This is a genomic window from Breoghania corrubedonensis, assembly GCF_003053845.1.
In the GTDB taxonomy this organism is placed as follows: domain Bacteria; phylum Pseudomonadota; class Alphaproteobacteria; order Rhizobiales; family Stappiaceae; genus Breoghania; species Breoghania corrubedonensis.
Map to the genome: position 1 here is coordinate 1 of NZ_QAYG01000011.1, position 57,671 is coordinate 57,671.

The window sequence follows — 57,671 nt, forward strand, 5'->3', positions numbered from 1 at the left end:
CGCAACACGCTACGAGAAGACGGCCAGAAACTATCTCGCCGTCGTAACTCTGGCCGCAATCGTCCTCTGGCTTCGATAAATGTCCACACAACCTAACCCACCGATTCCCGCAGAAATACACGCGAAACGTGTTACGAAAAATTTATACAACCATATATAGAAACGCTTATGACGTTGTGTTATGTTGCCTCTCGGTTGGCCTGGCGTGGTTTTCAATGTCCGGCCGGCAAGAAGCGGAGGCTGTTCTGTCACGTTGGTGACATCAAGCCTATGCTATAATTGAAGGGTATTAATTTATTCGGAAAACATGAAACTTATGTCGGGATCATGAGATATTATTATAATTTTATTATGAATTTGATTTTGGCGTAATGGAAGAGCTTTAAATCCCGACATATTCTTTATTAACCGGCTGATCTTGCCGGTGACGTCCGAGAGCAGAGTGTTCGCCAAAGCCCATATTACGGGCGCGCGGCGGGCGGGAGAGAGTTACCCTCCCAGGCTCGGTTCTTGTTGGCGGTGCTTCGTTTCGCGGGGCTTCAAACTTCGGCCGGGCCTGACGACATGCGAAATGTCTTGTCAGGCTCGGCCGTCTTCGTTTGTGGACCGGTCGGCGCGCGCCATCTTCGGCGGCGTTGTCGTTGCGTTTGGCCTGGAAAGGGCGGCATGGATTGACGCTCCCGAACGCGACTGCTAACGCCAGCGCCATGCCGCAAACGCGCCCCTTCGTCTACGATCCGCCCAAAGGCCCTCTCGTCGTCCTCCACGCGGACGCCGATATCCTCGTCGTGGCGAAACCGTCGGGTCTGTTGTCGACGCAGGGCAAGGCGGCCGAACATGCCGACTGTCTCATCGCCCGTATCAATGCGGAGTATCCGGAAGCGACGCTGGTCCACCGCCTCGATTGCGCGACCTCCGGCGTCATGGTCTTTGCCCGCAACCGGGCCTCCCACCGCCACCTCGGGTTGCAGTTCGAGCGCCGCAAGCTCTCCAAGACTTATGTGGCGCGTGTCTGGGGGAGTATCGCGGACGATGAAGGCGTGATCGACAAGCCGCTGCGCTGTGACTGGCCGAACCGCCCGAAACAGATCGTCGATTTCGTCGAAGGCCGCCCGGCGCTGACGCGCTGGCATGTGGAGGCCCGCGAGGCGGCGGCGACACGCGTCCGCCTGCTGCCGCAGACCGGCCGTTCCCATCAGCTGCGCGTGCATATGGCCGATCTCGGACATCCCATCCTGGGCGATGCGCTCTATGCCGACGACGACGCCTTTGCCGGTGCACCGCGCCTTCAGCTTCATGCCGAAACGCTCACCATCCGCCATCCGGTCGGCGGTGAACCGATGACGTTCATCGATCCCTGCCCCTTCTAGAACGTCCTCCGAAGGGCGTGTTCGCCCCTTGTCCTCACTTGATAGTGGCTGGAGATGTGACGGAATGATGAGCGAAAAGAACAAGATGCTTGCCGGATTGCCCTATCGGGCGGATTGCCCGGAACTGGTGGCCGACAGGGAGCGTGCAAGCGCCTGGATGGATCGTTTCAATGCCCGCCAGGCCGCCCCGGCTGCGGAGCAGCGTGACCGTCTCGCGGAGCTTTTCGCAGACGTCGGCGAGGGGGTGGTCATCCGTCCGCCGTTTCATTGCGATTACGGCTACAACATCAGCGTCGGCCGGAACGTATTCGTCAATTTCGGCTGCATCGTGCTCGATGTCGCCGCAGTGGAGATCGGCGACTTCACCCAGATCGGACCGGGTGTTCAGATCCTCACCGCCGATCACCCGCGCGATCCCGAACTCCGGAGCCGGGGCGTGGAGTCGGGCCGTCCGATCCGCATCGGACGAAACGTCTGGATCGGTGGCGGCGCGATCGTCTTGCCCGGCGTGACGATCGGCGACGATGCGATCGTCGGGGCCGGCGCCGTCGTGACCCGGGATGTGCCGGCGGGCGCTACGGTGGTCGGCAATCCGGCGCGGCTCGTGTCGGGTGTCGCGTCGCCGTCCGGCCGCTGAACGAAGGCCTTTGCGCGGGGCCGGCAACCTGTGAACGCTTGACGCGGCCGCGCTGCAATGCTCAACGATGAGAACGCCCTGGGGAGAGGGCGTTCGTTGGGGGGAGGGCGCCATGGCGCAGGAGACGTACGATTATATCGTGGTGGGCGCCGGCTCGGCCGGCTCGGTTCTGGCCAACCGCCTGTCCGCCGATCCGTCCGCGCGCGTTCTGGTGCTGGAGGCCGGCGGGCGCGACGACTGGATCTGGTTCCACATTCCCGTCGGTTATCTCTTCGCCATCAACAATCCGCGTTCCGACTGGTGCTTCCGCACGCGCGCCGAGCCCGGCCTCAACGGTCGTTCTCTCATCTATCCGCGCGGCAAGGTGATCGGCGGATCGTCAGCGATCAACGCCATGATATACATGCGCGGCCAGGCGGGCGATTACGATCACTGGCGCCAGCTCGGCCTCAGCGGCTGGGGCTGGGACGATGTGCTGCCGATCTTCAAGGCGCACGAGAACCACTATCTGGGCGCTTCCGATCTGCATGGCGCGGGTGGCGAATGGCGGGTGGAGCCGCCACGCGTGCGCTGGGATGTGCTCGACCGTTACCGCGATGCGGCGGCCGAGTGCGGCATTCCCAAGATCGACGATTTCAACCGCGGCGACAACGAAGGCTCTTCGTATTTTCAGGTCAACCAGCGCCGTGGCGTGCGCTGGTCGGCGGCACGCGGTTTCCTGAAGCCCGCCCTGAAACGCAACAACCTGACGCTGGAAATCGGCTGTGCGGTGGACAGGCTGACATTCGAAGGAAAGCGCGCGACGGGCGTCGAGTGGATCCAGAACGGTGTGCGCCGCTCCGCTTCCGCCCGGCGCGAGATCGTGCTCGCCTCTGGCTCCATCGGCTCCGTCCAGGTCCTCCAGCGCTCGGGCATCGGGGATGGAGAACATCTGAAATCGCTGGGTATTCCGGTGGTCGCGGATCGCAAAGGCGTCGGCGCCAACCTGCAGGACCACCTGCAACTGAGGATGATCTACAAGGTTTCCGGCGTTCGCACGCTGAACGAGACCTACGCCAATCTCCTGCGCCGTGCCTGGATGGGGATCGAGTATGCCCTGAACCGCTCCGGGCCGCTCACCATGGCGCCTTCCCAGCTCGGCATCTTCACCCGCTCGGGCGATGACGTCGAGCGCGCGGATCTCGAATTCCACGTCCAGCCGCTCTCGCTCGACAAGTTTGGCGATCCCCTCCACGCCTTTCCCGCCATCACCACGAGCGTGTGCAATCTGCGTCCGGAAAGCCGCGGGCACATCCGCATCACGGAGCCGGACGTGGGCGCGCAGCCCGAAATCGCCCCGAACTATCTCGCCGCCGAACGGGACCGGGAGATCGCCGCGCGCTCCCTGCGGATCGCCCGCCGCATCACGAACGCGCCCGCGTTTTCCGAATTCAAGCCCGAGGAATACCTGCCGGGGCCCTCTATCGGCGATGACGATGCGGCGTTGGCAAAGGCGGCCGGCGATATCGGCACCACCATATTCCACCCCGTCGGCACGGCGAAGATGGGCCTCGTCTCCGATCCCATGGCCGTCGTCGACGAACGGTTGCGCGTCTTTGGTGTCAAGGGACTGCGCGTCGCCGACGCCTCGGTCATGCCGACCATCACCTCCGGCAACACCAACTCGCCCACCATCATGATTGCCGACAAGGCCGCCACCATGGTCCGGGAGGATAATCGCGGCTGAAGGCCTCTCTCTATCCTTCCTCTCGTTCTCCTCCCAACCGATCGACCAGCATACAACAAACGGGAACCCGTATGTCGAACCAGCCCTCGCAGGACACCGTCCACGTCGAACGCCGCAAGGCGGCGACGGGAGACATCGCCCTGCTCACCATCGATTTTCCGCCCGTCAACGCGGGTTCCACGGCGATGCGGGCGGCGTTGCTGTCCGCTCTCGAGGGGCTTGATCTCGAGACCCTCGCGGGCGTGGTCCTGACCGGGGCCGGCGGGAACTTCGTCGGCGGGGCCGATATTCGCGAATTCGACGCGCCCGCCCGCGAACCGCATCTGCCTGATGTGCTCTCGAAGATCGAGTCCTGCCCGGTTCCGGTCATCGCGGCGATCGACGGCGCAGCGCTCGGCGGTGGCTACGAACTGGCGCTTGGGTGCGATGGTCGCATCGCCACACCCCGCGCCGTGGTGGGCCTGCCGGAAGTGACCCTCGGTCTCATTCCAGGTTCCGGCGGCACGCTTCGTCTGCCGCGCCTTGTCGGCGAGGCGCAGGCCATCGAGCTCGTCACCTCCGGCCGCCGGGTGAAGACGTCGGAAGCGCTGAAGCTCGGCATGATCGACGCGGTCGCGGACGGGGACCTGATCGAAGCGGCGATCGCGCACCTGGTCTTGCCGGGGACGGGCAAGCGCATCCTGCGTGACCTGCCGGCGCGCCCCGATACGGCGGAAGCGGTCGAAGCCGCCGAACAGGCGGCCTTGAAGAAGAGCCGTGGCGCTTTCGCGGTTCGCGAGGCCGTCGATGCGGTCAAGCGCGCCCACACCATGCCGGCTGGCGAGGCGCTGGCGGCTGAACGCGAAGCGAGCCTGCGTTTGCGTCGCGGGCCGCAGTCGCGCGCGCTCCGCCATCTGTTCTTCGCCGAGCGTGCCGCCACGAAGCTGCCCGAGGGGGAGGAACCGTTGGCGATCGACACCGTCGGTATCGTTGGCGGCGGTCGCATGGGGCAGGGTATCGCGCTTGCCTTCGCGCAAGCCGGTCTGACCGTGCGGATTTCCGAGCGTGACGCGGATCTCCTCAAGGCCGCGATGAGCGCGCTGGCCGATGCCGCGGACGGGTTGGCGGAACGCGGTCGTATCGCCTCCGCCGCCGATCTGATGGAGCGGATCCTTCCCGGCAGCCTGGGGGACATGGCAGACTGCGATCTTGTCGTGGAGGCGATCATCGAGGACATGGACGCCAAGAAGGCGCTGTTCACCCAGCTCGACGCCATCCTCCGCGATGATGCCATCCTCGCCACCAACACGTCCTATCTCGATATCGATGAGATCGCGCGTGCCACAAAGGCGCCCGCTCGTGTGGCGGGCCTGCATTTCTTCAATCCGGCCAATGTCATGCGGCTGGTGGAAGTGATCGACGCCGAGGCGACCTCGCCGCAAGTGCTGGCAAGCCTGGTGAAGCTCGCAAAGCGTATCCGCAAGCTGCCGGTGGTGGCGCGGGTGGGCGAGGGCTTCATCGGCAACCGCATCTTCGCCGCCTACCGCCAGCAGGCCGAATTCCTGATCGAGGAAGGCGCGCTGCCGCTTGAGGTCGATGAGGCCATGGAGGGCTTCGGCTTCGCCATGGGACTATTCAAGGTCTACGACCTGGCCGGTCTCGATATCGCCTGGGCGCGACGCAAGCGCCTTGCGCCGACCCGCGATCCGCGCGCCCGCTATGTCGAGATCCCGGACGTTCTGTGCGAACTGGGACGTTTCGGCCGCAAGACGGGAAGTGGTTGGTACGACTATGCCAGCGGCAAGCCGGTGCCGTATGCCGAGGTTGAGACCATCATCGTCGACACGGCCGTATCAAAAGGCGTCAGGCGTCGCACCTTCACGTCCGACGAGATCGTTTCGCGGATCATGGCGGCGATCGTCAACGAGGCGGCGCTGCTGCTGGAAGAGGGGATCGCCGCGCGCGCATCCGACGTCGATATCGTGTTTGTCAACGGCTACGGCTTTCCGAAGCTGAAGGGCGGTCCGCTGCACTGGGCGGCAAGCCTGCCGCGCGCGGAGGTTCTCGCCGCCGTCGATGCGATGGCACACGCCTCCGGCTTCGGCATTGAGCGCGCCGCCAATCTGGAAGCCGTGCTCGACGACGCAGGGAAATTGTGAACCCCATTGCGCTCGCACAAACCTGACCAAGTCGCGAGACGTGGCGTGACGGCTTTATGCGTTCAGGCGATTTCGCCTGAACGCATGGCCTGCCGAGCGCTCGCGCCATCGCCCGCGAAAGCCGGTTCATGGCAAGGGCGACCCACAGCTCGAAGCTTGGTGACAAAAGAAGGATTTCAGGAAGCGTCTTCAAAAACGTCAGGACGAAATGACCGGGCCGGATCGCCGGTTTGGGGTGTCGCGGGCCTTGTGGGGAGCGGCCGAGCGAATTTTCGCCGAGACGGCAGGGCTCAACGAGCCGCGCTGCGATCGTCGCGCGAGATCTCGGTGCGGATCTCTCCCCACGAGCCGAGGGGAGCAAGGCACGCCGAGCAGTCGATCTGCATCCGCTCCGGGATGTCGACGGTCGTGATCGTGTTGGTCGCGCCGCAATGCGGGCACGGCACGGAGTAATTATCGAAGGCAGGCGGGTTCATTTGAACTCCCTTCCAAAATCAGAAGGCGGGAGCGTCAATCTATGGTGTCGAACAGATTTTGTCTCTCAGCCGTCGTCATGCCCTTGTCAAGAAATCCGACGGTAAGGGGATCATACGCGATCTCACGCAGAGAGTCGAACTTATTGAAGTATAAGCGTCGGAATTATTGCTCTTTGTACGGTTTTAGACAGTGTCTTCCGGAGGTGGTTTGGTAAAATGAGAAGAAGTGTAGATTTTGAATAAAATAGAGTAACAGGATAAGTCGTCCTGATTACGAGCGAATTTTTGCCGGCCAGGGCACGCTGAAACTTGTGCCCTGGCCGAATCTCTCCGACGCTATAGTGCGGACGGAATGGTTTGGATTGTACGGGATACGCCCGGTGCGGCCCGCATTGCATGCGTCCGTTGAGAAGGAGAAGCGATCATGTCGGCAACAAATGCACTTCTTCTCTGTAAGGGAGACATGGAATGACACGGCGCCCGGCCCCCTCCCGTCGTGACGCATACCGGACGTTCCGCACGATCCAGACGCGCTGGATGGACAACGACATCTACGGCCACATGAACAATGTCGTGCACTATTCGTTGTTCGATACCGCGGTCAACGGCTGGCTTGTGGAGGAAGGCGTGCTCGATATTCTGGCGGGCGACCGGGTCGGACTGGTGGTAGAGACGGGATGCCGCTATCACGCCGAGATGGCCTTCCCCGACATCGTGACCGCCGGCATCCGTGTGGCCCGGATCGGAACGTCTTCGGTGCGCTACGAGGTCGGTCTCTTCCGTAACGAAGAGGAAACGGCGAGCGCGGAAGGTTTCTTCGTCCACGTCTATGTCGACAGGCGTACGCGTCGTCCGGTGCCTCTCGATCAGCCACTTCGCGCCGCGCTCGAGACGATTCGCAATCCGGCCGAAGGCTGAAAGGTGACGGCAATACGACGCAGCCGATCCGTCCGCTTGCAAAGCCCTGCAAAAAGCGGTTGAACTCCTCTGAGCTTTCAGCGTTGAAAAACGGAACGACGCCCCTTCCCGGATCGGTCTTGGATGGCGCCGGCGTCGGGCGACTGAACGCGCTCGGCGACCGGGTTTCGTCATTGCGGCGGCTTCAGTCACCGCGCCTTCGCAGCTATAAGAGGTGCCGGCCTTTGTGCGGATGTCCCGCCGTTCCATTTTTGCTATCAGTGTCATGGCCCGCCTGACTTGGGGGTGTTCGACAGCCTTGGCCCGTTTGACAGGAAGATGCCCTTTTGACCGTGCGCACGATCCAATACCGTCCAGAACCCGGAGCGCCGAATTGAGGCCGCACGATCAGCGCCAGTCATGGCGAAAGGCCCGCGCGACATTGCGCATGTCTGCATGCGCGCTCGCGCTGCTCCTCGCCGGCGTCTGCGCTCAGACCACGGCCCGGGCCGAGCCGACGGGGCCCAAGCGGGTCGATACGGTTACCGTCGCCATACGACCCTACGTCAAGCAGGTCACGCTGACAGGCGAGATCGCTGCGCGCAATCAGGCTGCGCTGTCGTTCAAGGTCGGTGGCCGGGTCTCCGACGTTCATGTCGATGTGGGTGATCATCTGAAAAAGGGGGACGAGCTCGCGCGCATCGATCCAACGGAGCAGGAAGCCGATGTCGCCGCCGCGAAAGCCGCCGTCACATCTGCCGAAGCCCGGCTCAAGAACGCCCGGTCGACCTTCGATCGCCAAAGCGCCCTGCTTGCGAGCGGCTTCACCACCCGTTCCGACTATGACAGCGCGGAAAAGGCGCTGAAGACGGCGCAGAACACGCTGGAAAGCGCGCAGGCCCAATTGGGCAGCGCCAACAGCAATCTTGCCGATACAGTACTGAAGGCCGATGCCGCCGGCATCGTCACCGAACGCAATGTCGATCCGGGGCAGGTGGTTGGCGCCGCGCAAAGCGTCTTCAATTTCGCTTACGATGGCGACCGGGACGCGATCTTCGACATTCAGGAGCAATTGTTGACCGGGTCCGCGCCCGCGCGCATCGACATCGCTCTTCTGTCTGACCCAACAGTTGCCACCGCCGGTCACATTCGGGAAGTCTCTCCCCTGATCAATCCGAAGACCGGAACCGTCGAGGTCAAGGTCGCTCTTGATCGTGTGCCGCCTCAAATGCAGCTGGGCGCACCCGTTGCCGGCAGTGTCCGTCAGTCCATTCTCGAGAAGGTCATCGAGCTGCCGTGGCAGGCGCTTGCGGCGGATGATGGACGGCCCGCCGTCTGGGTGGTCGACCCGCGTGACAACACCGTCACACTGCGGCCGATCCGGATCGAGCGTTACAATTCCAGCCAGATTATTGTCGCCGATGGTCTGGCGGCGGGCGAGCAGGTGGTAACCAGTGGTTCGCAGATGCTGCGTGCGGGAGAACCCGTTCAGGTCGTGAAGACCACGGAGGCCGGACAATGAGGTTTCCGATCCATCTCATGGCATTGGTTCTGACGGTATCCCTTACGGCATGTGGCGAGGACGAGCCGGTCTCGGCCGATCCGCAAGCGCCGCGCCCGGTTCTCACCGAAATCGTCAGCCGTGCCCCGATCCGCACCGAGGGTTTTTCAGGCACGGTCGAACCGCGTTACGAGACAACGCTTGCGTTCCGCACGCTCGGGCGCATCGTCGCGCTCAACGCCGATGTCGGCAATCGGGTCGAAAAGGGCGAGGAACTGGCGCAGATCGACGCGGAAACGATGGAAGCGAGCGTGCGGCAGGCACAAGCGCAACTCTCCTCCGCCCGAGCCCAGGCGCGCAATGCCCGTGCCAGCTACGCACGCGCAAAGGCGCTCTTTGAAAAGAACACCGTTTCTTCTGCTGATCTCGACACTGCCGAGCAGTCGCAAGCCTCCGCGGAGGCTTCGGTAACGGAGGCGAAGGCGGATCTCACCAAGGCGCAGAACGCGCTGTCCTACGCCATTCTCACCGCACCTTTCGCCGGCGTCATCACCGCCCGCTCGGCCGATGTCGGTCAGGTTGTGTCCGCCGGTGAAACCGTGATGAAGCTCGCGCGCGTCGACGTGCGCGAGGCAGTCGTCGACATTCCCGGCGAGATCGTTGACACGATGGGTGTCGGCACGCCCTTTCTGGTCCGCTTGCAGATCGACCCGCAGATCAAGGCCGAGGGCAAGGTGCGCGAGGTCGCGCCGGAAGCCGACGCGCTGACCCGCACCAACCGTGTCCGCATCCTGCTCGACAATCCCCCTGCGGCCTTCAGGCTCGGTTCGCTCATCTCGGCCCGTCCCGAAGGGGCGAAGGCGGCCGTGTTGATGGTGCCGCAAAACGCCATCCTGGAGACGGACGGAGCGAAGTTCGTCTGGGTGGTGGAAGAGGGCGCGGTACACCGGCACAAGGTGGAAACCGGCCCGCTGATTGCCGGACGCGTGACGATCGACTCCGGTCTGAATTCCGGTGCTCATGTGGTGGTCGCCGGTGTGCACAGCCTGAAGGAGGGCCAGAAGGTGTCCCTGTCCGGAGACGATCGCCCATGACCTCCTTCAATCTCTCCGACTGGGCGCTGCGCCACCGTTCGCTCATATGGTTCCTGATGATCATCTCGCTCGTGGCCGGGGTGATGTCCTATTTCAATCTCGGCCGCGAAGAGGATCCGAGCTTCACCATCAAGACAATGGTGGTGTCCGCCTCGATGCCGGGCGCCAACGTGCGCGAGATGTCGAAGCAGGTGACCGACCGCATCGAGAAGAAGCTGCAGGAACTCGACACGCTCGATTACACGCGCTCGATCACTACGCCCGGCCAGGCGGTCGTTTTCGTCAACCTGCTGCCCACCACGCCTGGGCGCGATGTGAAGGGCATCTGGCAGCATGTGCGCAACATGATGTCGGATATCCGGTCCGAATTCCCGAGCGAGTTCCAGGGCTTTTCCTTCAATGACGAGTTTGGCGACGTCTTCGGAAACGTCTATGCGTTCACCGCCGACGGGCTGACGCCGCGCCAGTTGCGCGACTACGTGGAGCGCGTGCGCGACCGCATCATCGCCCTGCCGGACGCCGGCAAGGTGGATCTGATCGGCGCGCAGGATGAGGTCATCTATCTGGAATTCTCGCTGCGCAAGGTCGCCGCCCTCGGGCTCGACAGCCAGTCGATCCTCGAAACGCTGCAATCGCAGAACGCCATTGCGCCGTCCGGCGTCGTGCAGTCGGGGCCCGAACGCATTCTCGTGCGCGTCGATGGACAATACACGTCCGAAGACAGCCTCAAGGCCGTCAACCTGCGCGTCAATGATCGCTTCTTCCGCCTGAGCGACGTCGCCACCATCACTCGCGGCTACCAGGATCCGCCGAACACGCTCTTTCGCTACGAGGGCGAGCCGGCCATCGGTCTCGCCATCGGCATGAAGCAGGGGGCCAACATTCTCGACTTTGGTGAAGAGCTGAAGGCGGAAATGGCGCACATCCAGGCAAGGCTTCCCATCGGGATCTCGGTTCACAAGGTCGCGGATCAGTCCCAGATCGTGGATGAGGCCGTGGGGGGCTTCACCCGGGCCCTGTTCGAGGCTGTCGCCATCGTGCTGGTGGTCAGCTTCATCTCGCTCGGCCTTCGCGCCGGACTGGTTGTCGCGCTGTCGATCCCGCTCGTTCTGGCGATCGCCTTTGTCGGCATGGACCTGATGCACATCACCTTGCAGCGGGTTTCGCTCGGCGCGCTGATCATTGCGCTGGGTCTGCTGGTCGACGATGCGATGATCGCCATCGAGACGATGGTTTCACGGCTGGAGGCGGGGGACGACCGCAAGACGGCGGCGAGCTTCGCCTGGACTTCGATCGCCTTCCCCATGCTCACCGGGACGCTGGTGACCGTGGCCGGTTTTCTGCCCATCGGCTTCAACACGTCCAATGCGGGCGAATACACGTTCTCGCTCTTTCAGGTGCTGGCGCTGGCGCTGGTTCTGTCGTGGATCGTGGCGGTTCTGTTCGCGCCGTTGCTGGGTGTCGTGTTTCTGCCAAGCTCCATGAAGAAGCACGACGACAAGCCCTCGCGATTTCGCCGCACCTTCTCCTCGTTGCTGCTGACGGCCATGCGCCGGCGCTATGTGACGATCGCCATCACGGTGGCGCTCTTTGCGGTTTCGGTCTTCGGCATGCGGTTCGTGCAGCAGCAGTTCTTCCCGTCCTCCGACCGGCCGGAACTGGTGGTCGATTTCACACTGCGTCACAATTCGACCATCGCCGCGACCCGGGCCCAGATGGATGCGCTGGAGGCGACGCTGAAGGGTGACGAGGACGTCGATCACTGGAGCTCCTATGTCGGCCGTTCCGCGGTGCGCTTCATCCTCGCCTACGATATCCAGCCCTCCAATCCGTTCTTCGGTCAGGTGGTGATCGTCACCAAGAGCCTGGAGGCGCGCGAGCGCGTGCAAAAGAAGCTGGAAACCTTCGCGGAAAAGCAGCTTTACGGCTCCGATATCTACGTCAAGACGCTGGAACTCGGCCCCCCCGTCGGTCGGCCCGTCCAGTATCGCCTCGGCGGGCCGGATATCGAGACGGTGCGCACCAAGGCGCGCGAGCTCGCCGCCCTGATGGCGAAGGACAATCGACTCCACAAGATCGTGATGAACTGGAATGAGCCCGCTCGTGTCCTGCAGGTGAAGATCCTGCAGGACAAGGCGCGCCAGCTCGGCGTCAGCTCACAGGCCATCGCTTCCACGCTCAACCAGGTGCTTGACGGCGTCACGGTCACCCAGGTGCGCGACGATATCTATCTCATCAATGTGGTGGCGCGTGGCAAGCAATCCGACCGCGATTCCATTGAGGCGATCGAGAACCTCCAGCTCACCAACGCGCAAGGCGCCTCGATCCCGCTGGCGAGCCTCGTCAGTTACGGCTATGGCTACGAGGATCCGATCCTCTATACCCGTTCGCGCACGCCGACCATCACGGTCAGCGCGGCGATCCTCGGCGATACCCAACCGGCGACGGTCGTCAAAGAACTGAGCCCGTCCATCCACGCCTTCGTCGCCGATCTCCCCGACGGCTACAGCGTGGAGACGGGCGGTTCCGTCGAATCGAGTGGTGAGAGCCAGGGGCCCATCCTCAAGGTCGTCCCCTTCATGGCTCTGGCGATGCTGCTGCTGATCATGTTCCAGATGCAGAGCTTCGGCGCGATGTTCATCGTGCTGAGCGCCGCACCGCTGGGGCTAATCGGTGTGGTCGCGGCCCTGCTGCCAAGCGGTGCGCCACTGGGCTTCGTCGCCATTCTCGGCGTTCTCGCGCTGATCGGCATCCTGATCCGCAACTCTGTCATCCTGGTCCATCAGATTGGCATCCTGAAGGACGAGGGGCTGGATTCCTGGACAGCGGTTTTCCGGGCGAGCGAGATGCGTGCGCGCCCCATTCTGCTCACGGCAGCCGCTGCCTCGCTGGCTTTGATCCCGATTTCGCGCGAGGTCTTCTGGGGTCCCATGGCCTATGCCATGATGGGCGGTATCATCGCCGGCACGCTGATCACGCTGCTTTTCGTGCCCGCGCTCTATGTGGCCTGTTACAGGCTGAGGGAGCCCGAGGACGCCCGGCCGGCACAGGCGCGGCCGGAGGCCCTTCGCCCGCAAGACCAATAAGGATTGCGCGAAGAAAACACATCCTGGAAACACCAGAAACGTTTTGTTGCAATATTTCTGCCCGCCTCCGGGCCTGTTGGGTTACATGCTTCAGACAACCGGAAGCGAACTCATGTCCCATGGCCCCTTTATTCTCGTCGTCGACGACGATCAGGAAATCCGCTCCCTGCTTGGCCGCTACTTGGCCGATCAGGGGTTTCGGGTGTCCGTTGCCGCCAGCCGTCGCGAATGCGAGAACCGCATCAGCGAGGCGCAGCCGGATCTTGTCGTTCTCGACGTGATGCTGCCCGATGGCTCCGGCCTCGATATCTGCCGTAACCTTCGCTCCCGGCGACCGAGCACACCGGTCATCCTGCTGACCGCGTTGAAGGAGGATGTCGACCGCATCATCGGCCTTGAAATCGGCGCGGACGACTATCTCGGCAAGCCCTTCAATCCGCGCGAGCTGACGGCGCGAATCAAGGCTGTCCTGCGGCGAGCGGGCTGTGACGGCGACGAGGCGGAGACGGTGAAAGCCTATCGGCTGGGCGACATTCTGGTGGAGCCGGAGGCGCGCCAGGTGACGCGGGAGCCGTCAGGTCGGATCGATCTGACCGGCGCGGAATTCGATCTCCTGAGGGTCTTTCTCGACCGGCCCGGAAGATTGCTTTCCCGAGAACAGCTTCTCGACATCACCCAAGGCCGCCACCACGAGCCCGGCGATCGCTCGATCGACGTGCTGATGAGCCGGCTCAGGCGCAAGCTCGGCGAGGGCGGGCGCGATACCCTTTTCCGGACGGTGCGAAACGGCGGCTACCAGCTTGTCGTTCCGGTAACGAGCGAGACCGAGGCGGAATGAAGTCACTCGGCTTTCGCATAGCCGCACTGCTTATCCTGGCTATCGTCATGGTGGTCGGCCTGGCGACGGTTGCCGCCATGGTCGCATTCCGCCGTCCCTTGCCCCAGACGATCGTGGAGCCGGTGGCCCGCCAGATCCATGTTCTGGCGAACCTGGCTGCCGATGAGCGAAAGGCGGCGCAGAGGGCTGGCCTCGATATCCGCTCCACACCGGCGAACGGAGAGGTGGACGCGCGCGCGACCGGGTTTCTCGCCCAGGCGCTGGAACACACAGGCCCCGCCAGCAAGGTCATCGTGTCGCGTGAACCGAGCGGGGGCGGGCTGACAGCCTCTGTCCAACTTGGCGGTGGCGACTGGCTGGTCACCAGTGTGCCCGATTTCTCCCCGCCCAGCGGCTTGCCCGGTTTCGTGATGTGGATACTCCTCATTGTCGCCGGCAGTACGGTGATCTCGATCATTGCGGCGGTGAAGATCACACGGCCCTTGCGGCTGATCGAATGCGCGGTGGGCGCGGTGGGGCCGGACGGTATGCTGCCGCCGATACCGGAAATGGGGGCGAGCGAGGTGCGGGTTACCGCGCGCGCGCTCAATCGGTTGTCAAAGCGCCTAAAATCGGCGATGGAAAGCCGCATGCGGCTCGTTGCCGCCGCCGGCCATGATCTGCGTACGCCAATGACCCGCATGCGTCTGCGCGTGGAATTCCTTCCCGAAGAAGATCGCAACAGGTGGCTTGCGGATCTTGAGGAGCTCGACCGGATTGCCGACAGTGCCATCAGTCTTGTTCGCGAGGAAACACTGACGGATGGAGACGATCTGGTTCGGCTGGGTCCCTTGTTGCGGTCGATTGTCGATGATGCCGTCCAGGCCGGTCTGTCGGCACAGGTTGGGACGATGGCGCAGGTCACCGTGACCGCAGGTCCGGTTGCGTTGCGCCGCGCATTGACTAATCTTGTCGTCAACGCGGCGACCCATGGCCGTGGTGCCTTTGTTTCGCTGGAATGTCATGGAACGCAGGCCGTGATCAGAATTACCGATAGCGGTCCGGGCGTTCCTGAGGACCTGATCGACCAGATTTTCGAACCCTTCTTTCGCGTCGATATCGCGCGACGCAAGACGATTCCCGGCGCGGGGCTGGGTATGGTCATCGCACGCGAGATCATCGAGCGTTTTGGAGGCGCCATAGCCGTCGCGAATCGCATACCTCATGGTTTGCTCCAAACGATAACTTTCCCGCTTGCCGAGACGACGGGACGTCAGCGCTCGGCCGAACCTGCAGAGTGCTCCCTATGACCACACAGATCCCTTCTGCCACGGCGGCGACCTCGTCCCCGGGTAACGGCCGCTCGCGCAATGCCGCAAGGGCAGGTTTTCGCTGCATCGGCGTCGCGCTGTCAATGTCGCTGCTGGCGGGCTGCGCCGTGGGACCGGATTACCAAATCCCGAACCTCGCCATGCCGGCGAGTTGGGCGCATTCGGGCAAGGAACATCCGAAGGGCATTCCCGATCTCGAGCACTGGTGGACGCGGTTGAACGACCCGATCCTGAACGATCTGATCGAGGAGGCGGTCGACGGCAATCTCGATGTCGCCACGGCCAAGGCACGCATCCGGCAGGCCCGCGCGAGTTATCGTCAGGCGACGGGAGACCTGTTCCCCACGCTTGATGGCACCGCCGCCGGCACCCGCTCCAAGAGCTCGACCCAAACCGATAGCGGCAAGGGCAACGTCTCCAACCTGTTCGACGCTGGTTTCGACGCGAGTTGGGAGCTCGACATCTTCGGCGCCAACCGCCGGGCCAAGGAAGCCGCGCGCTACAGCGTGGATGCGGCCGAGGAGAACCTGCGCGACGTGTTGCTGACGCTCGTGGGCGACGTGGCCACCTACTACATCGACGCACGCGGCTATCAGGCGCGCATCGCGCTCGCCCAGCGCACCGCCAAGTCGCAGAACGAAACCGCCGATCTCACTCAGAAGAAGTTCCAGGCTGGTGGCAGCTCCGGCCTCGACGTGGCCAATGCCACGGGTCAGGCGGCCAGCACGGAAGCCGAGATCCCCACCCTGCGCACGTCCTACGCGCAGGCCGTTCACCAGATCGGCGTTCTGCTTGGTCGTCCGCCCTCAGCCGTGGCTGACCGGTTGAACAAGCGGCGCGCCATTCCCCGGCCGAAGCTTCCGCTTCCCGCTGGCATCCCGGCCGACGTTCTCGTGAACCGCCCAGATGTCCGTCTGGCAGAGCGCGAGCTGGCCGAATATACCGCGAAAGTCGGCGTCGCCGAGGCCGCCCGTTATCCAAGCGTCAGCCTGACCGGGTCTCTCAGTACGTCCGCTCTGGAGATCGGCGATCTGGCAAAGAACTCGACCGTTGCCTGGTCTTTCGGACCGAGCCTGAGCGTGCCGCTCTTCAACGCCGGGAAGCTCAAGGCGGGAGCGGATCTCGCCAGGGCTCAGCGCGACGAGTACTTCATCGCCTACAAGGCGTCGATCCTGACGGCGATGCAGGATGTCGAGGATGCCCTGGTGTCGTTGCGCCAGCAGCGGATCCGGATCGTGAAGCTGTCCCGGTCGGTTGGCGGTTATCGTCGCGCGGCCAAGCTCTCGCGGGCCCTCTATCAGACAGGATCATCCAGTTTCCTCGATGTGCTTGATTCGGAGCGTTCGCTCTATTCGGCCGAGGATTCCATGCTCCAGAGCCAGGTCGCGATCGCGACCGCCTATGTGTCCTTGAACAAGGCGCTCGGCGGCGGCTGGAACGGTGCGATCGATGCCTCCAAGCCGGAGGTGGTGGATACCAACACTGGTCCCCATTTCGCGAAGATCGAGGCGGTTCCCCCACAACGACCCGAGTAATCGCGCGCCCGGTCCATGGCCGGGCGAACGTATAAGTCAGGTACGTTTCCGGTTCATCCTACGTTCAAGTACATACGGGCAATGTGCCCGGCAAAGGTTCGGCGGAGTGCCGGTGTAGCTCGCCAAATCCAGCTCCGGCGACGCCATCGCGCCCGTGCGGTGAGGCTTGGGTTGGATCGGGACGGCTTACCGTGCCGTGCTTCAAGGCGGCAGCGTCGCGGCGGAGGTGTAACCCGTCAGTTTCGAGTATCAGGCAGAGTGGATGACGACAGAAAAGAAAAGCAGACTTCGGCGGCGTGTTCTGATCGCGATTGGTCTGCTGGTGGTTCTCGCCGCAGTCGCCTATGTCTTTCGCGACAGGTTCGTTTCCCAAGATCAGCCCAACATCATGACCGCCGCCGTCACCAGGGGTGACGTGGAGGAGAGCGTGCTGGCGACCGGCTTGCTGAAGCCGATGAAGCTGGTTGCCGTTGGTGCCCAGGTTTCCGGGCGCATTACGTCTCTCAAGGTGAAGCTCGGGCAGGAGGTCAAGAAGGGCGATCTCGTCGCCAATATCGATTCCATCAGCCAGCAATATGCCCTGCGTACCGCCCAGGCGACGCTCGCAAACGTCAAGGCGCAGAAAGTCGAAAAGGAAGCCACTCTGGCGCTGGCCAAGCAGACGTTGGCACGTCAGAGCCGCATGGTGGCGCAGAAGGCCGTCTCCCAGGCCGACTTCGACAACGCCGAAGCCGACGTGAAGACAGCCGACGCCCAGATCGCGGCACTCGATGCACAGATCGTGGAAGCCGAGGTCGCGGTGGAGAACGCACAGGCCGATCTCGACTACACGAAGATCACCGCCCCGATCGACGGGACCGTGCTGTGGATTTCCAGTCAGGAAGGCCAGACCGTCAACGCCTCCCAGTCGGCGCCGACGATCGTCATCCTCGGGCAGCTCGACACCATGACGGTTCGCGCGGAAATTTCGGAGGCCGACGTCGTCCACGTCGAACCCGGTCAGCCGGTCTATTTCACCATCCTGGGCGAACCGGGCATGCGCTACGACGCGACGCTGCAATCGATCGAACCCGCGCCTGAATCGATCACCAGCGACAGTCTGGTCAGTTCGTCCTCGTCGTCGTCCTCATCGTCGTCGTCGAGTACGTCGGAAGCGATCTACTATAACGGCATCTTCAACGTGCCGAATAAGGACGGCAAGCTGCGCACCTACATGACAGCCGAGGTGCATATCATCCTGGGGCAGGCGAGGGACGTGTTGACGATTCCCTCCGCCGCGCTGGGCAAGCACGCCAGTGACGGGAGCTACACGGTTCGCGTGCTCGGCCAGGACGGTACGATTTCCACCCGCAAGGTTGAAGTCGGTCTCAATGACAAGGTTACGGCGGAGATCAAGTCTGGCCTGAAGGAGGGCGAACGGGTGGTTTCCGGGCAGTTGAGTTCGGCCATTGCCACCGGCAGCACCGACTCGGGGCGCCGCGGGCCGCCGATGGGGCTCTGACCATGTCCGAGCCGCTCATCCAGCTTCACAAGCTGAACCGTGAGTTCCCCGCCGGCGAAAGCATGCTGAGGGTGCTTGATGACGTCGACCTCACCATCGAAGCCGGTGAGTTCGTGGCGATCATCGGCGCTTCGGGGTCGGGCAAGTCGACGCTGATGAACATCCTCGGCTGTCTCGACCGGCCGTCGGGCGGCAGCTACCGGGTTTCCGGCCGGGAAACCTCGGCGCTGGAGCCGGATGAACTGGCGGCGCTGCGCCGCGAGCATTTCGGTTTCATCTTCCAGCGCTACCACCTTCTTTCCGAGCTGACCGCCCTTGCCAATACGGAGATCCCGGCGATCTACGCCGGCCAGACACCCGCTCAGCGCCAGACGCGCGCCGCGGCCCTGCTCGGCCGGCTTGGCATGTCGGATCGTCTCGATCACCGTCCCGGCCAATTGTCCGGCGGCCAGCAGCAGCGTGTCTCCATCGCCCGCGCCATGATGAACGGCGCCGATGTCATTCTCGCGGACGAGCCGACCGGCGCGCTCGACACGCATTCCTCGGAAGAAGTGCTCCGCATCCTGCGCGAGCTGCACGACAGCGGGAAGACGGTGATCATCGTCACGCACGATCCTGGTGTTGCCGCGCTCGCCGAGCGCACCATCGAGATCTCCGATGGCCGCATCGTGTCCGACAAGCGCTCAGAGCCATCCGGGAACAAACCGGCAAATGGCGATGCCCCGGCCGAGGAACGCCGCAGCTTTGCGCGCGTCGGTTCCTGGCGCGCCCAGGTGGACCGGTTTCGCGAGGCCTTCAAGATGGCGCTGCGGTCCATGAGAGCGCACAAGGTCCGCACCTTCCTGACCATGCTCGGCATCATCATTGGCATCGCCTCGGTGGTGAGCGTCGTCGCGCTGGGCACAGGGTCCCAGCAGAAGGTGCTGGCCAACATTTCTAGCCTCGGCACCAATACGCTGGAGATCTTTCCGGGCAAGGATTTCGGTGATGTGCGCTCAGGCAAGATCACCACGCTCGTCATCTCCGACGCCAACCAGCTTGCCAAGCAGCCCTATGTTGCCGCCGTCACGCCGACCGTGACCACCACCGACACCATCCGCTTCGGATCGCAGGAAGCCAACGCGCAGGTCAACGGCGTCGGTGCGCAGTATTTCGAGGCGAAGGGCACCAAGCTCGCTCAAGGGCGGCTGTTCGATGCCGACAGCGTGCGCGACATGACGCAGGAAGTCGTCATCGACGAGAACACCCGCAAGACGCTTTTCGACAATATCGAGGGCAGTCCCGTCGGCCGGGTGATCCTGGTCGGCGACGTGTTCTGTCGCATCATTGGCGTAACGGAGCAGCAGCAGGGGGGCTTCGGCGCCAGCAACCGGCTCTCCGTCTATCTGCCCTACACTACCGTCCAGGCGCGGTTCCTCGGCGACCAGACCCTTCGCTCCATTACCGTGCGGGTGGCGGAGAGCACTGAAACGGACCTTGCTGAGCAACTCGTCACGACCTTCCTGACCCAACGCCATGGGTCCAAGGACTTCTTCATCCTCAACACCGACGATATCCGCAAGACCATCACCAGCACCACGCAGACGCTGGCGCTGCTGATCGCGGCGATCGCGGTCATTTCGTTGGTGGTTGGCGGGATCGGCGTGATGAACATCATGCTGGTCTCCGTGTCGGAGCGGGTCAGCGAGATTGGCGTGCGCATGGCGGTGGGGGCCCGGCAGTCCGATATTCTTCAGCAGTTCCTGATCGAGGCGGTGCTCGTCTGCCTGATCGGCGGCGTCCTCGGCATCCTGGCGGCACTTGGCTTCGGCGCGCTGTTCAGCTTGCTCGGATCGAGTTTTCAGCTGATCTATTCGACGTCGTCGATCGTGCTCGCCTTCGTTTCCTCCAGCCTGATCGGCATCGTCTTCGGCTATCTGCCAGCGCGCAATGCCTCCATGCTCGACCCGGTCGTGGCGTTGTCTCGCGACTGAGCCGGGGAGGGGCGTGCGAGCGGCGTTGGAAACGGGGCCTGCGCGCCCTGTCCGTGCGCCGCTTTTCTATTTGGTGCGACTTCCCATATGAAAACGGGTCGGGATGCGATATGGCCGATTGGCGCGCACGCTTGCGCGGCTGGCGGCGGCTGGTTCCGATCCAGCCTCGGGTCGGTTGAAACGGAGAGACGATGCGCGGGCTCTTTCTTGTACTCGGACTGGGATTTGTGGGGCTTGGTTTCATCGGCGTGTTCCTGCCGGTGCTGCCGACGACGCCGTTCCTCATTCTTGCGGCCGCATGCTTCACCCGTTCCTCCACCCGGCTTGAAAGCTGGCTCATAGAGCATCGGCATTTCGGCCCGACCTTGCGCGACTGGCGTGAGCGCGGCGCGATTCCCGTCCGGGCGAAGTGGCTGGCCCTGATCGGCACGAGCACGGGATTTGTGCTGTTCTACCTCGGCTCCCACCCCGGCCCGTGGCCAACCCTGGCCGTTGCCCTGTTGATGCTGTCCGGGCTTGCCTACGTTTTCACGCGCCCCTCCGCCTGAGGGCCGTCGTTACAGGTCGGGATCCCGGCCAATCCTGTCGAAAGCATCCGTTCCGCCGGTTTCCCGGGCGACGACCCTGGCGGTCGCCAGCAGGTTCAGCGCTTCCTGTGGGCCCTGTTTCTGGCCGAGATTGGTGACCGTCGTCATCACGCAGGCGATCTGCTGCTGGGCATCGAAGACAGGCACTGCCTGGCCGGTGATGTCGGGCAGGAGATGGCTTGTCAGGTCGGCCCGGCACGTGCGGCGGATTTCCTCAAGGATCGCCAGCTTGGGCTTCGTTCCGCGAAAATGCCGGGGTTGCAGGCTGCGCGCCCTCTCCACATGGTCATTCGGCAGGAAGGCCTGGAACATCAGTCCGCAGGCGGTATTGTCGAGCGGCAGAACGTCGCCGAGGCCGAGGGACGAAATGGTGAAATAAGCGCTGCGGTACCAGCGCACGAGCGTGGGGCCGCGATCTGTCCAGATGGCGACACCGCCACTGGCCGGGCTTTTCTCAACCAGCGACTTCATGTGCCGGGCGGCGACATCCACGGGCTCGATCCGCTTCAGCGCCGCGATGCCGATACTGAGCGCCGTGGGGCCGAGATTGTAGTGTCCGCTCGCCGGATCCTGCGCCGCCAGCCCTTCCTGCACGAGGCTCTGCAGATAGCGGTGTGCTGTGGAACCGCCGGTTCCGGCCCGCTTCGCCAGCGTGCCGAGCGTCAAGGGTTCCTCCGCGTTGGCCAGAAGCTCGAGAAAGCGCGTGGCGATGGCGACGGACTGGATCGTTCCGGGCCGCTTTTCGGTGGCCACGTGTTCTTTGCCGCTATCGGTTTCAACCATGGAAATCGCAAGATCCATCTAGGTGGGAACGGAGGGGGCGGAGCAAGGTGATCCCGATCGGCGCAGCCGCGCCGATCGACGCAAACGCTCCGCCTATCCCCTTCCGCTTCAACGTGTGGCCTTCAAGATTAAGGAGGCGGGTCACAAGGGGCAATCGGCTTTGCATTCTCTCGTCACGGCATGTCTTGCGGTCCCGCTGCATCGTCGTTGCCATGCTGCAACAGTGTGACATGATTTCACTTTCTCATATTGTATCGCGGAATGCATTCTGTATTGTGGAAATCTGTTGGGGCCAGATCGTCGTCTGTCCATGTCCCATCCGCGATGGACGGACGCCGGCTCCCGGCAGCAATCCATAAAGACGTCAAGATAACTGACAGCCAGCGTTTCATGCCAGCCAGCAGTAACCGGTGAGGCAAAAATGAAATCGCGTGCGTGTGCTTATCTGCTCGGCAGCGTCAGTTTCCTGTCCATTTCCGTGATGATGGCATCGTCGCCCCTGGCGCAGACGGCCGGGGGAACAGGAGATGTCATCGAGCTTGAGACCATCGTCGTCAGCGGCGAAAAGGTCGAACGCAGCATCGACAAGACGGCCAGTTCCGTAACCGTGATCGGCAGCGGTGCGCTGGAGGCCCGGCCGGGCGATGATTCCGTCGCAAAGGCTCTCGCGAACATTCCCAACGTCACGTCATTCGGTGCCGTCGGCGCCGCGCCGTCGATCCGCGGGCAGGACACGCAGGGTCCCAACACCGGCGCCGTCGCGTTCTTCGGCGGGACCGTGCCGCGGGCCACCATCAACATGGATGGCCACAACCTCAATTACTTCGAATATGTCTACGGCACGTCCTCGATCTGGGACGTGGACACGATCGAGGTCTTCCGCGGCCCGCAGACCACCTCGCAGGGCGCGAATTCGGTTGCCGGCGCGATCATCGTGAACACCAAGGATCCGACGTTCACCACGCAAGGGGCCGCGCAGGTGGAGGTCGGCAACTACAACATGAAGCGCGGCTCGGCGATGTTCAACGCGCCGATCAACGACGAACTCGCCTTCCGCCTGGCGCTCGACCACTACGGCCGCGACACGTTCATCGATTACACCAGCCCTTCCTACGCGGCGGGGGCCACTGATACCGACCTGATGCGCTTTACCGGCCGCGCCAAGCTGCTGTGGATTCCCGACGCCATTCCCGGACTTGAGGCCAAGCTCACTTACCAGCACTCCCAGTCGAATAACCCGACCCAGGAATCCGCCTTCGAGCCCTATGACGATCTCGACAGCACGGTCACCAACATGCCGACCTGGTACCAGCGCACCAATACGGGCATCGCGGACGTGACTTATGCGTTCAAGAACACGCTGAAGCTCACCAACCAACTGCAATATTCCGACAGCTACACCAAGCGGAACATCGAGCCGGTGACGTCCGGCAAGGCGATCATCGAGGAGACCAACATCTCCAACGAGACGCGGCTCAATTTCGGCGATGCCTTCACCAGAGTGAGCGGTGTGGCGGGCGTCTACTACGCCCACACCGATTCCGACGAGACGCTCAACTACGCCGGCTTTTCCGCCTTCGACGATACCAAGGACAATCTTGGCCTTTTCGCCGAAGTGGACTTCAAGCTGACCGATCGCTGGACGATCACCGGCGGCCTTCGCTACGAGCGCGATCGCGTTCAGCGTGTGGGCACCTCGTCCTTCACCACGACGGATCTCGATTATGACGAGACCTTCGATGCGTGGCTGCCGAAGGTCTCGGTGGCTTATGCGCTGACACCGGACGTCACGGTCGGTGCGCTCGTCAGCCGTGGCGCCAATCCCGGCGGCGTGGCGCTCGATCTCTATCAGCGCCGCTGGATGGATTTCGAGCAGGAGACGGTGTGGAACTACGAGCTCTTCACCCGGGCGCACTTCCTGAACGACAGGCTGTTCGTCTCCGGCAACGTGTTCTTCATGGATTACACCGATGCCCAGCGCTATGTGACGACCTCGCTCGTTTCCGGCGTCACCCAGATCCTGACGGTCAATGCCGAGAGCGCCTATTCGTATGGTGCTGAAGTGACAATGAGCTATCAACTTCTCGACAATGTTCGCGTCAACGCCAGCGCCGGTCTGTTGAAGACGAAGATCGAAGAGTTCAGTCTGCTGCCGGACTACGAAGGCAACGACTTCTCCAAGGCGCCGGGCTACATGCTGGGCGCGGGCGTGGAATGGAACATCACGCCGGAGCTGCTGCTGGCGGTCGACGTCAAGCACGTGGACGGCTACTACTCCGACGACGCCAACACCCCCGCCTATCAGGTCGATCCTTATACGGTCGCCAATTCGCGCCTGAGCTACCAGATGAACGATCATCTGAAGCTCTACGGCTACGTCAACAACATCTTCGACGAGCGCGAGCCGACCTATCTGCAGGCCAACCGCTCCGTCGGCGGCACCGAAGGCTACATGCTGTCGCCGCGCATGTTCGGTGTCGGCATGAAGGCGACGTTCTGATCCCATGAAAATCTGGAAACTTGTCATCCCTGTCCTCATTGCCGCACAGGCGCTCGTGATCGCGCCTCAAGCGAGCTGGGCCGGGGAAAAGACCGTGACGGACGATACCGGCCGCACGGTCACCGTGCCCGACAGGGCGGAGCGTATCGTGGTGCTGCACGAGCCGCTGCTCGGCGTGCCGATCCTTGATATCGGCGGCACTGTCGTCGGTGCCTACGGCCGCACCGACGACGGCAAGGTGCTGACCGCCGTCAATTTCGTGACGGCGGTGTTGGGGCCTGATGCGCCACAGCCCAAATCGGGCATCGGCGCCATCGGTACCATCGATCTGGAACGCCTCAGGGCGCTCCATCCCGACCTGATCATCTCCACCGAGCATGATCGCGACAAGGCGGACCAGCTCTCCGCCGTCGCCCCTGTCTATCTTCAGGCGAGCAGCACCGGGGAGGTCTATGGCTTCTCCTCGCAGGCTGATCTCGCCAGGCTGATCGGTCGCGAGGGCGCTTTCGAGACGCGTCTGGCGGAGTATCGCGCCCGCCTCGATGAGGTGCGGGCGGTCTTGCCGGAAAGCCCGCAGGCAAAGACTTATCTGGCCATCATGGTCTCCGATCAGGTGAGCCTCGTCGGCAACATGTCGGGGCTTGTTCAGGCGGTCGAGGATCTCGGCTATACCCGCGCGCCTCTGGGCGAGGCGGGAGCGGCCAGCGGTCTCGGCTCCACATTCGCCGTGCCGCTTTCGAGTGAGATTCTGGGGCGCCTCGATCCCGATCTTCTCATCGTCATGAAAAGCTATGCCGAAGCCGATCGCGACGAGACGGCGATCAGGCAGAGGCTCGACCGCATCATGCCGGGCTGGGAGCGCTTCATGAAACCGGCGCGCGAGGGGCGGATCCTGTTCCTCGATTCAGCCCCCGTGGCAACCCCGACGGTCGCCAGCGCGGAGAACTTCCTTGATACCTTCGAGGCGTGGGCCAGGCACTGAGCGAATGCCGAGCAGATGCTGACCGGGCACGGAACTGGCGGTGAAGCATGACGGGGAGGCGGCAACCTCTCTGTCGCGCTTCACCTGACCCGCAATGCCCTGAGCCGCAGGGTGATGACGAAGAGCGGCACGCCAAGGATCGTCAGGCTGAGCCCGAGGGGGAGGGCGATGTCCCCGGCAAGCGCCCGCGTCAGGCAATCGGCGCCGACCACGAGAACGCCACCGGCAAGGCCGGAGAGAATGAGCCGCGCCCGCCCGCGCGCCGGCGATACAAAGCCCGCAAGATGCGGTGCCATCACCCCCAGAAAGATCAGCGGACCCACCGCCGTCACGGCCGCCGAACTCAGGAGCACGGCCGCCAGCAGGATCAGCGGGCGCGATCTGGCGACCGGTTCTCCCAGCGCCTGCGCCAGCTCGTCACCCATGTCGTAGCTCTTGAGCGCCCGGCCCGTGAGAAAAGCGATAACGAGGCTCAGGACGAACCACGGTCCGATCGCCAGAATCGCCGTGGGGCTCGCCTGAAAAAGCGATCCGGCCAGCCAGTCCGAAAGCGAGTAGGACGTCTCCTTCGGCGTGTAGAGGATCAAGATCGAGGTCACCGAGGACAGTACGGTATCGACGGCGATGCCCATCAGCAGGATCGCGAGTCCGCTCGATCTCGCCCCGCCCGCGAGCCAGATCAGGGCGAGCGCCACAGCAAGGCCACCGGCAAGCGCGGCGACGGGGATCAGTCCTCGAGGCGCCTCCGGCACGAATACCAGCAGCAGCATGATCACCACCATCGAGCCCTGCGACAGACCAAAGAGCCCGGGATCCGCCAGCGGATTGCGCGCAAGCGACTGCAGCATCGCACCGGCCATCGCCACCATCCAGCCGGCCATGAAGCCGATCACGATGCGTGGCAGCCTCACACCCAGCAGCGCGAAGGCCTGATCGGGATCGAGCGCTCCGCCGGAAAGGCCGGCCAGAAGATCGAACAGGCCCGTATGCGTCGCGCCGATCTGAAGCGCCATCGCGGTAAGGGCGAGGGCGAGGAGGCCGAGGAATCCGGCGGCGGCAAGATTGCCGATCCGGATCTGGAGGCCTGAGGAAAACAGAAGGACGGGCTTTCCGTCGGTTGCACGCGTCAGCGTCATGTCTCGCCTCGCGCCCCCGGCGTGAGATAGAAGCGGCGCACGATCGCCACGAAGACGATGCCGCCAATGAGGTCCATCAGCACGCCGGTATGAAGCACGTAGGGGGTGAAGGCCTGGCGGGCGACGAGGTCGCCGATCAGGCAGAAAATTGCCCCTGTCATCGCGCCTGCCGGCAGCGCGAGCCCGAGCCCGGCGCCGATGAACGGTCGCACGATATGCGGCACCACTAGCCCGACAAATCCGATGGGACCGCAGATCGCAACCGCCGAACCGGCCCCTAACGTCACCGCTGCCAACGCGGCACGGGTCACCCATGTGATGTTGACCCCGGCCGAGGATGCCTTTTCCTGGCCCAGCATGACGAGCGTCAGCGGTCGCGCTATGGCGCCGAGAATGGCGAAGGAGAGGAGGCCGATCCACCAGAAATCGGCGAGCCTGTCCGCATAGACGTGATTGATGTTGCCGGTGATCCAGCCGAGGAAATCGGTTCGCCGGGCGGGATCGGCGAGCAGGAAGGCGTTGGCGATACCGACGAAGAGCATGGAGACGAGGGCGCCCGACAGGATCAGCGCCAGCCCGCGAGGATCGCGCGAGAGCCCGGCGAGCCGCGCGACGCTCAGGCAGGAGGCGAAGCCGAAGACCGCGCCTGCGAGTGCCGCGATCCCTTGTGCCGTCAGCCCGAGATCGAAGGTGTAGGCGCCGACGATGACGAAGAGCATCGCGCCCGCATTGATGCCGAGTGTGGATGGGGAGGCGAGCGGATTGCGCGTCAGTCCCTGCAGCACGGTTCCGCCGACCGCCATCAGCGCTCCGGTATAGATCGCGATCAGGGCGCGCGGCAGCCGCTGGTAGACCACGACGAAATGGTCGTAGCTGTCGGGATCGAATCGGACGAGGGCGGCGAGCACGTCGCTCCAACCGATCTGCACCGCACCAATTGCAAGGTTGGCGAGAAGGCTTGCGAGAAGGGCGAGGCCGATGAGCACCAGAACGAGCCAGCGCGGCCTCATGCCGTCGCCTCCGTTCGGGTGGGCGGTGCGATCCTTGCGCCGATGTCGCGGTTTGGCAGGCAAACGAGCCGTCCATTTCGGGCGAAAATGTCAGCATCGAGATCGAAGACGCGCGACACGGTCTCCGCCGTCACCGTTTCGCCGACCGCTCCCATCGCTTCCAGCCGGCCTTCGCGCATCATTACCACGTTGTCGGCGAAGGTGGTCGTGAGGTTCAGGTCGTGCAGGACGGTTACGACTGTCTTGCCGTGGGTCTCGGTCAGATCGCGCACCAGATCGAGGACGGCGTACTGGTACTTCATGTCGAGGTGGTTCACCGGCTCGTCCATCAGCACGATCTCGGCGTCCTGCGCCAGCACCATGGCGATGAAGGCGCGCTGGCGCTGGCCGCCGGAAAGCGCGTTGACCTGCCTGTCGGCCATGTCCGCAAGTCCCACCGTTTCCAGCGCATGGGCGAAGAGTTCGCGATCGCGCGCGCTCGGTCCGCCCAGCAGCGAATAACGGGCGTAACCGGCAAGCTCCACCAGTTCTCCGAGCGTCATGTAGTCCGGGCAGTGGCTCTCCTGCGGCAGGTAGGCGATGCGCCGGGCAAACCCGCGCCGGGCGATGCGGTGCAGGTCTTCGCCCGCGAGCCTCACAATCCCCGCCCGCAAGGGCACGAATCCCATGATGGCCTTGAGAAGTGTCGACTTCCCGCAGCCGTTCGGGCCGACGAGCGCCGTCATCCGGCCGGGTTCGAAACCGACCGACAACCCGTTCAGCACGCGCGTTTTTCCGTAGGAGGCGACGACGTTTCTGGCTTCGAGCAAAGCCCCTGATTCCCAACTTGTCACATAGGCGGAAGTGCTAAACTATACTAAAACACTCAAGATTTAGAAAGGCCTCCTGCGGGGCATCGTGACGCGTGAAGAACCACACGAAAGGCTGGACTGCATGAGCAATACCAAGACGCTGCATATCGGCATGTCGCTCGCGCCCACCTGGCTGAGCGGCGAGGCGTGGCGGCGCCCTGACAGCAATATCGAAGGCCTGCTTTCAAGCGACTACTATCTCGATATCGCCAAGCGCGCGGAGGCGGTGAAGCTCGATTTCGTATTCCGGCCGGACACGCTTTTCCTGCATCCCAAAATGCTCGAATCCGGCCCCGGCTTCGGTTCACTGGACCCCACCATCCTGCTCGCCGCCATCGCCCGCGAGACATCGCATATCGGTCTGCTCTCCACCGTCTCCACAACCTTCTATCCGCCCTATGTCGTGGCCCGGCAGATCCAGTCGCTGAACTGGTTGAGCAACGGCCGCGCTGGCTGGAACATTGTCACCGCGCTCGACGGCCACGAGAATTTCGGTCTGCCGGAAATGCCGACGCCCGAGGAACGCTACGCGCGCGCCGCCGAATTCACCGATGTGGTCCGGCATCTGTGGCAGAGTTTTCCCGAAGCTGCGATCCGGTGCGACCGTGCCGCAGGCATCGGAACGGATCCCTCGCTCATCCGCGCGATCGATCACGAGGGCGGTTGTTTTTCGGTCAAGGGGCCGCTCAATCTGCCGTCTTTCGACAAGGCGCCGGTCCCTCTGGTTCAGGCTGGGGCATCCCCGATTGGTCGTGACTTTGCCGCCTCCATTGCCGATGCGATCTTTGCCGCCACGCCCGACAAGGAAGCTGCGATCGAGTTACGCAAGGATCTGCGCACGCGTGGCGAGGCCCACGGCCGGGCAGCGGATGCGGTGAAGGTGTTGCCGGGTCTGAGCCTTTATCTGGGAAATACGCGCGGGCAGGCGCGTGATCTCTTCGCCGCGACCCATGCCGGCGCCGAGCGCGCCCGCAAGCTTGCGACGATCCTCGAGATGACCGGACTCGATCTCCGCGATTGGCCTGATGACCGGTCGGTTACCGCCGCGGATCTGTCTGCCCCTTTGGAATACGTGCGCAGCCGCACCCATTCCGAGCTTCTTCGCCGTCTGATCGTGCGCGAGGAACCTAAGGTTGCCGACCTGCTCATGCGCCCGGAGGTGATGGGCTCTTCCCACTGGCAGGTGATCGGCACGGTGGACGATGCGGTTGCCGAAATATCGGATTGGGCCGCTTCGCGCGCCATGGACGGGTTCATCGCGGTTCCCGGCGGTTCGGTGGAGTGCATGCACCGCACGCTGGACGAGGTGATCCCGCGCCTGAGCGAGGCGGGGCTCTTTCGCAAGGACTACTGCGGCACGACCTTTGCCGATCATCTGGCGCAATAGCGTGAAGCAATGCGATGGACGCGTTCCCCGGCTCGTCCATCGGGCGCTGTTCGAACGACAGTTTTTTCTTTCACCGGCCCCCCTCGCGCCGTGTCGCTTCTTCGTCTCCCCAAGCGTTCCATGATAAAGCTCCGCACGACGACTCGTCGTGCCGCGGGCGGGCCTTTTCCCCATCCCTCCGCGCGCTACCTTCGTGCCGGACATTTCCCTGTTCCTGCCGCGCATGGCCGGTCTCACCAAATGACGTTTCCTTCCATTGGCCGAAACGAGGCAACCATGACCAAGAAACTCAAAGTCCGCATTGCCGGCATCGAATTCGACGCCCGCTTCGAAGAAGAGGCCGCGCCCAAGACGGTCGCCGCCTTCCGCAAGCACCTTCCCTTCGTTTCCAAGGTCGTTCACGTGCGCTGGAGCGGAGAGGGAGTCTGGATCCCGCTGGGCGACATGCAGTTCGGCGTCGATTACGAAAACCACACTTCCTATCCCGCTCCGGGCCAGTTCATCCTCTATCCCGGCGGCATCTCCGAAACCGAGATCCTGCTGGGCTACGGAGGCGTTCATTTCGCCTGCAAGATGGGCCAGCTCGCGGGCAACCATTTCATCACGCTGACCTCCAACCTCGACAAGCTTCCCGCGCTCGGCCCCCAGGTGCTGTGGGAAGGCGCGCAGGAAATCGTCTTCGAGGAAGTCGACGACTGACGAGGACGCTGCCAACAGGCCCGCCAACCCTCTGTTGGCGGGCGTTATCGTGCGTGTCACACGTAAAGGCACGCGGCTGCCTCTTCATGAAGGCTGCGCTGCGGCGCTGGTTGTCGGTCTGAGCGCGTCAGGCCCCGACCAAGCTGGTCAGGTCGGTGCGGCGCGTGTTGAGCAGTTCCGTGATCCTGTCCCCGATCTCGGCCTGATCGCGTTTCGACTTGACGATCACCAGGTCGATGCGCGGGTCATCAAAGTCGCTGTCGATCGCCGTGATGACGATCACATCCGTATTGCAATCGGGGGGCAACTCGTTCAGCAGGTCGAGCCCGTTGCCGTCGCGAAGCGCCACGTCGATGACGATCAGGTCGAACGTGTTGGCCGCAAGGTATTCTCTCGCTTCGGCAAGGCTGCGAGCCTGTTCCAGCCGGATCGTGTCGTTGAACATTTCCGCAAGTACCGCCGCGAAATCTCCGTCGTCCTCGACATGCAGTCCAAGCATGCGACCATCGCCGGCGCTGCGTTGGATCGGCGGGACGGCGTGCGTGGCTTGAATGACGGGGAAGCTGACCCGGAAGGTCGTTCCCTTGTCGATCTCGTTCTCGAAATCGATTGTCCCTTCCATGTCCTCCACCATCCTTTTGGTGATGGAAAGCCCCAGGCCGGTTCCGCCGAACTTGCGGCTGGAGGTGCTGTCGGCCTGGGAAAAGGGGGTGAAGATCTGGTCCTTGAAACCCTCCGGTATGCCTGGCCCCTCGTCCCTGATCGAGATGCAAACGGCATCGCCCGACCTCTCCGCCGCGAGCATGACAGTCCCGGACGCCGGGGAGAACTTGATCGCGTTCGACAGCAGGTTCGCCAGGATCTGCTGAAAGCGGTTGACGTCCACCATGATCTGAAGCGGGGCGTCCGGCGAATGCATCTCGACCTTTATGGAAAGCTGGTCCGCGAAGCCGCGGATGAGATCCACCGCCTGGCTCAACGCCTCCTGTACGTTGACGAGTTTCATGTCGTAAACCGCCTCTCGGCTCGACAGTTTCTCGAAGTCGAGAATGTCGTTCACGAGCGTGATCAGCCGGTCAGTGTTCTTCTGTGCGAGCGAAATCATCTGATAGAGCGAGCTGGACAAGCCGTCGGGGACCATCTTTCCCACGAGCCCCAGCGAGCCGCGTATCGATGTCAGCGGGGTTCGCAGCTCGTGGCTGACCGTAGAGACGAATTCGGTCTTTATCCGCTCCATTTTCCGCCGCTCGCTGATATCGCGCATGACGCCGGAGAACTTGATGCGTCCGTTGAGATTGAGTTCGTTGATCGAAATCTCTATCGGAACCGGTTTGTCCGCCTTGGTCCTGCCCTCCATCTCGATGGTGCTCCCCGCCGCCGCGCACCCGCCCCCCTTGCGATAGCGCGACAGACATTTCTCATGTCGCTTTGCGAATTCCTGTGACAGCAGGATGGAAGCCGGCTTTCCCACGACTTCCGATGAGTGGTATCCGAATATGCGCTCGCAGCCCGGGTTGAAGCGTTCGATCGTGCCGGCACTGTTCACGAGGATCAGGCCATCCGTCACATTCTCCACGATGGCGATCGCCGTGTCGCTGAGCTGTCCCATCATGGCACGCGCGAAAAACAGCGATCCGATCAGGCACAACAACAAGGCGCCGCTGCCAGCGATCAGAGCTTCCTTGCCTGTCCTGTTAGCCTGGGCATAGAGCTCCGCCTTAGGCACCTGGATGATGATGCTGATGCCGTCGTCGAATCCGCCGAAACCCTTGTCGGTGTTGATGGCGACGTTGATCGTGTCGATTTCTTCGAAGAGGCTTATGGCTTGCGCGGAGTTTGCGGCCTGCTTGATCACCGGCGGAGGCGTGCGGGTGTACTGGTTGTGAAGCTCAAGCGACAGCGGCGCGCCGTTTTTGCCGGTATGCTCCATGTAGTCGCCCTGGCCGTTGACGACGATCGTGCGGTGGCGGGGACGCATTTCGATGAAGGCGTTGCGCAACAGCTTGTCGTAATCGCTGTTGATCACCAGCATGCCGAAGCGGTTTGCGAACTGATCGAATATCGGCAGGATGCCGCGAATGGTGGGAATGTCCTGGGGGTCCCGTTTGCCGAATTCCCGGTTGTAGGTCACCTCGGAGAAAACGACCTTGCCGGCTGCGGAACGAACGCCGAGCGCGAAATAGTCTTCCATGCCCTTTCGTTGCAGCTCTGTGGTCGCCCTTTTCAGGTTCCCGGCCGGGCCGCGGTCGACGCGGACAAGTTCGCGGCCGCCGTCGGCGAGCCCGATATAGCGGATCTGGAAGTTGTCGGGGCGTTGCGAGAGAAGGGAGTCGAAGATCTCGGTGAGGCGTTGGCGCCACATGTCCAGCGAAGAGCCGTCCATCGGATCGATACCGCCGTTTCGTGAACTGCGGATGATGCCCTGTATGGGAGGCATGCCGGCCAGCATTCTCAGGTCATGCGCAGTGTGGCTGTAGCTGTTGCGAAACCGTTGCGCCATGAGCTGCGCCTCCACGACCAGCGTCCGCCTCGTCTCCTCCATTGCCCCCGATCGGACGCGGTTGTAGGCGATGATTCCGACGACAACCGAACTGACAAAAACGCAGCAGCACACAAGGAGCATGATCTTGTGTTGCATCGAGCGGCCAATCCGGCCTGGATGGCGCGTGCGCGGCTGGTTCGCTTCCGGCTCCGAAGCCGTCATTTCCGGTATCCCCTTCGTCAAGCCAGAGAAAAAATACAGTGTATACGTGAAATATCTGTTGTTATAAGCGACGGTAGTCATTTGTTTTCACGGTAATCTATTGTTCTTATAATAGTGTGAAAAATATTTTAAAGTATAGTTAGTGGGTCTATCGGCTGGAATCCCGAGCGGATTTGACGGTCGCGGCCTGCCCTTGTCCTGAAGGCGCAGGTCTTTCCCCGCCTCCCGGAGAAGAGTCTAAGATATTGAACAAAAGATAGAAAGTGTGGGTTCTTTAGGTGTTTGCGGAGCCGCGACAAGAGGGCGAACGAGCCGAGGCAGGGTATACGAGGAGCAGTTCTGCAGGGAGATGCTCGTTCAAATGTCTCGTAAAACGGGTGCCTGAGGGGGCTCGGAATCTCGAATTACCTTACGGCATTCATCAATGAGCGCCTCAACGGAAGGGAGGATGTCTTCGATGGATGCGGAGGGCTGGCGAGCCAGATCTTCGACAATCCGGGCCCGGCTGCTGATCGTTTCGAACCCGTAGGTTTTGCCTGAACCCACCATCTTGTGGGTCTGAAGCGCGAGGCGTTCGCAAAGCTCCGGGGTGGTGCCGAACTTGAACGCGTCGCGCGCCGCTTTCAGCGCGTCCAGACGTTCGGGAAGCCGTTTGAGATAACGCGTGCGAAGGTCCTCGAAGAGCCCGTCCCATTTTTGTTGATCGATCTGCTCCACCTTGGCCTCCCCAGTTGAGACGGACTTCCGCATTCGGGGTCACGGTAAATATACTATCGTAGCTCTACCGCATAATAAGCTAAGTATTTGAACTTATGACTTCAATAGAATTGTAAATATAGAATTCCATTCGGTCTTTACTAATGAAAAACGGATGCTACGTTACGATAAATATCATAATAACTTTCAACTCCGGATGTATTAGGAAAATGCCCAGTGTGAATATTGCTAGACCAGACAGACTTTCACGATCGGCTGTCTGGATGTCGGGCGAATGGGGGCTGACGTCTGAGTGCAACGTCGCGGTGTCAAGACGGGCCGGTACGGGGCGTGCGGCATCGCGGTCGCACAGGGAGTTGCGATGGAATTCTCCGCCCGATTCTCGCCCGGCGCTTGCCGCCGGAATGTAGTGTGTTTCATGGGAAGCCCTCTTCACATGCGTCTTCTGCCTGGTGTGCTGATCAAGATGCTGCCCTTGGCTGTCGCGTCGATGGCCGTGATTGCGATGGCTGCCTATTGGCAAATCAGCGCAACCTTCAAGGCCGAGCTAGAGGAAAAGCTGAACCGCGAAAGCGAATTGGCGGTGAACACGATCAATATGCGGCTCGGAGCGCTGGCCGCGGTCCTCGATACGATCGCTCACAACGGCTTTATCGGTGACGTCATAACCGATGAGGACCAGCGTCGAACCAGTATCCGCCCGTTCTTCGCAAGCCTCACCATGGCGTCGATACCCGGTGCTGTGGTTGGGTTGATCGATGCGAATGGCCGACTGATCGCGGCGAACCAGTCCGCCAATATGCCCGCGACCATGCCGGACTTGCTCACATCGGTAGGGAACGACAGACATTTCGCCGTCGAACGCGAGCGGGTGACGCTGGCCGTTCCCGTCGTTCAGCAGGAATCCGTGCGCGGTGCCGTGTTCGTTCGTTTTCCAGCCTCCGCGCTCGCCTCCTACATGAACCTGTCGCATTTCGCGGACCTTGCTGCCGTCACGATCAATGGCGTTCCAATAGCGTCGGATGTTGCGTCTGCCAGCGCGATGAGCGCGCAGGCCGGTGACGAGAATGGGGGGTGGATGAAGGTCTCCGCCGTCTCGCAGAGCTATCCCGGTCTCGGTGTGTTGCTTTTTTCGCGGCGCGACGACCTGTTGGCGCCCTTGCGAGGGCTGGATCGCACACTCGGGCTGTCCGCGCTGGCGAACCTGATCGTGCTTGCGATCGGTCTGATCATGACGGCGATGCTCGTCGCGCGGCCACTGGTTCGTTTCGCGCGCGACGTCAACGATGTGCGCGATGCCTCCGATCTTTCGCGCCGGGTGAGTTCGCGCGGCTACAGCGAAGTCGTCAGGTTGGCCGACACTTTCAACGAGATGCTGGGGCGTCTGCAGAAGACGCTGGTGTCCTGCGATCTGCTTGAACAGGAAAACCGCCACCGGCGCACTGCGGAACAGACGCTGCGCGACAAGCAGGCGGAGAACTCGGCCATCGTGGAAACAGTGGCGGATGCGATTATCGTGATTGATCAGAACGGCATTATCCGCTCCGCAAACCCCGCGACCACACGGATCTTCCGCTATGCCCACCACGAACTGATCGGCAAGAATGTCTCGATGCTGATGTCGGCGCCCCACAGCGTCAATCATGATCAGTATATCCGCAACTATCTGGAGACCGGCGAGGCGAAGATCATCGGTATCGGCCGGGAGCTCGAAGCCTCCCGCCGTGACGGAGAGATGTTCCCGATTGAACTGTTCGTCGCCGACATCCTGCTCAAGGACCAACCGCATTTCGTCGGTGTCATTCGCGATATCACCGAACGACGCAAGGTCGATCGGATGCAACGCGAATTCATCGCTCTGGTGAGCCATGAATTGCGCACGCCGCTCACGTCCCTGACTGGATCGCTTGCTCTCGTCCATTCCGGAAAGATGGGCGAGATGCCCGAGAAGATCGGCAAGCTGGTCGGACTTGCGCACAGCAACGCCAATCGGTTGATCGACCTCGTCAACGACATCATGGCGATCGAGAAGTTGCAATCCGGACGGATCGACCTGCGTCTGGAGGCGCTGGACCTCGTCACGCTGGTGCGCAAGGCGCTCGACGCGAACGCCGCCTACGCGGAGAAAAACAACGTCACCTTCGCGCTGAACTCGGCACTGGAGAATGCGTGGGTGCTGGGGGATCCTAAGCGTCTCACCCAGGTTCTCGACAATCTCCTCTCCAATGCCGCCAAGTTCAGCAAGGCGCGTTCGGTTGTCGAGGTCGGCATAGAGCCGAATGCCCGCTTTATCAGGGTCAGCGTGCGTGACAGTGGCGTTGGAATTCCCGCCGATGACATCGGCAAGGTATTCGACAAGTTCGTGCAGCTCGACACGACCGACGCCAAGAACAGTCAGGGCTCGGGTCTTGGGCTGCCGATCGCGCAGGCGATCTTGGAGCGACACGGGAGCCGGATCGAAGTTCAGTCCGAGGTCGGCGTCGGATCGACGTTCTTCTTCGATCTTGTCGAGTACGCTGGCGAAGACGGAGATGGCGATATCGCTTCCCGCATCGGGGGACCCGCCCATTCAAGGGCGGTCGCCTGGAGCGCCGACACAAGCGAAGCATAGCCTCGCCAGGTGGCGGAAAAGGAACGGAGAAGAAGAGATGGCAACGGCCTTGATCGTCGATGACGACCCCGACTGGCTGACCTTGATAGAGATCGTGCTTGGCAAGGAAGGCATGGGGACGATGAAATGCACCGAAGGACGTGGCGCATTCGATGTCGCGCGCATGGAGCACCCCGACCTGATCATTCTCGATGTCTTCATGCCCGGCGTCGATGGCTTCCAGTTGCTCTGGCAGCTTCAGAACACCCCGGAAACAAAGGAAATTCCGATCGTGATGGTGTCCTCGCGCGACTCCGTCATGGATGTGTCGTGGGGCGAGCGGCTGGGGGCCTTCACTTATATCTCCAAGAATGCCCCTTTCAAGGAACTGGCGCCGCTGCTCGCGGAAGCCGCCTCCGCCGCCCTGTCCGCCGCGGCCCAGGATCGGATGTCCGATGCCGGATAGGCCCGCCCGTGCGGATTTCGGCGGGTACGCTCGCTGGTCTGGCCCGAACGAGAACATGAGAGATAGAACGATGCGTGTGCTCTACGTCGATGATGAAGACGATATCCGGGAAGTCGCCGCCCTGTCGCTGGGCCTTGATCCGGAACTGGAAATCAACGTCTGCGCCTCCGGCAGCGAGGCTCTGGCCAAGGTTCGCGAGTGGGCGCCGGACATCATCCTGCTCGATGTGATGATGCCGGGAATGGACGGACCGGAAACGCTTGCGAAGCTGCGAGAGATCGAGACAACGGCGGAGACCCCGGTCGTCTTCATCACCGCCCGCACGCAGGCCTATGAAATCGAACGCTTCCTCTCGCTGGGGGCGGTCGGCGTCATCGCCAAGCCGTTCGATCCGCTGGGCCTCCCCAGGGAGGTGAGAGATCACATGCCGGGTGTGGCCGACGTCGCCTGAACCCTGCCGCGACATGTCCTGGAAGACCGGGCCCGGTGCCTGCCGAAACCCGGCTTTCAGTGTGTGGAGGGTTTGGCCGCCGGCAGCGGCGGATCCACGGGGTAGTTCACGGCCCAGGTGTGGATCGTGCGGGTATGGCCCGCGCGCGGTACATCGAGATAGCTCGGGTTGCTTCCGATGCCCATCGGATAGAGCCGCGCCTGCTTTGCCTCATAGGCTTGCGACTGGCTCGTACACAGCCGCACGCGCATGTCTTCCGGCCGTTGCGACGGTTGGTCCTGGATCTGGCCTACGGAAAGGCCGGTCGGCTTCAGCTCGCCGGCAAAGGCTTGCGTCAGCAGCATGGCGGCGCGTTCCGCGCGCTCCCGGTCGGTGGTCGCGCCCAGCAGGACAACCATGACCCGCCGTCCGCCACGCTCGGCGAGGGCGACGATGTTGCGTCCGGCGGCGCACAGGAAACCGGTCTTCATGCCCACCGTGCCGGGATAGCGCGTCAGCAATGCGTTGAAGGAATCGACCGCCTGACCGTCGACGATCACGCGCGACGTTCCGAAGATCGGGCGATATTGCGGAAATCTCTTGTCGATCGTCATCGCGAGAATGGCCAGGTCGCGCGCGGAAACGTGCTGGCCGGAATCGAACAGGCCGTTCGCGTTGGCGAAATGGCTGGCATTCATGCCCAGCCGCTTCGCGGTGGCGTTCATCCGTGCCACGAAGGCGGTCTCGTTGCCGGCCACCGTCTGCGCAAGCGCAATGGCGACATCGTTGGCGGAGGCGGCGAAAGCCGCGTAGAGGGCGTCCTCGAGCCGCATCGCGCGCCCGACGCTCAGCCCGGCATGCAGCGATTCCTGGCGCATCGCCTTCTTCGACATGACCACCGGCGTCTCCAGTGTCACCTCGCCCGCCGCAAGCGCCTCGAACGTTACGAGGGCTGTCATCAACTTCGTCGTTGAGGCCGGGTACCAGGGCCGCCCCGCGTCCTGCGCGAAAAGAACCGCGCCGCTGTCGACGTCCACCACGAGCGCAGGCGTCGTCATGGCGCGCGCGGAAAGGGGGATGGAGAAGGCGAGGGCTATGGCGACGGCAACGGGCCATACGCGGCGGGCGAGGAATGGGCTCACGGGCAGTCTTTCAGTACGGTTGGGGGTCATTTCGCAGGGGCAGACGCGGGGCCGACGGCGACGGCGCCAGCGGGCTGTTGCTCTACGCTCGCGGGAGGTCGTCGCGAACACGGCGTGGCGATTGTCGCAAGGCGCATCTGCGAAATCCGGAAAAAACGGAACAGGGCCGCCCCTAATCTCACGAAAATATGGGCAGGCGCGACTCGGTGCTGGCGGATCATCTTGACGTCGTTCACGAATGCGGCGAGCGCCTCGATCCAATCGCGTGCATGATGGTTCGGGATCGTCGCAACTTCAAGGCGTGGCGTTCGAGATCTTTTACCACTGTGGCAAACGCATCAAGACCTTGCGGCGCGTGGACGCAACGCGTTCGCGAAACGCACCGGATCATCCCCTGTGCCGGAGTATCATCCGCGCGATGGCACGCCACCGCAATTCGCCCCTGTGTCGTTGGTCACTGGCGTTGTCGTTGGTCACTGGCGTTTCGGCGTGCAGGGATCAAAAGACCTTGCCGTAGAGTGTGGAATCCTCGGCCCGCACCTGATCGACCTCCGCGGCCGTCTCGGCGACCTCACGGGCCATTTTCCGTTCGTATTCGGCACCCGGGGCCGCGGCCTGCGGCCATGCCTTGAGCTGATCGTGCAATGCCGCCACTTTCTTGTGAAGCCGCGAAAAGCCGATGGTGCCGCAACTGCCCTTGAGCGTGTGCAACGCGGTCATCACCTCCGGCCCCGGCGGCTCTCCGATGGAACGCGCGACGTAGTGCGCCCGGAACTCCGCAAACAGCTGCCGGATCGTCGTGCAGTGCCTTTCGATCAGCTCGCTCAGCGGGTTCGCGATCTCCGTCTCCTCCTTCGCGTTCATCTTCATCTGTCTTTCGACCTCCTGTCCGCCTTCCTCTCTTGCGCCTCGGCGCGGGAGTGGAAGATGTTGGTTGCGAAGTGCCATGCGCCGCCCATCAGAGCCATCGCGCGGTCAATCGTTTTGAAGGGGCGCGTCACCCGTACCTTGGTGTGCAGCGGGAAGCTGCCCCCGTCTTCAAGGGTGATGCGCGCGAGCTGGTTGCGCTGTGTCGGCTGGAAGGTGTTCTGGAATTCGTCCGGAAGTTTGTCGGTGACCTGAAGAACCTCCACGACACGCCCCCCGAGGCTCCGCTGGCCCGATTCCAGCATCACCGCTTCGCCCACCTCGACCGGAAAAAGATGGTGCGGCGGCAGGTAGGCGAGGACGTATTTGGGGCCGGTATAGAGACTGAGGATCTTTTCCCCTGTCAGGAAAACATCGCCACGGGCGGGGATCGCGCTGTCGATGATGCCGTTCACGGGCGCGCGCATCACGCCATTGTCATAGAGCCGGTCGAGATTGGCGAACGCCCTGCGAACCTGTTCGATCGCCGGCCTCAACGCTTCGGTGGACGCCGGATGGCCGGCGATCTGCGCTTCCAGGCGGATCAGCATCTCTTCCGCGCTGTTGCTCTCCGTCAGCGCCTCAAGCACGCGGTCGGCGGAGGCCAGTCCCTTCTTGGAGAGCTGCTTGATGTTCTTCTTCACCTCGCGCGCCTCGCTGACGCGCACCTTGGCGATGGGAAGGAGGTCCTGCGCAATGCGCATCCCCTCCTGTTTTGCCAGCGCTTCGCGTGTCAGTTCCGCGATCCTCAGCGAGAGCTGTGCGAGGCGCTCCGATATCTCAACGGAGGAGACGACGCCCAGCACATCGCCTTCGCGCACGCTCTGGCCGATCCTGAGCGGCATCTCGTCGAGCCGGCCGACATATTGCGCCTCCACATCGATGCGCTCCTGCAGCACCAGCCCTGGTGCGCGTAGCATGACCTGATCGCCCCACACATAATCGAGGATACCCAGGCCCATCGCCGCCAGCATGAACAGGTAGATCCACCGCCCCAGCGAGCGTTTGGTCGTTCGCCGTTCGTTGACATGGGTATCGACGCGCTGGCGCGAGCGGAGTTTGCGCATGCCTAGTTGCTCCTGATGTCGTGAACCTTTTGCGGCACGTAGCTGTCCTGGAAGGAGGATTGGAACACCCACTCGTCCGCATAGGCGGCAAGGCGCACAAACCGCATGACGAAGCCGTTGAAGACGCTGAAACCGAACATGTAGGGAATGAGCCGGAACGCCTTGACGTGCGGGGTCAACCAGGCGGCGAGCAGAAAGACCGGAAAGTCGATGAGCACCAGCACGACCTGCAACCCCAGCAGGATGACGAAGGCGAAGGCGCCGTAGGTGGCGAACAGCCAGATGAGGTAGAACGGCATGATCGCGGCGGCGAGGATGTTGAAGATCAGGTACTCGAGGTGATGCAGCACCTCGTTGATCCGGAAGCGCGGATCGAACGGGTTGAGGTTGAAGCGGTGCTTGCGGTAGCGCAGGCGCACGGCGTCGCGCTCCCAGCGGAAGCGCTGCCGCACCAGCCCGGCGAAGGTGTCCGGCACGTCCGTGTAGCAGACGGAATCGACGCGGAAGCCGATCTTCCAGCCGCGCGCGCGAAGTCGCATCGTGACATCCAGATCCTCGCCGCCGCCCGCGTCGCAGCCGCCGACGCTTTCCAGCGCGCTTTTTCGGAATGCGGAATAACCGCCGGAGGAACAGATCACCTGGTCGATGGCAAGCGCGCCCTGCTTGCCGAGCGCGATGGTGATCATGTATTCGATCGCCTGCATCGTGGCGATGAGGCCGGACCCGGCGTTGCGCACCTGGATGTTGCCCGCGACACTGCCCACTGCCGGGTCCTCGAAAGGCTCCACGATCCGCCGGAAGGCGTCGCGATCGAGCGAGCAGTCGCAATCGATGTTGATCAGGATATCGCCGCTCGCCATGCGCTGGCAGATGTTGAAACCGGCCGACTTGCCTCCTCTCAGGTCGCTCCACAGCGCCCGGTCGATCTCGCCCGCTTCCAGAAGCTCGCGCAGCACCTTCTCCATGCCGTCGGTCGAACCGTCGGAAAAGACCACGATCTCGTCGGGCGGGCGCGACTGCTCGCGCATTGAGGCGATGCAGCGGCGCACCGAATCCCGCTCGTTGTGGCCTGCGAGAATGACCGACACCTTGTGCTTGTAGGTGGACTCAAGCGATCGCCCGGGAGGGCGCGGGGTGAGCAAGGCCAGCAGGAAGAGCCCGAAATAGCGCGGGATCTCGAAAATAATCACGACCGCCGTCAGCACCATCAGGCTTTCGAAGCTCTGTGCCGTGATGTAGTCGAGAGCTTGCGTGAGATCGCTCATCCGAACAGCTCGCCCGGTCCGAACACGGAAAACCGCGGCGCCAGATCGATCTTGAGGCTCGATTGCGCCGCCTCGTCGTAGGTCTCGATGTTGGCCCGGAAATTTTCGGCAGCCATACGGTCGATCAGCAGATAGTCGAAGTCCGTTCCCTGGCGAATGGTCACGGCATCGCCGAAATAGTTTTTCAGGTTTTCGCCAAGCTGGCGTCGCGAAAGCTCCACCAGTCTCGGTCCGTGCTCGGAGAGCTGGATCCGGCGTTGCGGATAACCGATGGTCACCAGGCAGAATGGTCGTGCGGACTCGGTATAGTCTCGCGCGGCCTTGTTGAGCGCGATCACCAGATCGAGCGGCAGGTCGGCGAATTTGAGCTGGTTCTGCGTCGCCCCGGTGACGATGTAGCCTTCCTCGATGAAGGCCCGCCCCTTGTCCGTCAGCGCATAGTTGAAGACGTCATGGGTCGAGATCACGTCGCCGTCTGTGTGGACGCCGCAATCAAGGCACTTGAAGCCGACGGCCGTGTCCGACGAGGACGCGCCGCAGGCGAGGCAGCTGACGACGTTGCCCGGCTTGTCGTAATCGACCCCGAAATGCCGGAGCTCGCGCGCGCATTTCGGACAAACCAGGTCCGAACCGTGCTTGAAATCCTGCAGGGGGCCCTGGTAGGCGCACTTGAAGTGATGGATGATCGCCGTCTCCTCCAGGTTGGGGGAGTGGCACTCGAAACATTCCTCGCGCACGTTGAGGCGGACGGAATTGCAGGCCGGGCATCCGTGCAGCCGGTCGACGAAGGCCTTTTCGATGAGCCTGTCTGTCTCCAGGCGTCCGGTCAGTTCCCTCACCTCGCTCTCCGTCAGCGCGACATTGTAGGAAAAGCCGCGCGGGCTTGCGCCGGAGAATTCGGGCATCAGCTTGCGCGAGCGCACATAGAGGCTCGCCAGCAGCTTGTCGGCAAGATCGTCCGACTGGCGCACCTCCAGATGGACGGAGGCGCGCGCCTCGGCGAACTCCTGAACCAGGGCCTGCACGATGCGTTCTGCCGATCCTCGCGGAATCTTCGGCAGGTCAACATCGGCCTTGTGTCCCAGATGCCCGGTTTCGTCGATGATCGGCAGCAGATTGAGGTCGCCGAGGCTCCAGAGATGACGCAGGTCTTCAACTCGCGCCGGCTCGCTCACAACCACCATGTCGTAGTCGCCGCCCGACGCCATATGCTTGCGCGCGCCCAGGGAAAAACCGGCGGGTCCGATGTCCTGCGGCCAGAAAAGCGGACGGTTGTGCTCGTATCCGGAAGGGCGTGCCCTAAGGGAAACCACCCGGTCCGGCGTGCCCTCGTATTCCTCATCGGCCGTGCTGGCGTTCGGGGCGGGGGAGTTGACGGGCGCGGAGGGGGCGACTCCCGCAGCGTGTTCCTCGCGCCTCGCCCGGGCCGGTTGATGAGCGCCCGTCGCGAGCGTGCCCATGAAATCGAGCAGTTCATTGAAGTCGAACGGCTTTGCGAAAACCCGGACGAACGCGTCACGAACTGTGCCGGTGGCATTGAAGGCATCGGGGTCGGCCGTCATCGCGATGAAGATCGGCTCGTTGTCTGGCCTTCGCTCCTTGAAAAACGCGGCCACCACCTCGGCGCCGGAGAGGTCCGGCAGGTGATAGTCCATCAATGCGAGGTCGAAAGGTTCCTCCAGCAGCATCTTCAGTGCTGCCTTGCCGTTATGGGCGATGTGAACCTCGTGCCCCTTGGTCGACAGGACAAGCTTGAGGATATCCTGCGTGACCGGTGAATCCTCGGTAATGAGGATCCGCTTCAGGCGCGCAGACGCACCCTGATTTGCAGACTGTGAAGTCTTCGAATTGGTGGACATGGCCCCATTTGCCCTGATTTCATCGTCATACTATCTATAAAACATTCTCATGAATATATTTATAAAGTTAAACTATAGTTTATATTAGTATACAATCAGGATACGTCTTATTACGAACTGTAGAAAGACAGTTAATATTTATATGTTGCTATGGGTATCATTGCGAATAATACTAGCTTTCAGGGGATTCTGGTGTTCAGGGCGCAGGTGAAAAATATGGTGTTGGGTGGTGCGCTCGCCGCCGTGTGCGGCGCGAGGACTTTTCTGGCGTCGATCGCCGTGCGTGTGCTATTGGCCGAGCGGGCGAACCGGATAGCGGCCGGTGGCCTTCAAAGCGGAGCATGTGAGACGTGACGAAGAAGACCATCGGTATCCTGCAGCCCGGGCACGCTCCGGACGGAACCTTGCGTGGCATGGGCGACTACGACCAGTGCTTCCGCGCGCTGCTGGGTGAGACCGAATTCACGTATCTGAGTTTTGATGTGGAAGGCGGACAGCTGCCCGACAACGTCCACGCGGCGGATGGCTGGCTCATCACCGGTTCGCGCCACGGCGCCTACGAGGACCACCCCTGGCGCGATCCCCTTGAGGATTTCATCCGCGCCGCGCACGAAGCCGGCCTGCCGCTCGTCGGCATCTGCTTTGGCCACCAGATCATCGCCCGCGCGCTGGGCGGCGAGGTGAAGCTGGCCGAGACGGGGTGGATCGCCGGCCCACAGACCTATCGCGGGCCCGATGGCAAGAACTTCACCGTCAACGCCTGGCACCGGGATCAGGTGACCCGCGTGCCGGAGGGGCTGGAGGTCTTCGCCTCGGGCGAGAACTGCCCCGTAGCGGGTATGTTCGAGCCGGGCCGGGTGCTCACGTTCCAGCCGCACCCGGAATTCGATGCGGTCTATACTGCGGCCTTGCTGGAGGAGCGTGGCGCATCGCTGCCCGAGCCTCTTCAGTCCGCTGTTGCCCAGCGTCTTCGAGATACACCGCTGGACCGCTCCTACATCGCTCAACTGATGCGCGAGTTCCTCAAGGACCCGTCGTTCCGCCTTTGAGGGAAAGCCTTTCGCGGGCCTTAGCGCTCTGATCCGCTCGCGCGCAACTCGTCCAGAAGATCCAGCAGTTTGGTCACTTTTCCCTCGCCGAACCGCCGCTCCAGCCGTGTCATGATCGCGTTGCTTTCCTCCGCGTGTCGCGCGATCAGCGCGCGCCCTGCTTCCGTCAGCTCGACAATGGACTTGCGCCGGTCGGTATCGTCCGTGCGCCGCACGAGATAGCCGTCCTTTTCCATTGCAGAGAGAATTCGCGTCAGGCTCGGCAGCAACAGGCAGGCGGCATCCGCGATCGCCGTCTGCTCGACTGGGCCAACCTCGTCGAGCACGCGCAGCACCCGCCATTTCTGTTCGCTGATACCGCTTTTCGCCAGCATCTCGCGGATGGGGCCCATGACGGTCTCTCGCGCGCGCAAGAGCGCTATGGGGAGCGATCGCGCGGTCGTGCGCAGGGTGGGGCGTTCTTCTGACATTTCCAAGCAATCCCGGAAAATTGCCGGTTTCACAAGACCCGACTTTCGTACCAATTGACATATCCAACCAATTTGTTAACAAAGCAATCAAATAGGGAGGATCCGGGATGAGCGACCTTGAGACCCATCGGGCTCGGCTTGAGGCGTATCTTGTGCGCTTTCGCGAAAACGGTATCGCCAATCTCATTGATGGAAAGGACGTGGCGGGCGGGGCTACTTTCGAGACGCGCTCTCCCGTGGACGACAGTCTCATTTCCGCAGTGGCTGAAGGCGGCGCTGACGACATCGACGCCGCCGCCAGGGCTGCCAGGGCGGCTTTCGCCGGCTGGGCGGCAATGAGCGGGGCGCAGCGCAAGAAGACCCTCCATCGCATCGCCGACCTGATCGTGGAACGCGCCGATGAGATCGCGCTTTGCGAATGCTGGGACACCGGCCAGGCCTACCGCTTCATGTCCAAGGCGGCGCTGCGCGGCGCGGAGAACTTCCGCTACTACGCTGACCTTGCGCCGGGCGCGCGCGACGGCCAGTCCCTGCCGAGCCCCGGCCATCTCAACATCACGGGCCGGGTGCCCATCGGTCCGGTCGGCGTCATCACGCCGTGGAACACGCCCTTCATGCTGTCGACCTGGAAGATCGCGCCCGCGCTCGCCGCCGGTTGCCCCATCGTCCACAAGCCGGCCGAGTTCAGCCCCGTGACGGCGCGCATCCTGGCCGAGATCGCCCACGAGGCGGGCCTGCCGGCGGGCGTGTGGAACCTCGTCAACGGCTTCGGTGAAACCGCCGGCAAGGCGCTCACCGAACATCCGGACATCAAGGCAATCGCCTTCGTCGGCGAAAGCCGCACCGGCTCGATGATCATGAAGCAGGGGGCGGACACGCTGAAGCGCTGCCATTTCGAGCTTGGCGGCAAGAACCCGGTCGTGGTCTTCGACGATGCGGATCTGGAGCGCGCGCTCGATGCAGCGATCTTCATGATCTATTCGCTGAACGGCGAGCGCTGCACCTCGTCCTCGCGGCTTCTGGTGCACGACACCATCGCGGACGAATTCGAGGAAAGGCTCGCGTCCCGCGTCAACCGCATCCGCATCGGCAATCCGCTCGATCCCGCTACCGAGCTGGGCCCGCTCATCCACCGCAGCCATTTCGACAAGGTCACCGGCTATTTCGACATCGCCCGCAAGGACGGTGCGACGATCGCGGCCGGCGGCGAGGCGGTTTCGGGCAAGGGCTGGTACGTGAAGCCGACGCTTTTCACCGGCGCCCGCCAGTCGATGCGCATCGCGCGCGAGGAGATCTTCGGCCCCGTGCTCACCTCCATCCGGTTCTCGAGCGAAGAAGAGGCGCTGTCGATCGCCAACGACGTCGATTATGGCCTGACGGGGTATGTGTGGACCAACGATCTGAGCCGTGCGCTGCGCTTTTCCGAGGCGTTGGAGGCGGGCATGATCTGGGTGAATTCGGAAAACGTCCGCCACCTGCCCACCCCCTTCGGCGGCATGAAGGCGAGCGGCATCGGCCGCGACGGCGGACAATGGTCGTTCGATTTCTACATGGAACAGAAGAACATCGCGTTTGCGACGGGGCAGCACAAGATCGCCAGGATGGGCGCGTGAACCCAAATAGATTTCGGCAAAATCTCTCCGCCGTCATCCCGAACCGAGTGCGCGCAAAGCGCGTATCGAAAGATCCGGGATCCAGCGAAAGAAGGGCCGAACGCACCTGATGCGCGACCAGCGCCCATATCAAGGGCGGAGCCGCGCTGAGGCCACATGAAGTTCAAGGACGGCGCTGGCGCGCCGACTGACTTCTGGATTCCGGATCTCTCGACACGCGCTGCCGCGCGTGCCCGGTCCGAAATGAGGAAGATGGTGCAAGCTGCAAACACCACCGGCAAAGCCCGGACAGAGGGAGGAACACCTGATGACCGACGACATACCCCGCATCGCCGCCTTCCGGGCCGCCGGCTCCCCGCGCTACGGCTTCGTCACCGATGCTGGCCTCATCGATCTCACGCCCGAATTCGGCGCGCGTTTTGCCGGCCTGAAACAGGTGATCGCGGCCGGTGCGCTGGAGGAGGTCGCGGCCGCCGGTGCCGGCCGGTCCGCCATATGGCCGCTCGAAACGGTCGAATTCCTGCCGCCGCTCGCCGGCCCCGAAAAGATCATCTGCGTCGGCGTCAACTATCCCGACCGCAACGCCGAATACAGGGACGGGCAGGCCGCGCCCACAAACCCGTCGCTTTTCGTCCGCTTTCCGGGCTCCTTCATCGGCCACGGGGCGAACCTCGTCCGCCCGCCGGAATCGGAGCAGCTCGATTACGAGGGCGAGATCGCGATCGTCATCGGCAAGGCCGGCCGCCGTATCGCCCGGGACGACGCCTACGACCACATCGCCGCGCTGACGCTGTGCAACGAAGGTACCATCCGCGACTGGGTGCGCCACGCCAAGTTCAACGTCACGCAAGGCAAGAACTGGGACCGCTCCGGCGCGCTTGGTCCGTGGCTGGTGCCGTTTCGCGATGCTGCACAGCTCGATGACGTGGAGCTCACCACCCGCGTCAACGGCGAGGTTCGTCAGAACGATCGCACCTCGCGCATGATCCACGATTTCCGCGCGATCATCGCCTATGTCTCCACCTTCACGGCGCTCGTTGCCGGCGACATCCTGATCTGCGGCACCCCGACGGGGGCGGGCGCGCGGCTCGAGCCGCCCGTGTGGCTGAAGCCGGGCGACGTGATCGAGGTGGAGGCCGCGGGGATCGGTATCCTGAAGAACGGCGTGGAGGACGAGGCATGCTGAGCGAGGCAGACGTGAATGGCGCGGCCGCCGCGCTCCTGCGGGCGGAAGCAACGCATCGCCAGATCGGGCTTCTCTCCATTGCCCATCCCGGCATGACGCTCGATGACGCCTACGCCATCCAGACCGCCCAGATCGCCCGCAAGCTCGGCGAGGGCCGGCGCATCATCGGCTGGAAGATCGGGCTCACGTCGCGCGCCATGCAGACCGCACTCGGCATCGATACGCCCGATTCCGGCGTGCTCTACGACGACATGGAGTTTTCGACCGGCACGGCCGTTCCCGCCGGCCGTTTCATCCAGCCCCGCATCGAGGCGGAGATCGCCTTCGTGATGAAGGCGCCGCTCGACGGTGCGGTGACGCGCGAGGCGGTGCTGGCGGCAACCGAATGCGTCGTCCCCGCGCTGGAGATCCTCGATACCCGCATCCTGCGCAAGGACACTGAAACCGGCGCGAGCCGCACCATTGTCGATACGGTCGCCGACAACGCCGCCAATGCCGGCATCGTGCTGGGCCGGGAACGCCATGCGCCCGACGCCTTCGACCTGCGCTGGGTCGGTGCGATCGTCAAGGCGAACGGCATGGTGGAGGAAACCGGCCTCGGCGCCGGCGTGCTGAACGATCCCGTTACCGGCATCGTTTGGCTGGCCGCGCGCATGGCGATGTACGGCCAGCGCATCGAGGCGGGGCAGGTGATCCTGTCCGGCTCCTTCATTCGCCCGCTGGAATGCCCTGCGGGCACGCTCATCGAGGCCGATTACGGCGCCTTCGGCCAGGTGAGCTGCCGCTTCGACTGACCGCTCGACGCGGCGAGCGCGCGTGCCCAATTGCCGGAAACGGATAGATGCCGGGCTTTGGCAGCGCCAATCCGCTTCCGTCAGGCCGCGAAACGGTCTACCCGCCCGCATCCCTCCGGGCGATCCAGTCGTGGTCGGGGTGGTTCCTGAAGCGCCATTTGCGTAACGGCCCGGCCATCACGTTCAGATAGTACATCTCGTAGCCATAGGGCGCGCCGCAGGGGTGGTGGCCCTTGGGCACCAGCACCACGTCGCCGTCCGATACCGCCATCGTCTCATCCAGCGTGCCGTCCTCGGTATAGACCCGCTGGAAGCCGAAGCCCTGCGCCGGGTTGAGGCGGTGATAGTAGGTCTCCTCCAGGTAGGTCATCTCGGGAAAGGCGTCCTCGTCGTGCCGGTGCGGCGGATAGGACGACCAGTTGCCCGCCGGCGTGAACACCTCCGTGACCAGCAGGCTGTCGGCGATGTCCTTGTCCTCCATCGCGATCGGATGGATGAAACGTGTATTGGCACCTTTTCCGCGTTCCTCGAAGCCGATATCCTCGATGACGCGCGCCGGATGGCCGCCCTTGCCCGGCGCCGAGCACACCGCCAGCGTGCAGGACGTCGTCGCATGGGCCTGCCAGTCGGAACCGTTCGGCACATAGACGCAATGCGGCTTCGTGCGCTCGAAAACGTTCATCCGCGCGCCTAGCCGGCCGAAATCGGTGCCGCCCGCCGAAATCTCCGCCTTGCCCTCCACCAGCACCAGGATCACTTCCCGGCCCCGGGTCTGTTCGCTTGCCAGTTCGCCGGGCTTCAGCCGATAAAGGCCGAACCCGACATAGCCCCAGCCGGCGCTATGCGGCGTGATGTCGTGAACCTTGCCGGAGGTTTCGTGCGGCTTGACGAGAAGACGTGACATCACGCGGCTCCCTGCTGGCGGTCGAGGCCCGCGGCGCGGGCCATTTCCTTCAGGGCCTTGAGGCCCATCGACTGGTAGTGGCGCGGGTTGCGCACCATTGGGTCCTGTTCCGCCTCGATGACGAGCCAGCCGGAATAGCCGTGCTCGGCCGCGACCTTGAGAACCGGCCCGAAGGCGACACCGCCCTCGATATCGCCGGGCACCGTGAAGACGCCGCGGCGCACCCCTTCCAGGAACGACAGGTTCTGCGAGCGGACCTCGCGCATCACCTCCGGGCGGACGTTCTTGGCATGGATGTGGGCGACACGCGCCATGTGCCTGCGGGCCAGCGCCTCCGGGTCGCCGCCGCCGAAAAACGCGTGTCCGGTGTCGAGCAGCAGTTTCGTCGTCGGCCCGGTGACGCTCATGAAACGGTCGATCTCCGCCGCGCTCTCCACCACCGTTCCCATGTGATGGTGATAGACGAGCATGACGCCCTGGTCGGCGCAATGGGCCGCGACCTCCTCCACCGCACGGCCGAAATCCTGCCAGTCGCCGTCATCGAGGCGCGGCCGGTCGTTGAGGCCGACGGCGTCGTTGCCGTGAATGGCGTTCGACGTCTCGCACACGATGCAGACGCGCGCACCCATCCCCTTCAGGAGATCGAGATGCGGCTGGATCGCGGCCTTCTCCTCCTCCGCCGAACCTTTCAGAAGATTGAGCGAATGCCAGCCGGAGACGAATTGCAGTCCGTAAGGCTTAAGCGTCGTCCTCATCGTGTCGGCATCGGCGGGGAACTTGTGCCCCTTCTCGATGCCGTCGAAACCGATCTCGGCGGTCTCCTTCAGGCAGGTCTCCAACCGAATATCGGCGCCGAGGCTCCGGTCGTCGTCGTTCGACCAGGCAATCGGATTGGTGCCGTAAAGGATCATGCGCGCCTCCTCCCTTTCTGTCGCGGCCGTCAGTCGGCCGCGCGTTGCAGCGCCCGCTGCGTCTCGTAGGCCGCGCGCGCCTCGGTGACTTCCCGGCGCTCGGAAACCTCCGGCACCGCCACGTCCCACCAGTGCCCGCCGGCCTGGGTCGAGGGCATCGGGTCGGTGTCGATGACGATGACGGTGGAGCGCTCGCCCGCCCGCGCCCGCGCCATCGCCTCCTCCAGTTCCGCGATGCCCGATACCTTCTCCGCCGCAGCGCCGAGTGCCGCCGCATGGGCCGCGAAATCGATCTCGCTTTCGACTGCGTGGCGGGCGTCCTGCAGCAGGTTGTTGAACGGCCTCCCGCCGGTCGCCGCCTGCAGCCGGTTGATGCAGCCGAAGCCGCGATTGTCGAGCAGCACGACGATGATCTTGAGGCCGAGCATGACGGAGGTCGCAAGCTCGGAATTCATCATCAGGTAAGAGCCGTCGCCGACCATGACCACCACCTCGCGCGCCGGCAGTGCCATCTTGGTGCCGAGCCCGCCGGCGATCTCGTAGCCCATGCAGGAGTAGCCGTATTCCAGATGATAGCCGTTCGGCCGCGCCGCCTTCCACAGTTTGTGCAACTCGCCCGGCAGCCCGCCGGCCGCGCACACCAGCACGGCGTCGTCGCCGGTCGCGCGCTGCACCGCGCCGATCACCTGCGCATCGCTCGGCATAGTATTGCCGGAAGGCGGCGCGGTCGCGGCATCGACCTGCGCCAGCCACGCGGCCTTCAGCGCGGCATCGGGCGGCTCCGCGCGATGGTTTCCAAGCGCCTCTCCCAGATCCGAAAGCGTCGCCTTCGCGTCGCCGACGAGCGCCAGCGCGCCATGTTTTCCGGCATCGAAGGCGGTGATGTTGACCGAGACGATCTTCCGCTCCGGATGCCTGAACAGCGCCCACGAACCGGTGGTGAAATCCTGGAACCGTGTGCCGATGCCGATGACCAGGTCCGCCTCGGCCGCAACCGTGTTCGCCGCCGCCGAACCCGTCACCCCGATCGAGCCGAGATTGAGCGGATGATCCCAGGAAAGCGCGGACTTGCCGGCCTGCGTCTCGGCCACGGGAATGCCGTGCGCCTCGGCGAAGGCGCGAAGCGTGTCGCAGGCGCGCGAATAGTGAACGCCGCCGCCGGCGACGATGAGCGGTCGCCGCGCCGCCCGTATGGCCTTGGCCGCCTCGTTGATCGAGGCAGTATCGGGGCGCGGCCGGCGCATCCGCCAGACCGTTTCGGCAAAGAAGCTCTCGGGATAGTCGAAGGCCTCGGCCTGCACGTCCTGGCACAGGGCGAGCGTCACCGGCCCGCAACGTTCGGGATCGCTCAGCGTCATCATCGCGCGTGGCAGGGCGGTGACAAGCTGTTCGGGGCGCTGGATACGGTCGAAATAGCGGCTCACCGGCCGGAAGCAGTCGTTGGCGGAAACCGTGCCGTCGTCGAAATCTTCGATCTGCTGCAACACCGGGTCGGGCGCACGGGTTGCGAAGACGTCGCCAGGCAGCAGCAGCACCGGCAGGCGGTTGACATGGGCGAGCGCCGCCGCCGTCACCATGTTGGTCGCGCCGGGGCCGATGGAGGTCGTCACCGCCATCGCCTGGCGCCGGTTCCTCGCCTTGGCAAACGCGATCGCCGCGTGCGCCATCGCCTGTTCGTTGTGGCCGCGCCACGTCGGCAACGCGTCACCGGCCTCCGCCAGCGCCTCGCCGAGGCCGGCGACGTTGCCGTGGCCGAAGATCGCCCAGCAGCCGGGAATGAGCGGATCGCCGTCGCCGTTCTTCTGGGCGATGAGATAGCGCACGAGCGCCTGGGCGGTGGTGAGGCGGATGGTTCGCATCGGTTCAGGCCCCTTCCGTTTCCCTGAGGATGGCATTCTTCCCGCGGGCATCGTCCCAGATCGAGCAGAGGCCCGCAAAGCGCGCGGCCATGGTCTCGACCGCCTGCGCGTCATCGATCCCGCCCGAAAGCCAGCCGCGTGCGGTCTCGCCGAAGATGGTGCGCCCGACGGCAAAGCCCTTCACGAGATCGAAGCGTGCCGCCTTGGCGAAACTTGCGGCAAGCTCCGCCTCCGGCGCGTCGAGGCCGAGGACGAGGACGCCGCGTGTGTGTGGATCGTTTCGGATGATCGCATCGCAGGCCGCAGCCCAGGCCGTCTCGCTTTTCAGCGGTTCGAGCTTCCACCAGTCGGGATGGATGCCGAGGCGATACAGTCGCTCGATCACCTCCGCCGTCGTCTCGACGCCGAGGGGTCCGGCTTTCGACGCGATGATCTCGACGAGCAGTTCCAGACGGTTGCGGCGCGTGGCGGCGAAGAGGCGTTGCAGGGTTTCCTCCTGCGCGGCCTTCAGTTCCGGCGCATCGTCCGGATGATAGAAGCACAGAACCTTGGCGACATGCGCCACTGGCCACTCGGCCAACCCGCCGAAATCCGGGCCAAGCTCCGGTTCCAGTGACAGCGGCCGCGAGCCCGGCCATTCCACCGGGCGACCGATCCACAGCCCCGAACCGGCTGCCCGGAAGAGTGCCTCGCGCCCGAGCCGGCCGTCGCACAGGATGCCGTAGCCGGGCCGCCCGTCCGAAACCTTCAGCGCGGCTTCCAGACACAGCGTCTTGAAATGGCCGATGCGCGCGTGCGGCACGCCCGCGTCGTCCGCCATCGCCTCAAGCTGCATGCGGTGGTCGAAGGCGAAGACGCGAAGCTCGGGCCAGTCGCGGTGCTGGTTGGTCGACCAGTGGATCTGTTCAAGCGCCATGTCCTTGCGCAGTGCCGGCGTCTCGATCCCGCGTTTCAGGAAGAATTGCAATTCCTCCCAGCTTGGATAGGCGGGCGTGCAGCCGTGACGGGAGACCGCCAGCGCGCCGCAGGCATTGGCGTAGGTGAGGCTCGTCACCCAGTCGCGGTTGGTGAGCCAGCCTTTCAGAAGCCCCGACATGAATCCGTCGCCGGCCCCCAGCACGTTGAAGACCTCGATTGCGAAACCGGGACCGGAAATGCCCTCGTCCAGCGTATCGGGAATGGCGCCGGTGAAAGCGGTCGCCCCCATCGGCCCGCGCTTGCACACGAGCGTCGCCTTTGTCAGCGCGCGCACGGCCCTGAGCGCTTCAACCGTGTCGGTCGAACCACCGGCAATGTGGAATTCCTCCTCCGTGCCGACGATCAGGTCGAAAAGAGGCAGGGTGGCCTGCAGCCGGGCGGTCACGGCATCCGACGCGATGAAGCGGTTCTCGCCGTCGCCATGGCCGGAAAGCCCCCAAAGGTTCGGCCGGTAGTCGATGTCGAGCGCGGTACGCGCGCCCGTCTCGCGGGCGATTCCGAGCGCCTTGAGGACGGCGGCTTCGGTGCGCGGATGGCTCAGGTGCGTGCCCGTCGCCACCACCGCGCGGGCGGAGGCGACGAACGCGGGATCGATATCGTCCTCGCATAACGCCATGTCGGCGCAGTTCTCGCGGTAGAAGATCAGCGGAAAGCGGCTCTCGTCGCGAATGCCGAGCAGCACCAGCGCCGTCAGCCGCTCCGGATCTGTGACGACGCCGGAAACGTCCACGCCGTGGCGGATCAGTTCCTCGCGCACGAAGCGGCCCATGTGCTCGTCGCCGACGCGGGTGATCAGCCCCGATTTCAGCCCGAGCCGGGCCGTGCCGGTGGCCATGTTGGTGGGCGAGCCGCCGATATACTTGTTGAAGGAGGCCATGTCCTCCAGCCGTCCGCCGACCTGCGCGCCGTAGAGATCGACGGAGGAACGACCGATGGTGATGACGTCGAGCGTCCTGATCGTCATTGCCCGCCCCTCACACTGTGCCGCCGAGCGAGCCGGCGAGTTCCGCCAGTTCCCGCCCGCCGGCCATCATGTCCTGCAACGCCTCCGCGTCGATCTCGCCGCGCCGTGCCGTTCCCAGCGTCTTTCCGCGGTTGAGCACGGTGAAGCGGTCGCCCACCGCGAGCGCATGGCGCACGTTGTGGGTGATGAAGATGAGCCCGATGCCGGCCTTGCGCACCCGGTCGATGGTGGCGAGCACGTTGGCCGTCTGGCGCACGCCCAGCGCCGAGGTCGGCTCGTCCAGAATGAGCACCTTCGCGCCGAAATGGACGGCGCGCGCGATCGCCACCGTCTGCCGTTCGCCGCCCGACAGCGTGCCCACCGCCTGGTCGGGCGAGCGAAGATGGATGCCCATTTTCGCCATCTCCTCCATGGTGATGCGGTTGGCGGTGGCGAAATCGAACAGCTTGAACGGGCCGAATTTCCGCTCCGGCTCGCGCCCCATCCAGAAGTTGCGGGTCACCGACATCAGCGGGATCATGGCGAGATCCTGGTAGACGGTGGCGATGCCGGCCGCCATCGCATCGCGCGGGCTGGAAAAGCTCACCACCTCTCCATCGACGCGTATCTCGCCCCGGTTCGGCTTGTGGACGCCGGACATGGTCTTGATGAAGGTGGACTTGCCGGCGCCGTTATCGCCGAGCAGGCAATGGCACTCGCCGGCTTCGACTGAGAGCGTGACGCCGTTGAGCGCGATCACGGGCCCGAAGTGCTTGGCGATGTCGACGAGTTCGATCAGCGGTGCGGTCATGTCAGCGCTCCCCAGTGATCATGCGGCGGATGTAGGTGTTGAGGATGACGGCGAGCAGCAGGATGACACCGAGGAACACCCGGAAGAGCGAGCTTTCCACGCCCGCGAAGAACAATCCCTGCTGCACCACGCCGAAGATCAGCGCGCCGAGTGCCGCGCCCACCACCGAGCCGTAGCCGCCGGTCAGCAACGCCCCGCCGATGACAACGGAGATGATCGCCTCGAATTCCTTCAGCAGGCCGCGGTCGGCGGCCGCCGAACCGAATTCCATCACCTGGCAGGTGGCGAACACGGTCGCGCAGAAGGCGGTCAGCATGAACATCGAGATCTTCACCCGGTTGACCGGCACGCCGACATAGCGTGCAGCCTGCGCGTCGCCGCCGGCGGCGAAGATCCAGTTGCCGAATTTCGTCCGCGTCAGCAGCAGATGGCCGAGCACGATCAGCACCAGCGCCCACACCATCAGCATCGGAATGCCCTCGATGACGGGTTGCCCGGCCTTGGGGCCGGCCACGAAGGTGCCGACGATGCCGTGCTGGCTCAGCCAGACGAACAGTCCGTGAAAGGCCTTGCCGCCGAAAAGCCAGGCGATGGGATCGCTCTCGGCCGCCTCGCGCACGCCGCCGATGATGGTCTTTCGCGTCGTCGTGATGGAAATGAAGATCGTCAGCCCGCGCAGGATATAGAGAAAGGCGAGGGTGACGATGAAGGATGGCAAGCCGGTGCGGATGACCAGGTAGCCGTTGAAGGCGCCGATCGCCATCGCCAGCGCGAAGGCGATCAGGATCGCGGCCCACGCCGGCAGACCGACCTGAACGGTCAGCAGAGCGATGACGATGCCGGAAAACCCGATCATCGAGCCGACGGAAAGGTCGAACTCGCCGGCGATCATCAACAGGCAGGCGCCGACCGCAATGATGGCGAACTGGGCCGAAACCGTGCCCCAGTTGAGGATGCCCTCGGGCGCGAACATGCCGCTGTCGCCGGCGATCGAGAGAAAGAACACGAACACCAGTATGGTACCGCAGATTGCGCCGAGTTCCGGACGGATGAGCGCCTTGCGGAAACGCGACATCTCGCGCACGCGTTCGTCGCGTGCCTCGTCGCGCAATTGTTCGACCGAGCGGCCGTCTGCCGTGGACATGGCGTTCTCCCTGGAGAGGGTTTCCGGATGTCCCGCCCGCGGCGGGATAATGCAGCTTATCCTGTGAGACGACCGCTTCGCGGTCTTCTCAGTGTCTGGCCCGGAAATGGCAGTCAGTTCTCCGGCTTAAACTCTCCACGTCATTGCCGGCTTCGACCGGCAATCCATGCCGTGATTTCCCAGCACGACGAGTTGGCGAATTCTCCCGACATTCCTGCCTCCTCCTGTAAGGAGGCACCACGGAATGGATCCCGGGTCGGAGCCCGGGATGACGGTGAGAGATTGAGCCAAGGAGCCTGTTAGCATTTCCGCACGAGACGCTCGGGGCGACGCTCGGCAAGGCGCCGATCATCACGGTCGGGCGCACCCCCTTGAGCCCCCCTAGCGGTACTGGCCCGCCAGTTCCTCGACGAGCGCGATGTTGCTCTTGGTGATGAAGCCGGGCCCCGAATTGATCGAGTTGCCCGGCACCACGCCGTAGCGCGTCAGGTTGGTCAGGATGACCACCGGCAGGTAACCCTGCAGAAACGGCTGCTGATCGATCGCAAACGCGATCACACCGGACTTGATCGCCTCGGAAATCTGCGACGACAGGTCGAAGGTGGCGAAGTGGATGGTGCCCGACTTGCCCATCTCGTCCAGCGCGGCAATGGTTGGGTGCGCTGAATTGGGCCCGAGCGTCAGGATGCCGTTGGTGTCGGGATGGGCGTTCAGGTAGGCCATCACCTTCGACTTCACCTCCGACGGATCGAGGCCGGAATCGATCATCTGGCCGCCGAGCTTCACGCCGATCGCGTCCGCATAGCCCTGGCAGCGCTCCACCGAGGCCGGGTTGGTGATGTAGTGGTTGACGCAGACAAACGAGGTGACGCCCGCCGCCTTGGCCTTTTCGCCGGCGCCGAAGCCGGCATCATATTCCGGCTGGCCGACATGCAGCAGCGCGCCGATCTTCTTCGACTGTTCCTCGGTTCCCGAATTGACGGTGATGACCGGAATGCCCTTGGCCACCGCATCCGACAGCGGACCGGACAGCACATCATAGTCGGCGATGGTGGAAATGATGCCGTCGGGGTTGGAAGCGGATGCCTGCTGGATGATGCGGGCCATGTCGGCAAGATCGCCGGTCGGCGGATTGCGGTATTCCACCTCCACGTTCATCTCGTCGCTCGCCACCTTGATGGCGTTCTTGATGACGTTCCACCAGCTGTCGCTGTCGGGCGCATGGCTGACGAACACGTAGCGCTCGCCTTGCGCATGCGCGGCGGGGATGGAAATCCCCGTGAAGGCGCCCGTGAAGGCGATGGCGGCCGTGGCCGCCGCGAAAAGCATCTTCTTCATCTGGTTTTCCTCCCGGTTTCATGATCCGGCAACCTCCCACGTCGCCGGCCGTCGCTCTGCACTCCTTGAAAGCGTGATCCGGCGCGTTCCCTGCGCGTCCGGACATTATGTGACGCAACGTCGATGCGTGGCGCAATGTGCCGCTTGCCGTCTGTCAATCGTCTAAATGGAATATAAATTCCATTCGCAATTCACTGCAATGAAAATTTTCTATTTCTCCTTTTCCCGCGCCGCGCCCACCGCCACGGCCAGCACGATCGCCACCGAAAGCGAGGCGGAAAGAGCCCGGAAGGCGCCCACATCGAGCTCGGTCACAAGGAGGGGGATGGCGCCGAGCCGCACGAGCGGGCTCGTGACCAGATCGGTGATGGCGATCACGTCCGCTCCGCGCGCCTTCGCCTCGCCCGCGATCTCGATCGTGCGTTCGGTATAAGGGGCGAAGGAGACCGCGATGACCGCGTCGCCCGGCCTGATCGTATCGCATGCATCCATGCCGCCGAGCCCGCTG

The 57,671-nt window shown here is 63.4% G+C and carries 46 protein-coding genes and 1 pseudogene (1 of these 47 running past the window's edge); 26 read left to right on the top strand and 21 right to left on the bottom strand.

Features of this window, described 5'->3' with window-relative positions:
- From C8N35_RS20360 to C8N35_RS20380, 5 genes and pseudogenes are all read left to right on the top strand, one after another.
- Positions 1–79 (top strand): annotated as a pseudogene (locus tag C8N35_RS20360) (IS5/IS1182 family transposase); the annotation flags it as partial.
- A 628-nt stretch (positions 80–707) separates the two neighbouring features.
- Entirely contained in the window at positions 708–1,370 is a 663-nt protein-coding gene (locus C8N35_RS20365; RefSeq protein ID WP_107991583.1) for a pseudouridine synthase, read from the top strand.
- A gap of 64 nt (positions 1,371–1,434) precedes the next feature.
- Entirely contained in the window at positions 1,435–2,007 is a 573-nt protein-coding gene (locus C8N35_RS20370) for a sugar O-acetyltransferase (protein WP_107991584.1), read from the top strand.
- Positions 2,008–2,119: 112 nt separating this feature from the next.
- Complete coding sequence (locus C8N35_RS20375) at positions 2,120–3,733, top strand: GMC family oxidoreductase (protein WP_107991585.1); 1,614 nt, start codon at positions 2,120–2,122, stop codon at positions 3,731–3,733.
- A gap of 71 nt (positions 3,734–3,804) precedes the next feature.
- The gene (locus C8N35_RS20380; protein ID WP_107991586.1) at positions 3,805–5,871 is read left to right on the top strand and encodes a 3-hydroxyacyl-CoA dehydrogenase NAD-binding domain-containing protein; all 2,067 of its coding nucleotides are present in this window, start codon (positions 3,805–3,807) and stop codon (positions 5,869–5,871) included.
- A gap of 290 nt (positions 5,872–6,161) precedes the next feature.
- Here C8N35_RS20380 and C8N35_RS20385 read toward each other — a convergent pair whose 3' ends face one another.
- Positions 6,162–6,347 (bottom strand): hypothetical protein, encoded by a 186-nt coding sequence (locus C8N35_RS20385; RefSeq protein ID WP_107991587.1) that lies wholly within the window; start codon positions 6,345–6,347, stop codon positions 6,162–6,164.
- Between the two features lie 468 nt (positions 6,348–6,815).
- Here C8N35_RS20385 and C8N35_RS20390 point away from each other — a divergent pair, with 468 nt between their 5' ends.
- The 10 genes from C8N35_RS20390 (at position 6,816) to C8N35_RS20435 (ending at position 20,630) form a co-directional block, all read left to right on the top strand.
- Positions 6,816–7,265 (top strand): acyl-CoA thioesterase, encoded by a 450-nt coding sequence (locus C8N35_RS20390; RefSeq protein ID WP_107991588.1) that lies wholly within the window; start codon positions 6,816–6,818, stop codon positions 7,263–7,265.
- A gap of 427 nt (positions 7,266–7,692) precedes the next feature.
- Entirely contained in the window at positions 7,693–8,766 is a 1,074-nt protein-coding gene (locus tag C8N35_RS20395) for an efflux RND transporter periplasmic adaptor subunit (RefSeq protein WP_170122194.1), read from the top strand.
- Positions 8,763–9,839, top strand: coding sequence for an efflux RND transporter periplasmic adaptor subunit (locus tag C8N35_RS20400; protein WP_107991590.1), 1,077 nt, complete (start codon positions 8,763–8,765; stop codon positions 9,837–9,839). Before C8N35_RS20395 ends, C8N35_RS20400 begins: the two co-directional genes overlap by 4 nt.
- Entirely contained in the window at positions 9,836–12,925 is a 3,090-nt protein-coding gene (locus C8N35_RS20405; RefSeq protein ID WP_107991591.1) for an efflux RND transporter permease subunit, read from the top strand. The genes C8N35_RS20400 and C8N35_RS20405 overlap by 4 nt, the downstream gene beginning before the upstream one ends.
- A gap of 112 nt (positions 12,926–13,037) precedes the next feature.
- On the top strand, positions 13,038–13,763 hold the full coding sequence (locus tag C8N35_RS20410) for a response regulator transcription factor (protein WP_107991706.1): 726 nt from the start codon (positions 13,038–13,040) through the stop codon (positions 13,761–13,763).
- Positions 13,760–15,052, top strand: a complete 1,293-nt coding sequence (locus C8N35_RS20415) for an ATP-binding protein (protein WP_107991592.1) — start codon at positions 13,760–13,762, stop codon at positions 15,050–15,052. The genes C8N35_RS20410 and C8N35_RS20415 overlap by 4 nt, the downstream gene beginning before the upstream one ends.
- On the top strand, positions 15,049–16,608 hold the full coding sequence (locus C8N35_RS20420) for an efflux transporter outer membrane subunit (RefSeq protein ID WP_107991593.1): 1,560 nt from the start codon (positions 15,049–15,051) through the stop codon (positions 16,606–16,608). Before C8N35_RS20415 ends, C8N35_RS20420 begins: the two co-directional genes overlap by 4 nt.
- A gap of 262 nt (positions 16,609–16,870) precedes the next feature.
- A complete protein-coding gene (locus tag C8N35_RS20425) occupies positions 16,871–18,109 on the top strand; it encodes an efflux RND transporter periplasmic adaptor subunit (RefSeq protein ID WP_107991594.1) in 1,239 nt (412 codons plus the stop codon).
- 2 nt (positions 18,110–18,111) lie between these two features.
- Positions 18,112–20,082, top strand: coding sequence for a MacB family efflux pump subunit (locus C8N35_RS20430; protein WP_107991595.1), 1,971 nt, complete (start codon positions 18,112–18,114; stop codon positions 20,080–20,082).
- A 191-nt stretch (positions 20,083–20,273) separates the two neighbouring features.
- Positions 20,274–20,630 carry a YbaN family protein gene (locus C8N35_RS20435; RefSeq protein WP_107991596.1) on the top strand — a complete coding sequence of 119 codons (357 nt, stop codon included), beginning with the start codon at positions 20,274–20,276 and terminating at the stop codon, positions 20,628–20,630.
- A 9-nt stretch (positions 20,631–20,639) separates the two neighbouring features.
- Here the strand turns inward: C8N35_RS20435 and C8N35_RS20440 are convergent, their stop codons facing one another.
- The gene (locus C8N35_RS20440; protein ID WP_107991707.1) at positions 20,640–21,452 is read right to left on the bottom strand and encodes an IclR family transcriptional regulator; all 813 of its coding nucleotides are present in this window, start codon (positions 21,450–21,452) and stop codon (positions 20,640–20,642) included.
- Positions 21,453–21,873: 421 nt separating this feature from the next.
- Here C8N35_RS20440 and C8N35_RS20445 point away from each other — a divergent pair, with 421 nt between their 5' ends.
- Both C8N35_RS20445 and C8N35_RS20450 read left to right on the top strand, forming a co-directional pair.
- Entirely contained in the window at positions 21,874–23,952 is a 2,079-nt protein-coding gene (locus C8N35_RS20445; protein WP_107991597.1) for a TonB-dependent receptor, read from the top strand.
- A 4-nt stretch (positions 23,953–23,956) separates the two neighbouring features.
- Positions 23,957–24,934 carry an ABC transporter substrate-binding protein gene (locus tag C8N35_RS20450; protein WP_107991598.1) on the top strand — a complete coding sequence of 326 codons (978 nt, stop codon included), beginning with the start codon at positions 23,957–23,959 and terminating at the stop codon, positions 24,932–24,934.
- An 80-nt stretch (positions 24,935–25,014) separates the two neighbouring features.
- Here the strand turns inward: C8N35_RS20450 and C8N35_RS20455 are convergent, their stop codons facing one another.
- From C8N35_RS20455 to C8N35_RS20465, 3 genes are read right to left on the bottom strand one after another with little or no spacing between them, the layout of a single operon-like run.
- Positions 25,015–26,070: a FecCD family ABC transporter permease gene (locus tag C8N35_RS20455; protein ID WP_107991599.1), complete on the bottom strand. Its 1,056-nt coding sequence runs from the start codon at positions 26,068–26,070 to the stop codon at positions 25,015–25,017.
- Positions 26,067–27,080, bottom strand: a complete 1,014-nt coding sequence (locus C8N35_RS20460) for a FecCD family ABC transporter permease (RefSeq protein WP_107991600.1) — start codon at positions 27,078–27,080, stop codon at positions 26,067–26,069. Before C8N35_RS20460 ends, C8N35_RS20455 begins: the two co-directional genes overlap by 4 nt.
- Positions 27,077–27,889, bottom strand: a complete 813-nt coding sequence (locus C8N35_RS20465) for an ABC transporter ATP-binding protein (protein ID WP_107991601.1) — start codon at positions 27,887–27,889, stop codon at positions 27,077–27,079. The genes C8N35_RS20460 and C8N35_RS20465 overlap by 4 nt, the downstream gene beginning before the upstream one ends.
- A gap of 124 nt (positions 27,890–28,013) precedes the next feature.
- On the opposite strand from C8N35_RS20465, the gene C8N35_RS20470 reads away from it, so the two are divergent.
- Both C8N35_RS20470 and C8N35_RS20475 read left to right on the top strand, forming a co-directional pair.
- Positions 28,014–29,318, top strand: coding sequence for an NtaA/DmoA family FMN-dependent monooxygenase (locus tag C8N35_RS20470; protein ID WP_107991602.1), 1,305 nt, complete (start codon positions 28,014–28,016; stop codon positions 29,316–29,318).
- A gap of 276 nt (positions 29,319–29,594) precedes the next feature.
- Positions 29,595–30,017, top strand: a complete 423-nt coding sequence (locus C8N35_RS20475; RefSeq protein WP_107991603.1) for a DUF3830 family protein — start codon at positions 29,595–29,597, stop codon at positions 30,015–30,017.
- A gap of 127 nt (positions 30,018–30,144) precedes the next feature.
- On the opposite strand, the gene C8N35_RS20480 is transcribed toward C8N35_RS20475, so the two are convergent.
- Entirely contained in the window at positions 30,145–32,721 is a 2,577-nt protein-coding gene (locus C8N35_RS20480; RefSeq protein ID WP_170122195.1) for an ATP-binding protein, read from the bottom strand.
- Between the two features lie 357 nt (positions 32,722–33,078).
- Complete coding sequence (locus C8N35_RS20485; protein WP_170122196.1) at positions 33,079–33,438, bottom strand: Hpt domain-containing protein; 360 nt, start codon at positions 33,436–33,438, stop codon at positions 33,079–33,081.
- A gap of 436 nt (positions 33,439–33,874) precedes the next feature.
- Here C8N35_RS20485 and C8N35_RS20490 point away from each other — a divergent pair, with 436 nt between their 5' ends.
- From C8N35_RS20490 to C8N35_RS20500, 3 genes are read left to right on the top strand one after another with little or no spacing between them, the layout of a single operon-like run.
- Positions 33,875–36,049 carry a PAS domain S-box protein gene (locus tag C8N35_RS20490; protein ID WP_170122197.1) on the top strand — a complete coding sequence of 725 codons (2,175 nt, stop codon included), beginning with the start codon at positions 33,875–33,877 and terminating at the stop codon, positions 36,047–36,049.
- Between the two features lie 37 nt (positions 36,050–36,086).
- Positions 36,087–36,494: a response regulator gene (locus tag C8N35_RS20495; RefSeq protein WP_170122198.1), complete on the top strand. Its 408-nt coding sequence runs from the start codon at positions 36,087–36,089 to the stop codon at positions 36,492–36,494.
- 55 nt (positions 36,495–36,549) lie between these two features.
- A complete protein-coding gene (locus C8N35_RS20500) occupies positions 36,550–36,945 on the top strand; it encodes a response regulator (RefSeq protein WP_245926887.1) in 396 nt (131 codons plus the stop codon).
- Between the two features lie 56 nt (positions 36,946–37,001).
- Here the strand turns inward: C8N35_RS20500 and C8N35_RS20505 are convergent, their stop codons facing one another.
- The 5 genes from C8N35_RS20505 to C8N35_RS20525 form a co-directional block, all read right to left on the bottom strand.
- Positions 37,002–38,066 carry a D-alanyl-D-alanine carboxypeptidase family protein gene (locus C8N35_RS20505; protein WP_245926888.1) on the bottom strand — a complete coding sequence of 355 codons (1,065 nt, stop codon included), beginning with the start codon at positions 38,064–38,066 and terminating at the stop codon, positions 37,002–37,004.
- A gap of 498 nt (positions 38,067–38,564) precedes the next feature.
- A complete protein-coding gene (locus C8N35_RS20510; RefSeq protein WP_170122199.1) occupies positions 38,565–38,936 on the bottom strand; it encodes an Hpt domain-containing protein in 372 nt (123 codons plus the stop codon).
- Entirely contained in the window at positions 38,933–40,039 is a 1,107-nt protein-coding gene (locus C8N35_RS20515) for an HlyD family secretion protein (RefSeq protein WP_107991610.1), read from the bottom strand. Before C8N35_RS20515 ends, C8N35_RS20510 begins: the two co-directional genes overlap by 4 nt.
- Before the next feature lie 2 nt (positions 40,040–40,041).
- Entirely contained in the window at positions 40,042–41,304 is a 1,263-nt protein-coding gene (locus C8N35_RS20520) for a glycosyltransferase family 2 protein (protein ID WP_107991611.1), read from the bottom strand.
- Positions 41,301–43,163: a TackOD1 domain-containing metal-binding protein gene (locus C8N35_RS20525; protein ID WP_107991612.1), complete on the bottom strand. Its 1,863-nt coding sequence runs from the start codon at positions 43,161–43,163 to the stop codon at positions 41,301–41,303. Before C8N35_RS20525 ends, C8N35_RS20520 begins: the two co-directional genes overlap by 4 nt.
- Positions 43,164–43,513: 350 nt before the next feature.
- On the opposite strand from C8N35_RS20525, the gene C8N35_RS20535 reads away from it, so the two are divergent.
- A complete protein-coding gene (locus C8N35_RS20535) occupies positions 43,514–44,212 on the top strand; it encodes a type 1 glutamine amidotransferase (RefSeq protein WP_107991614.1) in 699 nt (232 codons plus the stop codon).
- A gap of 20 nt (positions 44,213–44,232) precedes the next feature.
- On the opposite strand, the gene hpaR is transcribed toward C8N35_RS20535, so the two are convergent.
- The gene (gene hpaR / locus C8N35_RS20540) at positions 44,233–44,682 is read right to left on the bottom strand and encodes a homoprotocatechuate degradation operon regulator HpaR (RefSeq protein ID WP_107991615.1); all 450 of its coding nucleotides are present in this window, start codon (positions 44,680–44,682) and stop codon (positions 44,233–44,235) included.
- Between the two features lie 107 nt (positions 44,683–44,789).
- Between hpaR and hpaE the strand changes: the two genes are divergently transcribed.
- The 3 genes from hpaE (at position 44,790) to hpaH (ending at position 48,275) form a co-directional block, all read left to right on the top strand.
- Positions 44,790–46,295 (top strand): 5-carboxymethyl-2-hydroxymuconate semialdehyde dehydrogenase, encoded by a 1,506-nt coding sequence (hpaE, locus tag C8N35_RS20545; protein ID WP_107991616.1) that lies wholly within the window; start codon positions 44,790–44,792, stop codon positions 46,293–46,295.
- A gap of 319 nt (positions 46,296–46,614) precedes the next feature.
- Positions 46,615–47,481, top strand: a complete 867-nt coding sequence (locus C8N35_RS20550; protein ID WP_428977131.1) for a fumarylacetoacetate hydrolase family protein — start codon at positions 46,615–46,617, stop codon at positions 47,479–47,481.
- A complete protein-coding gene (hpaH, locus tag C8N35_RS20555; protein ID WP_107991618.1) occupies positions 47,475–48,275 on the top strand; it encodes a 2-oxo-hept-4-ene-1,7-dioate hydratase in 801 nt (266 codons plus the stop codon). The genes C8N35_RS20550 and hpaH overlap by 7 nt, the downstream gene beginning before the upstream one ends.
- Before the next feature lie 97 nt (positions 48,276–48,372).
- On the opposite strand, the gene iolB is transcribed toward hpaH, so the two are convergent.
- The 8 genes from iolB to C8N35_RS20595 form a co-directional block, all read right to left on the bottom strand.
- On the bottom strand, positions 48,373–49,179 hold the full coding sequence (gene iolB, locus C8N35_RS20560; protein WP_107991619.1) for a 5-deoxy-glucuronate isomerase: 807 nt from the start codon (positions 49,177–49,179) through the stop codon (positions 48,373–48,375).
- Positions 49,179–50,090: a myo-inosose-2 dehydratase gene (iolE, locus tag C8N35_RS20565; RefSeq protein ID WP_107991620.1), complete on the bottom strand. Its 912-nt coding sequence runs from the start codon at positions 50,088–50,090 to the stop codon at positions 49,179–49,181. Before iolE ends, iolB begins: the two co-directional genes overlap by 1 nt.
- A gap of 29 nt (positions 50,091–50,119) precedes the next feature.
- Positions 50,120–51,949, bottom strand: coding sequence for a 3D-(3,5/4)-trihydroxycyclohexane-1,2-dione acylhydrolase (decyclizing) (gene iolD, locus C8N35_RS20570; protein WP_107991621.1), 1,830 nt, complete (start codon positions 51,947–51,949; stop codon positions 50,120–50,122).
- 4 nt (positions 51,950–51,953) lie between these two features.
- Positions 51,954–53,891: a bifunctional 5-dehydro-2-deoxygluconokinase/5-dehydro-2-deoxyphosphogluconate aldolase gene (locus C8N35_RS20575; protein ID WP_107991622.1), complete on the bottom strand. Its 1,938-nt coding sequence runs from the start codon at positions 53,889–53,891 to the stop codon at positions 51,954–51,956.
- A gap of 10 nt (positions 53,892–53,901) precedes the next feature.
- The gene (locus tag C8N35_RS20580; protein WP_107991623.1) at positions 53,902–54,681 is read right to left on the bottom strand and encodes an ATP-binding cassette domain-containing protein; all 780 of its coding nucleotides are present in this window, start codon (positions 54,679–54,681) and stop codon (positions 53,902–53,904) included.
- A gap of 1 nt (position 54,682) precedes the next feature.
- Entirely contained in the window at positions 54,683–55,825 is a 1,143-nt protein-coding gene (locus C8N35_RS20585) for an ABC transporter permease (RefSeq protein WP_107991624.1), read from the bottom strand.
- Positions 55,826–56,206: 381 nt separating this feature from the next.
- Positions 56,207–57,163 (bottom strand): sugar ABC transporter substrate-binding protein, encoded by a 957-nt coding sequence (locus C8N35_RS20590; protein ID WP_107991625.1) that lies wholly within the window; start codon positions 57,161–57,163, stop codon positions 56,207–56,209.
- Positions 57,164–57,373: 210 nt separating this feature from the next.
- On the bottom strand, positions 57,374–57,671 hold the 3' portion of the coding sequence (locus C8N35_RS20595) for a MurR/RpiR family transcriptional regulator (RefSeq protein ID WP_245926889.1). 539 nt of this gene lie beyond the right edge of the window; 298 of the gene's 837 nt are visible here — the last part of the coding sequence; its start codon lies beyond the right edge, outside the window — the gene reads right to left on this strand; the stop codon is at positions 57,374–57,376.

Excerpts from the sequence above, each read along its gene's own strand:
- C8N35_RS20365 (WP_107991583.1), top strand. The coding sequence starts at position 708 with ATGCCGCAAACGCGCCCCTTCGTCTACGATCCGCCCAAAGGCCCTCTC.
- C8N35_RS20370 (WP_107991584.1), top strand. The coding sequence starts at position 1,435 with ATGATGAGCGAAAAGAACAAGATGCTTGCCGGATTGCCCTATCGGGCG.
- C8N35_RS20375 (WP_107991585.1), top strand. The coding sequence starts at position 2,120 with ATGGCGCAGGAGACGTACGATTATATCGTGGTGGGCGCCGGCTCGGCC.
- C8N35_RS20380 (WP_107991586.1), top strand. The coding sequence starts at position 3,805 with ATGTCGAACCAGCCCTCGCAGGACACCGTCCACGTCGAACGCCGCAAG.
- C8N35_RS20385 (WP_107991587.1), bottom strand. The coding sequence starts at position 6,347 with ATGAACCCGCCTGCCTTCGATAATTACTCCGTGCCGTGCCCGCATTGC.
- C8N35_RS20390 (WP_107991588.1), top strand. The coding sequence starts at position 6,816 with ATGACACGGCGCCCGGCCCCCTCCCGTCGTGACGCATACCGGACGTTC.
- C8N35_RS20395 (WP_170122194.1), top strand. The coding sequence starts at position 7,693 with ATGTCTGCATGCGCGCTCGCGCTGCTCCTCGCCGGCGTCTGCGCTCAG.
- C8N35_RS20400 (WP_107991590.1), top strand. The coding sequence starts at position 8,763 with ATGAGGTTTCCGATCCATCTCATGGCATTGGTTCTGACGGTATCCCTT.
- C8N35_RS20405 (WP_107991591.1), top strand. The coding sequence starts at position 9,836 with ATGACCTCCTTCAATCTCTCCGACTGGGCGCTGCGCCACCGTTCGCTC.
- C8N35_RS20410 (WP_107991706.1), top strand. The coding sequence starts at position 13,038 with ATGTCCCATGGCCCCTTTATTCTCGTCGTCGACGACGATCAGGAAATC.
- C8N35_RS20415 (WP_107991592.1), top strand. The coding sequence starts at position 13,760 with ATGAAGTCACTCGGCTTTCGCATAGCCGCACTGCTTATCCTGGCTATC.
- C8N35_RS20420 (WP_107991593.1), top strand. The coding sequence starts at position 15,049 with ATGACCACACAGATCCCTTCTGCCACGGCGGCGACCTCGTCCCCGGGT.
- C8N35_RS20425 (WP_107991594.1), top strand. The coding sequence starts at position 16,871 with ATGACGACAGAAAAGAAAAGCAGACTTCGGCGGCGTGTTCTGATCGCG.
- C8N35_RS20430 (WP_107991595.1), top strand. The coding sequence starts at position 18,112 with ATGTCCGAGCCGCTCATCCAGCTTCACAAGCTGAACCGTGAGTTCCCC.
- C8N35_RS20435 (WP_107991596.1), top strand. The coding sequence starts at position 20,274 with ATGCGCGGGCTCTTTCTTGTACTCGGACTGGGATTTGTGGGGCTTGGT.
- C8N35_RS20440 (WP_107991707.1), bottom strand. The coding sequence starts at position 21,452 with ATGGTTGAAACCGATAGCGGCAAAGAACACGTGGCCACCGAAAAGCGG.
- C8N35_RS20445 (WP_107991597.1), top strand. The coding sequence starts at position 21,874 with ATGAAATCGCGTGCGTGTGCTTATCTGCTCGGCAGCGTCAGTTTCCTG.
- C8N35_RS20450 (WP_107991598.1), top strand. The coding sequence starts at position 23,957 with ATGAAAATCTGGAAACTTGTCATCCCTGTCCTCATTGCCGCACAGGCG.
- C8N35_RS20455 (WP_107991599.1), bottom strand. The coding sequence starts at position 26,070 with ATGACGCTGACGCGTGCAACCGACGGAAAGCCCGTCCTTCTGTTTTCC.
- C8N35_RS20460 (WP_107991600.1), bottom strand. The coding sequence starts at position 27,080 with ATGAGGCCGCGCTGGCTCGTTCTGGTGCTCATCGGCCTCGCCCTTCTC.
- C8N35_RS20470 (WP_107991602.1), top strand. The coding sequence starts at position 28,014 with ATGAGCAATACCAAGACGCTGCATATCGGCATGTCGCTCGCGCCCACC.
- C8N35_RS20475 (WP_107991603.1), top strand. The coding sequence starts at position 29,595 with ATGACCAAGAAACTCAAAGTCCGCATTGCCGGCATCGAATTCGACGCC.
- C8N35_RS20480 (WP_170122195.1), bottom strand. The coding sequence starts at position 32,721 with ATGACGGCTTCGGAGCCGGAAGCGAACCAGCCGCGCACGCGCCATCCA.
- C8N35_RS20490 (WP_170122197.1), top strand. The coding sequence starts at position 33,875 with ATGCGTCTTCTGCCTGGTGTGCTGATCAAGATGCTGCCCTTGGCTGTC.
- C8N35_RS20495 (WP_170122198.1), top strand. The coding sequence starts at position 36,087 with ATGGCAACGGCCTTGATCGTCGATGACGACCCCGACTGGCTGACCTTG.
- C8N35_RS20500 (WP_245926887.1), top strand. The coding sequence starts at position 36,550 with ATGAGAGATAGAACGATGCGTGTGCTCTACGTCGATGATGAAGACGAT.
- C8N35_RS20510 (WP_170122199.1), bottom strand. The coding sequence starts at position 38,936 with ATGAAGATGAACGCGAAGGAGGAGACGGAGATCGCGAACCCGCTGAGC.
- C8N35_RS20515 (WP_107991610.1), bottom strand. The coding sequence starts at position 40,039 with ATGCGCAAACTCCGCTCGCGCCAGCGCGTCGATACCCATGTCAACGAA.
- C8N35_RS20520 (WP_107991611.1), bottom strand. The coding sequence starts at position 41,304 with ATGAGCGATCTCACGCAAGCTCTCGACTACATCACGGCACAGAGCTTC.
- C8N35_RS20525 (WP_107991612.1), bottom strand. The coding sequence starts at position 43,163 with ATGTCCACCAATTCGAAGACTTCACAGTCTGCAAATCAGGGTGCGTCT.
- hpaR (WP_107991615.1), bottom strand. The coding sequence starts at position 44,682 with ATGTCAGAAGAACGCCCCACCCTGCGCACGACCGCGCGATCGCTCCCC.
- hpaE (WP_107991616.1), top strand. The coding sequence starts at position 44,790 with ATGAGCGACCTTGAGACCCATCGGGCTCGGCTTGAGGCGTATCTTGTG.
- hpaH (WP_107991618.1), top strand. The coding sequence starts at position 47,475 with ATGCTGAGCGAGGCAGACGTGAATGGCGCGGCCGCCGCGCTCCTGCGG.
- iolB (WP_107991619.1), bottom strand. The coding sequence starts at position 49,179 with ATGTCACGTCTTCTCGTCAAGCCGCACGAAACCTCCGGCAAGGTTCAC.
- iolE (WP_107991620.1), bottom strand. The coding sequence starts at position 50,090 with ATGATCCTTTACGGCACCAATCCGATTGCCTGGTCGAACGACGACGAC.
- iolD (WP_107991621.1), bottom strand. The coding sequence starts at position 51,949 with ATGCGAACCATCCGCCTCACCACCGCCCAGGCGCTCGTGCGCTATCTC.
- C8N35_RS20575 (WP_107991622.1), bottom strand. The coding sequence starts at position 53,891 with ATGACGATCAGGACGCTCGACGTCATCACCATCGGTCGTTCCTCCGTC.
- C8N35_RS20580 (WP_107991623.1), bottom strand. The coding sequence starts at position 54,681 with ATGACCGCACCGCTGATCGAACTCGTCGACATCGCCAAGCACTTCGGG.
- C8N35_RS20585 (WP_107991624.1), bottom strand. The coding sequence starts at position 55,825 with ATGTCCACGGCAGACGGCCGCTCGGTCGAACAATTGCGCGACGAGGCA.
- C8N35_RS20590 (WP_107991625.1), bottom strand. The coding sequence starts at position 57,163 with ATGAAGAAGATGCTTTTCGCGGCGGCCACGGCCGCCATCGCCTTCACG.